Genomic DNA, 57,671 nt, shown 5'->3' with positions numbered 1-57,671 from the left:
ACGGCTCCGGGAAGACGACGCTGCTGCGCCTCATCGCCACCGCGCTCGGCCCCACCGCGGGACGGGTGGAGGTGCTGGGCCGGGACGCCGTCCTGGAGCGCGAAGCGGTGCGCCGCGACGTGGCGCTCCTGTCCCACGCCAGCTTCCTTTATGAGGACCTCACCGCGCAGCAGAACCTGATGGTGCTCGCCCGCCTGCTGGGGGTGGACGCGCCGCAGGACGCCGCGGACGCGCTGCTGAACCGGGTGGGCCTCACCCGCCGCACGGACAGCCCGGTGCGGGGCTTCAGCGCAGGCATGCGCAAGCGCCTGGCCATCGCGCGCCTCCTGATGAAGGCCCCGGCGCTGGCGCTCCTGGACGAACCCTTCGGCGAGCTGGATCCCGCGGGCATCCGGGACATGGAGGGCGTCATCGCGGAGCTCAAGGCGGGCGGCACCACCGTGGTGCTGGCCACGCACCTCATCGAGCAGGGCATGAGCCTGTGCGAGGAGCGGCTGCACCTGCAGGACGGCCGGGCGGTGGCGGCATGAGGTCCACGCGCCCCCCGGGCCTCTTCCAGACGACGCTCGTCCTGCTGCGCAAGGACCTGCTCATTGAATGGCGCACCCGCGCGCGGCTCAACGCGCTGGTGTTCTTCGCCATGGCGACGCTGCTCCTCTTCTCCTTCGCGCTGGGGCCGGACACGAAGCTGCTGGAGCGCAACGCGGGCGGCTACCTGTGGCTGGCCATCCTGTTCGCCAGCGTGCTGTCCCTGGGCGAGTCCTTCCGCGTGGAGTCGGAGAACGCGTGCCTGGACGGCGTGCGCCTGGCGCCCGCGGACGCCCGGGCCATCTTCCTGTCCAAGGCCCTGGGCAACGCCCTGCTGCTCCTGGCCCTGGGCGTGCTGCTGGTGCCGGTGATGGTGGCCCTCTACGGGGTGCGGATCGTCACCGGGCTTGGAGACCTGGCGGGCATCCTGGTGCTGGGCAGCCTGGCGCTCAGCGCCCCAGGGACGGTCTACGCGGCGATTTCAAGCAACGCCCGGGCCCGGGATGTGCTTCTGCCTCTGCTATTGTTCCCGCTCGTCATCCCGGCCCTCCTCTCCGCTGCCAAGGGGACCACCCTCGTGCTCCAGGGAGATCCGATGCAGCAGCTGGGCTCATGGCAGGGGCTGCTGCTGGGGTTCAATCTGATTTACTGGGGCGTAGGCTTCGTGTTGTTTCCCCGGGTCATCGAGGACTGAAGGATGAACAAGTTCGTCAAGTTTGGCCTGCCGGCGTTGGTGCTGGGCTTGTTGGGCGTCGGCTGGTGGCTGGGGCTCGCATGGGCGCCGCCGGACCGGGAGATGGGCGACGTGCAGCGCATCATGTACGTCCACGTGCCGCTCCAGTGGATGGCCATGATGGCCATGTTCATCAACTTCGTGGCCGCGGTGACGTACCTCCTGCGCCAGTCGTGGAAGACGGACGCCATGGCGGAGGCCTCCGCGGAGGTGGGCCTGCTCTTCGGCACGCTGGGGATGATCACCGGCTCCATCTGGGGCCGCCCCACCTGGGGCGTGTACTGGTCATGGGACCCGCGCCTGACGTCGGAGGCCATCCTGCTGGTGTCCTACACGGGCTACCTGGTGCTGCGGCGCTTCGTGGAGGACCCGGAGAAGCGCGCGGTGTGGAGCGCGGTGGTGGCCATCATCGGGGCCATCAACCTGCCCATCGTGTGGTTCTCCGTGCGCTGGTGGCGCAGCCTCCATCAGGTGCAGTCCACCCCCAAGACGGTGGACCCGCAGATGGTGCTGCCCCTGCGCGTGGCGGCGTTCGGCATGCTGGCGCTGCTCATCCTCTTCATGGTGCACCGCTACCGCATCGCGCTCGCGGAGCGGAAGGCGGAGGTGGCGCTGCCGGATGCGCTGCCCACGGACGACCCCGCGCAGCGCGCGGCCCATTCCTCGAAGGTGGCCTGAACATGACCTCGCTGACGTCGCTGCTGGTGCTGGCCCAGGTGGGCAGTGGCCGCCTCCAGGGTGGTTGGGGGTACGTGGGCGCGTGCTACGGCATCTCCGTGGCCGCCTTCGTGCTCTACTCGGTTTCCCTCTGGGCGCGCCGTCCTCGCGCCTCCGCCGATTCGAAGGAGTGAGCCCATGACGCCCGTCAACCGCAACCGCCTCATCGCGCTGGGAGCCCTGCTCTTCGCCGGCGCCGGCCTCGGCTTCATCGCCTTCGGCAACATCGGGGAGAACCTCGTCTACTACTGGAGCCCGTCGGAGCTGCTCTCCAACGGGGACAAGGCCTACTCGGCCACCATCCGCCTGGGCGGCGTGGTGCAGCCGGGCAGCATCCACTGGAACGAGTCCCACACCACGCTGGACTTCCGCGTGGCGGACAGCGCGCACGAGGACGCCAAGAGCGTGCACGTGCGCTCGCTGGAGACGCCCCCGCAGATGTTCCGCGAGAAGATCGGCGTCGTGGTGGAGGGCACCTATGACAAGGCCGGCATCTTCACCTCCAACCGGCTGATGGTGAACCACTCCAACGAGTACCGCGCCCCCAAGGAAGGCGAGTCCCCGCGCAAGTGGCAGGACACGCTGGCCGAGGGCGCCACCACCGCCGCCGCGACGCCGCCGGGGGCGCCGTGAACGGAATGCTGGGCTATGGGCTGGTGCTGGCGGGGCTGGCCTTCGCGGCCTTCGGCGCCATCATCGGGCTGGTGGGGGGCATGCGCCGCACGGACGCGAGCTACCCCTGGGTGCTGCGCGCGGTGTGGGGCTTCGCCGCCTGCATGATTGGCAGCAACCTGGTGATGGTGGAGGCGCTGATCAACCACGACTTCAGCGTCAAGTACGTGTCCCAGGTGGGCAGCCGCGCGACGCCGCTCATCTACACCATCGTGTCGCTGTGGAGCGCGCTGGAAGGGTCCATCCTCTTCTGGGGCCTCATCATGGGCGTGTACGTGGCGGCGTTCGCCTTCGTGCACCGCCGTGAGCACGCGCGCTACATGCAGCTGGCGCTGGGCACCATGCTGGCCGTGGGCGTCTTCTTCGCCTTCCTCATCGCGGGCCCCGCCAACCCCTGGGGCGCGGTGTCGCCGGTGCCGGCGGATGGGCCCGGGCCCAACCCGCTGTTGCAGAACCACTTCCTGATGATCATCCACCCGCCCATGCTGTACGCGGGCTACGTGGGCATGACGGTGCCCTTCGGCGTCGCGGTGGCGGGGCTGCTTCGCGGGGAGATTGGCGAAGCGTGGATGGCCCCGCTGCGCCGCTGGACGCTCATCGCGTGGATGTTCCTCACGCTGGGCATCGTGCTGGGCTCCTGGTGGGCGTACGCGGTGCTGGGCTGGGGCGGCTACTGGGCGTGGGACCCGGTGGAGAACGCCAGCTTCCTGCCGTGGCTCACCGCGACGGCGTTCATGCACTCCACCATGGTGCAGGAGCGCAAGCGGATGCTGAAGCTGTGGACGCTGAGCCTCGCGCTGGCGTCGTTCGTGCTCACCATCCTGGGCACGTTCATGACCCGCTCCGGCATCTTCAACTCGGTGCACTCGTTCACCCAGTCGGACATCGGGCCCACGTTCCTGGTGTTCATCGGCGTCCTGCTGGTGGTGTGCATTGGCCTGCTGGCCACGCGCGGCCACCTGCTGGCGCCGGAGGGCCGGCTCAACTCGCTGCTGTCGCGCGAGGCGAGCATCCTGGTGAACAACCTGGTGTTCGTGGCCATCACCTTCACGGTGCTCCTGGGCACGCTCTACCCGCTGGTGTCGGAGGCCGTTCGCGGCATCCGCGTGAGCGTGGGCGAGCCGTACTTCAACAAGATGGCGGTGCCGGGCGGCATCGCGGTGCTCTTCCTCATGGGCGTGGGCCCGGTGCTGCCCTGGGGCACGCCGGACAAGGCGGCCCTGCGCCGGCAGTTCCTCATCCCCGCGGCGGTGGGCGTGGCCATCACGATCGCCTGCCACGCGGCGGGCCTGCGCGGCGTGTACCCGCTGATGACCTTCGGCATCGCGGGCTTCGTCACCCTCATCACGCTGCGCGAGCTGGCGGTGCCGGTGCGCGTGCGCATGACGGAGCGCAAGGAGGGCTTCGTCACGGCGCTGGCCACGGCGACGGGCAAGGCGCGCCGGCGCTTCGGCGGCTACGTGGTGCACCTGGGCATCGTGCTCATCATCGTCGCGGTCGCGGCCTCCAGCGCGTACGTGAAGCACACGTCCGGCACGCTGAAGAAGGACGGCACGCTGATGCTGGACGGCTACCAGCTCAAGTACGTGGGCCTGTCCTCCGGCGAGGAGCCGCACCGCACCTTCGTCGCCGCGCGCCTGGAGGTGACGGCGCCCAACGGCACGGTGAGCGAGCTGCGCCCGCGGATGAACTACTACGAGCGGAGCACGGACCCCGTGGGCACGCCCGCGGTGCGCGAATCCCCGAAGGAGGACCTGTACGTGTCGCTGATGGCCTTCAGCGAGACGACGGGCACCGCCAGCTTCAACGTCTGGGTGTTCCCGCTGGTGGGATGGATCTGGTACAGCCTGCCGCTGCTGCTGCTGGGCACGCTCATCGCCGTGTGGCCGCAGCGCCGGGCCGCGGTGCTGCACGCGGAGGCGCCGACGGTGGGCGCCGCCCCGCCCCTGCCTGGCGGTGACGCCGAGCGGGGGGCGGCATGAAGCGCTGGCGGCTTCCCCTGGTGTTCGCGGCGGTGGCCGCGGCGCTGCTCTTCGTCCTCTTCAAGGGCTTCGGGCGCGATCCCCACGAAGTGCCCTTCATGCTCAAGGGCGCTCCCGCGCCGGACTTCGTGCTCAAGCCGCTGGACGGCGGCGAGGACGTGAAGCTCGCGGACCTCAAGGGCCACCCCGTCGTCCTCAACTTCTGGGCGTCGTGGTGCGGGCCGTGCAAGTACGAGCACCCGGTGCTCGAGTGGGGCGCGCGGGAGATGGGCTCCCAGGCGGTGTTCATGGGCGTCGTCTTCGAGGACACCGAGGACAACGCGCGCGACTTCCTGCGCCGCATGGGCGTCAGCTTCCCCCAGCTGATGGACACGCGCTCGCGCATGGCGGTGGACTACGGCGTCGCGGGCGTGCCGGAGACGTACTTCATCGACGCGCAGGGCATCATCCGCGGCAAGCACGTGGGCCCCATCGATCCGCAGACGCTGGCGGCGCGCGTGAAGGAGCTGAACCAGCCGGGCCCCGCGCCCACCACCGAGGCCGCGCGGCGGAACTGAGCGGCGCCCCCCCGTTGGGAAGTCCGGCGCCTGGGACACCGGGGCCGCCTCGCGGGAGGCCTGGAATCCGTGGTACGTCCCTGCTGTCGGCGTCGTTCGAAGGGGCTTCCCCCGGCCCCTGCATCAGCGAGGTGGGCCCATGCAGTGCCCCGAGTGCGGTGAGAGCGCGGCGGACGTCCGCCTGAGTTACTGCGAGAACTGCGGCGCGAAGATGCCGGCCCGTCCGGCCGCCGCGCCCCGTCCCAGCAGCGCCCGCGGCAACCGCCCCAGCCGCCCCGCCTCCGAGCCCGCCTATGCGTCGGAGCTGATGGACGAGGAGGAGGAGATCCGTCAGCAGGGCCGGGCCTCCTCCAGCCGAGCCCCGGCGGCGGCGCCCCCTCCCAAGGTCGAGGAGGACGACGGCTACACGGGCCCCCGCTGGCTCAAGGACGTGCCGGGCCACTCGCAGAGCGTGTTGGGCGCGGGGCTGGTGGTGTTCTCGCTGGTGCTGTCCATCCTCCCCTTCTTCCCCAACGTGGGCGTGCTGGGCACGCTGCTGACGCTCGTGGGCGCGGTGGCGCTGGTCGCGCGGGAGCTGCGCCGCGACGGCAACGCGCCGGGCTGGGTGGACAGCGTGCCCCTGGTGCTGATGCGGCCGGAGGTCCCCGCCGTGTTCACGCTGCTGCTCCTGGCCCTGACGGTGCGGCTCTTGTCGGGCTTCAACCTGCTGGTGCCGCTGTGGGCGGCGGGCACGGTGTTGATCGCGCTGGAGCAGACACGGCTGGTCATCGCGGGCCCGGACGGCGTGAGTCGCCACCTCGACGTCCGTTCACTCGTGGGCTTTCCCCGGGTGGTGGCGCTGGCGGGCGTCGCGATGTGCGTGGTCGCGCTCTTCCTGCCCTGGGGCAAGATGACGGCGGACGGGTCGCCTCTGCCGAGCAACGTGCCCGTCCCGGGGAGCGCGCGCGCCGGGCCTCCGGAGCTGCGGGTGATTCCCACCCACCGTCCCTCGGATGATTCGCTCTACAGCCAGGGCGGTGGCATCCAGACGCGCTCGGGCTGGGACCTGCCCATGTCGGAGCTGCCGGAGCTCGCGCTGCTGGCGCTGCTCGTCATCGCGGCGCTGCGGCCGGAGGTGGAGCGCCCGGCCTTCCTGCGCTGGGTGCCCGTGGGCGCGGTGAGCGTGAGCCTGCTCTGGGCGCTGATGGGGGTGAGGCTCGCGGTGGGCCCCCTCGCGTTCCTCCTGGGTCTGGGGGCGGTGGGTTTCTATGCCGTGCGCCACGCCCTGGGCCGCGACGAGCCCGACGGCCTCCTGCCGCCGGAGGACGACCCCTACGACCCCGACCAGGACCTGGAGACGGAGCCCGACTCGGGCTCCCGCCGCTAGGTGCGCGGACATGCGCCCCAGGGCCGCCCGGGCGGCGGGCGGGCGTCCCAGGTTTCGCTGTGCAACACCCGTCAGGGGGCGGTAGGTAGGGACGGCCCCCGCTGGAGCCCTCGATGAACGCCGTCCTCCTTTCGTTGACCCTCGCCCTGGGCCTCGCCACGGGGCAGTTCGCGCCGCAGCAGGCGGGGAGTGATCCGCTCGCGCCGGCCCACGAGGCGCGGGTGCAGCAGCTGGCGAAGAAGCTGCGCTGCGCCGTGTGCCAGGGCCTGTCGGTGGCGGACAGCCCGTCGTCGATGGCGCGCGCGCAGCTCGACAAGGTGCGCGAGCTGGTCTCCGAGGGCAAGACGGACACGGAGATCGTCGACTACTTCGTGGCGCGCTATGGCGAGTGGGTGCTGCTGGAGCCGCGCGCGGAGGGCTTCAACTGGTTCGTCTGGCTGGGGCCCGTCGTGCTCGTGTTGGGTGGCCTCTTCGTCATCCTGAAACAGCGCCAGCCGCTGCCGGAGGCCGCGCCGGCCCCCTCCCCTTCCTCTCCGACGCCGTCGACCGACGACGCGGACCCCTACCTCCAGGCCGTGCGCCGGGAGCTGGAGCGCTAAGCCATGCAGCCCGAGCCCACCAACTGGTTGCCCGGAATCATCGTCCTGTCGGTCGCCTTCGTGCTGGCGGCCGCGTGGCTCCTCTACATGCGCTTCAAGACGGCCAGCGCGCCCGAGGCCACGACGAAGGCGGACGGGACCGCGGACGACCTGGCTCAGCGCGCGCAGTCGCTCATCGAGCAGCTGCGCACGCTGGAGGCGGAGAAGCACCACTTCACCGCGGAGCACTACACGGCGGAGAAGGCCCGCCTGGAGAAGGAAGCCGCCGCCGCGCTGCGCGCGAAGGACGAGCACCTGAAGCGGCAGGCGGCCGGTGAGCGGACGCCCGCGCGCAACGTGCCGGCGCCCACGGGGTGGGCGTCGCGCAACCCGCAGCTGGTCGGCGCCATGTGGGGCGCGGGCGTGGTGGTCTTCTTCGGGGGCCTGGGCTACCTGCTGGTGTCCGAGCAGAAGCCGCGCGAAGAGGGGCAGATGGGCACGGGTGTGACGCCGCCGGGGATGATGGCCCAGCAGCAGCAGGAGGACATGCCCCCGCCGAACGACGAGATGGAGCAGGCTCGCCAGCGGCTGGAGTCGAACCCGGGCGACGTGGAGGCCGCGGCGATGTTGAGCCACGAGCTCATCCGTCAGCAGCAGTTCGCCGAGGCGATGAAGGTGACGCAGAAGGGCCTGGCGGTGGACCCCTTCAACGTGGAGCTGCGGGTGCACCGGGGCGTGCTGCGCGCGGCGTCGCAAGGCGACCTGCAGGGCGCGGAGCAGGAGCTGGTGGAGCTGGTGGACACGTGGCCGGACGCGCAGGAGGCGCTCATCTTCCTGGGCAGCCTGGCGCTGCGTCGCGGGGACAAGGCCGGCGCGCTGGTGCACTTCGAGCGCTTCACGGTGGAAGTGCCCAAGAACATGCAGCCCCCGCAGCTGGCCCCCGCCATCGCCCAGCTGAAGGCCGAGGTCGCGCGGCAGTAGCCAGCCGCGCCCGCGTCCCCCCACCCGCGCGACGGGCACCGCCAGTTCAGGGCCGGCTGACAGGCCCCTGGACCCGCGCGTGGGCGATGCACAGGAAGCTGGAGGCGGAGCAGAGCAGGTCTCCGTTGCTCCGGACCAGGTACCTGCGCTCCAGCTCCGCGGAGCCGACCCTGGAGACCACCTCCAGCCCTCGCTCGCGAAGGAAGCGCTCCGTGGCGTCCTCCTCGATGCCGAACGTCATCGGGTGGCCCATCTCCGCCAGCGAGCGGATCCACTGCTCGGTGCCGGGATAGCGGGGGTCTCCCCGGAGCGCCCCCTGGGCCACGTAGTCGAACGCGATGCTGCTCCCCGGCGGCGTGTTGCGCACGACGAAGCCCAGCGTCTGATCGACGCCCTCCTGCGTGAGGTACATGCTCACGCCCTCCCAGAGGAAGAAGGTCCGCGCGGAGCGCTCGAAGCCGGCGGCGGGGAGCACGTCCTCCAGCCGCTGCGTGTCGAAGTCGATGGGCACGTACCGCACCCAGTCAGGCAGGGAGCCGAAGAGCGACTGGAGCCGCTGCTGCTTCTTCACCTGCGTGGCCGGCAGGTCCACCTCGAAGACGCGCGCCTTCGACAGCCGCTCACGGAACCGGTACGCGCGGCTGTCATAGCCCGCGCCCAGCAGCACCACCTGCTCCACGCCCTCCTCGAGCGCGTTCACGAAGAGCGCGTCGAGATGGAGCGTCCGCGCGGTGGCGCAGCCATAGGCCCCCGGAAACCTGCGACCAAAGTGGCTCATGAGCCAGGAGCGCAGCGGGGCAATCGACAGGGCCGCGCGGGAGATGGGCCCCAGGAACTGGGCCGCCATGAGGTCGGGATTGCGGACGGAGGAGTCCGGCTCATGCACGCCCATGGCACGCCAGATCGCGACCCCCTCCGCCGTCCGGTCGGCACGTCGCTTGTCCCGGTTCATCCGACCCTCACATGAGCTTCGGGCTCCGGTCGCGCCGTCATCTCCAGCGACCGCGTCACGATGCGGTTCTCCTGGGTCCCCAGGTGGATGACGTCGTCCCGACTGGAGATCGAGGCACGCAGGACGTCCCCCGCCTTCAAGTAGGCGGCGGTGTTGCCCTGCTTCAAGAGGAGCTTCGCGAGCGTCTTGTCGGACAGGAAGACGCTGATGAGCTTGCCCACCTGTCGAGTCAGCTTCGACATGTTCCTGCCCGCCGCCACGCCGCTGGGAGTCCCCGTCAGCACGAGGTCTCCCGGGAACAGGTCCATGATCTCCGACAGCTCCGTCAGGGTCTCTTCCGGCGGGTAGATCATCTCCGCGGTGCTCGCGTCCTGGCGCACCTCACCGTTGACGGACAGCATGAGCCGCAAGTCCATCAGCCTCGCGGCGTCCTCCGGGCCGAGGAGATAGACATACGGCCCCACCGGGCAGAAGGTCCGGAAGCTCTTCGCCTTGTGCCACTGCCCCTCCGCGAGCTGGAGGTCCCTGGCGGAGATGTCATTGCCCATCACGATCCCCGCGACGAACTCATGCAGCCGCGCCCGCGCCACGCGCACGGGCCCGGAGATCCTCCGGCCGATGATCAGCCCCAGCTCGATCTCGTAGTCGAGCATCCGGACCCGCGCGGGCTTGATGATGTCCGCCGTGCTCGACGCCAGCGACGACGACGCCTTGCGGAAGAACTGGTTGAAGTCCTTGGCGTCCGGGTCCTGCCCCACCTCCAGCATGTGGCTGCGGTAGTTCTGTCCCTGGCAGACCACGTTGCACGGCGACGTCACCGGGGCGAGCAGCTCGACCTCCGCCAGGGCGAGGCCCTCGCCCTCGCCTGCCGCCGCCATCACCCGCGCCCGCGCCGCGCCCTTCTCCAGGAACTCGGCGAGGGACTCGTACCGGCCCGGGATGGGGACGACCTGCTCCTGGCGGACCCATCCCCACCGGACCTCGCCTCCTGCCTTGAAGCGCGCGACATGAGTTCCCATGGCGAAAGGCTCCTTCACCGCGGCCCGGGGGCCACCGCGAGTTCATCCAGGAAGCAGGTCATCCGGTCCGCGACCTCGCGAACATGCGGGGCCTGCAGCATCGTGTAGTGATTGCCTGGCACCTGATGGAGCTGTGCCTGGAGCAGGCGCTCGCCCCAGCTCTCCACCGGTGCGGGCAACGTGTCCGACGGGTGCGCAGCCAGCTGCTCCGCCTGGAGGAAGAGCACCTTGCCGCGGTAGGGCTCGGGCCGGTAGCGGGACAAGGCCCGCGCGTTGCGCGCGAAGACGCGGAAGCGCTGCTCCAGCTCCGGAAGCTCCACTCCCGGCAGGGCGCCCAGGGCCCTGGCGTGCTCGGCCAGATAGCCCAGGCGTCCTCCCTCATCGAGCGTCTGGAGCTTCGTCGCATCGAGCTTCGCCGCCTCCGCGCCCCCCAGCAGATCCGTGGCGAACCACGCCATCAGCGCGCCGGGCTCCTCCGCCCGCTGGTAGAGGTCCGGAGACCAGGTCTCCAGCAACATGAGCAGCTCGACCTGCTCCGACCGTGCCTCCAGCTGCCGCGCCATGGCCTGCGCGACGATGCCTCCCGTGGACCAGCCCCCCAGGCGATACGGCCCCTTCGGGCGGACCCGGCGCACCTCCTCCAGGTAGCGCGCCGCCATCTCCTCGATGGAGCCCGCGTCCTGATCCGCCAGGGATTGCAGCGCGTAGAAGGGCTGACGGGGCCCGAGCTGCCTCGCCAGCGGCGCGTAGCACAGCACGTCTCCCCCCGTGGGATGCACGAAGAAGAGGGGTGGCTTGTCGCCCGTCTCCTGGATGCGCACGAGCGGATCCCGAGCGCGCGTCCCTCCGTCCTGCTGGCGCAGCAGGGCCGCGAGCTGACGGATGGTGTCCGCCTGGAACAAGAGGGAGACAGGCAGCTGCCGCCCCCACCTGGCGCGGAGCCGGGACATCAGCCGGACCGCCAGCAACGAGTGGCCCCCCAGCTGAAAGAAGCTGCTGGTGACGCCAATGGGGCGCAGGTCGAACAGCTCCTCCCAGAGCGCCGCGAGTTCCAGCTCCAGCGCGTCCCGGGGCGCGACGTAGGAAGCCGAGAGCTCCGGTGCCGGCGCGTCGGGCACCGGGAGGGCGCGGACATCCAACTTCTTGTTCGGCGTCAACGGCAGCGCGTCGAGCCGGACGAAGTGAGCGGGAATCATCGAGGCCGGGAGCCTGTCCCGAAGGAAGCGCGACAGCGCCGAGGGCGCGACGTTCGCCGCCTCCGTGGCCGCCACGACGTAGGCCGTGAGCCCCACCTCCCCCGCGGCGTCGGCCCGCGCCACCACCACCGCCTGCCGGACCTCTGGGTGCTGGCGCAGCTCCGCCTCGATTTCACCGGGCTCGATGCGCACACCCCGGACCTTGACCTGCTGGTCCTGGCGCCCCAGGAACTCGATGCGCCCATCCGGCAGGTGACGGACCAGGTCTCCTGTCCGGTACATGCGCGTGCCGGGTTCAGCGCCAAAGGGGTCCGGGATGAAGCGCTCCGCCGTCAGCTCGGGACGGTGGAGGTAGCCCCGCGCCACCCCTTCGCCGCCGATGAACAGCTCACCGGGCACACCCACCGGAACGGGCCGCAGCCGCGCGTCCAGCACGTACATCCGGGTGTCCGCGATGGGCCTCCCGATGGCGATGACCGGCGCGGCCTCCGACACCCGCTCGAACGAGGACCAGATGGTCGTCTCGGTCGGGCCGTACATGTTGAGCACCTCGCCCCCCACCAGCGGGAGGACCTGACGCCCCAAGGCCGCGGGGAAGGCCTCGCCTCCCACCAGGAGCTTCTTGAGCGGACGCAGCAACTCGGCGCCCCCTGGCTCCAGCAACAGCATCCGCAACATCGACGGCGTGCACTGGAAGTGGGTGACGCCGTGCCGGGCGATGAGCGAGGGGATGTCCTCGGACTCCTCCTGGGGACGCGAGCACTGCTCGCGCAGGGCGTTCAAGGTCCGGAGTCCGGCCAGCGTCGAGTCGACGTCCACTCCGAAGTCGATGAGACACGCGACCTCGTCCACGCCCAGCTCGCGCAGCCGGTCGATCAACGGCAGACAGCTCTCCACGTTTCCGAACAGGCCCATCTGGTTGAAGTACCGGTCGATGGCCTTCGCGAGCAGCAGGTCGACGTCCGCCTCCGTCAGCGACTCCAGCTCGCCTCCGTGCGGCAGCGGCCCGAGGACCGAGCGCAGGAGTCCGATGGAGCTCTTCAGGTACTGGCGAAGGGGCGCGTTCACCTTCTGGCGGATGGCTTCGACGTCCTCCCCCATGAACGTGTGCAGCATGAGGGTGACGTGGCCCGGCCCCGGCCCGTGGCCCGCGGCCGTCCAGGCGTCGCGATAGATTTGAATCTTCTTCGCCAGCTCCGGGAGGTTCTGTCCGAGCAGGTGCGTGAGCACGTGGGCGCCCGACGCCCCCGCCGCGCGGAACGTCTCCGGGTTGCCCGCCGCCGTCACCCAGACCTGGACCTCCGGCTGGATCGGCCGGGGCAGGGACTGGACTGGAACGTCCTGGCCCTGCCCGTTCCGGAAGGACACCGCCTCTCCCCGCCAGAGCTTCTGGACGGTGGAGATCTGCTCGAAGAAGCGGCTGCGTGCCTCCGCGAAGCGCTCCGGCGCGAGCACGAAGTCATTGGGGTGCCACCCCGAGGCGAACGAGAGGTCGACGCGTCCGTCGGAGAGGTTGTCCACGATGGACCACTCCTCCGCGACCCGGATGGGGTTGTGCAGCGGGAGCACGATGCTGCCCGCGCGGATCCGGATGTTCCGCGTGGTCGCCGCGAGGGCCGCGCTGACGACGGAGGGATTCGGATAGAGCCCACCGAAGGCGTGAAAGTGCCGCTCGGGAGTCCAGACCGCCTTGAAGTCGTGCGCGTCCGCGAATCGGGCGCCCTCCAGCAGGAGCCGGTACTTGGCCTTCGCGTGCTCTCGCTCGTCGCTGGCGAAATAGAACAGGCTGAACTCGAGCGGCTTGCCCGACACGCCGGGAGGGCTCGACGTCCGGCGCGCCCCCTGCTCGCCGCGCAGGACCACCTGGAAGCCTCGGGTGAGCGAGTACAGGAGCTCCAGCACGGAGATGTCGAATGACATGCTCGTCGTCGCGAGCCACACGCCGCGCTCGCCCGCGTCCATGGCGCCGTCCATCGCGTCGAAGAAGCGCGCGACGTTGCGGTGACAGACCATGCAGCCCTTGGGGCGGCCCGTGGAGCCCGAGGTGTAGAGCGTGTACGCCACATGCTCGGCGTTCACGCCGCTGCTCGGAGGCTCCACGTCCCCGGACGCGTCCTCGCCGCCGTCGTCCAGGAGCACCACCTTCGCGCCCGTCTCCGGCAAGAGCGCGCGCTGCCGCTCCTCGGCCAGCACCACCCGTGCCTGGGAGTCGGTGAGCATGTAGGCGAGCCGGTCCACGGGATAGGTCGGATCCATCGGCACGTAGGCGCCGCCGGCCTTCAGGATTCCGAGCATGCCCACCACCATGTCCGGACCTCGTGGGACGCAGAGGCCCACCCGCACCTCCGGTCCGACCCCAAGCGCCCGGAGCCGGTGCGCCAGCCGATTCGCGCGCGTGTCCAGGTCGCGGTAGCTCAGCCGCTGGCCGCCGGAGACCAGCGCGATGGACTCCGGGGACGCGAGGACCCGCGCCTCGAATAGCTCATGGATGCACCGCGCGGGAGACGGCTCGGAGCGGGTCGCATTCCAGGTGTCGAGCACCTGCCGTCGCTCCGCTTGCGTCAGCAGGGGCAGCTCGGACAGGCGTCGCTCGGGGTCCTCGACGATTCCCTCCAGCAACGTCTCCAGATGCCCCACCATCTGGCGGACCCGCGCCGCGTCGAACAGGTCCGTGCGGTACTTCAGCACGCCGCCCAGGGACGCATCCGTCTCCGTCAACTCCAGCGAGAGATCGAACTGGCCTTCCTGCTGCGGGATGTCGAACGGCCGCAGCACGAGCCCGCCGGGCAGCGCCGGGTTCGCCTCGTCACCCTGGTAGATGTCCTCCCGGGGCGTGGGCTGGAGCATGAACGCCACCTGGAAGATGGGCGAGCGTCCTGAGTGCCGCTCCGGGTTCAGCTTCTCCACGAGCAGGTGGAAGGGAAAGTCCTGGTGCGCGAGCGCGCCGACGACCGTCTGGCGCAGCTGCCCGAGCAGGGCCCGGAACGAAGGGTCACCGGAGAGCCTCCCCCGCAGGACCATCATGTTCATGAAGTTGCCCACGACCTTCGCGAACTCGGGTTGAGTCCGTCCGAGCGTGGGGGTGCCGACGAGCAGATCCTCCTGCCCCGAATAGCGGTGCAGCAGGGTCATGAGCGCGGTCAGGAGCACCGTATACAGCGTGACGCCCTCCTGCTCGCAGAGCGCCCTCAGCCGCCGGGCCAGCGTCCCTCCCAGCGAGACGGGCACCGAAGCGCCCGCGTAGGTCTGCACCTCCGGACGGGGATGCGCGAAGGGCAGGTCCAGCACCGGCAGCGGTCCCGCCAGCTGCCGGGACCAGTAGTCCCAGAGCCGCTGTCCCGCGGAGCCCGAGAGCATCTCGGCTTGCCACCGGACGTAGTCCACGTAGGTCGCCGGGGGTGGAGGCAGCGTCGCGGGAACGCCCGCCTTCTCCGCGGCGTAGAGGTGCCGCAGCAGCTCCTCCCCCAGCACCAGCAGCGACCATCCGTCGTAGACGATGTGGTGGATGGCGATGAGCAGCACGTGGTCCCGAGGCCCCCGGGAGAACAACCGCACCCGCATCAGCGGGCCCCGCTCCAGGTCGAACGGAGCCTCGGAGGCCCGCGTCACCTGCTCCCGCAGCGACTCGAGGTCGAGGCCGGGGACCTGAAGCTGCTCGAACTGGACCTCGGCCCGCTGACGCACCCTCTGGAGCGGCTGCCCCTGGTGCGCCGTGAAGGTCGTCCGCAGCGCGCCATGCCGGTCCACGAGCCGCTGGCAGGCCCGTCGCAGCGCGGCGACGTCCAGGTCGGTGACGATGCGAATCGACAGCGCCGTGTTGTACGCGGCGCTGTCAGGGGCCACCTGGGAGACGAACCAGAGCGCCTGCTGCCCATGGGAGAGCGGATGGACGGACTCCCCGTCGGCCGCGAGCCGGCGCAGGTGCTCCACCAGCGCGGCCTTGTGCGTGGCCAGCTTCGCCAGGGTCTCCGGCGAGAGCGCGCCCTTGGGGGCCCGGTACTTCAGCCGCTCCCCCTCGACCCAGAGCGTGGCGCCCTGCCGGGACAGTTCGGCGACCAGTTCGTCGGTCATCACAGCTCGCCTTCCTCCCAGTCCTGGGTCGAGGCACCCCGTCCCGGACCGCGGCCGTCGAGCTGTTCAGCGAGGCGCTGCGACAGGTGCGCGATGCTCGCGCCCTGCAACAGCTCATCGAGCTGCATCGTCACGCCTGTCTCCGCGTGGATCTTGTGCTTCAGCTCGAGCGCCAGCAGGGAGTCCAGGCCCAGGGTGCTCAGGGGCTGCTCCGCGTCCAGCCGGACCACTGGCATCTTCAACAGGTTGGCGACCAGCTCTCGCAGGTAGCTGTCGAGCAGGGGGCCCCGCTGGCCGGGCTCCGAGGCGAGCAGCGCCTTCGAGAAGGTGCTCGCCGCGGTCGAGGCCTCCTGGAGCGCCTTGGCCCCGGGAGGCGGCGGCAGCGCATACGGCCCCTTCTCGACGGCGCTGTAGACGGCGTCGTACGAGACCCGCGCGCCCAGGCGCTCCAGGTTGATGCTCCGGAGGGTGTCCACGTCCAGCGACTCGTCCTTCGTCACCGTGAACAGGAGGTAGGCCGCCAGCCGACGCCGCAGCAGCTCACCCAGCATGTGGATGCCATGCAGGTGCTTCTGCGTCACCTCATCCAGGTCCCGGGTCACCCGCGCGAAGTTCTGCTCGAAGTCGGGGTCGTGGAGGAAGTTGGCGATCTCCTGGCTGGACTCGACGGCCTCGACGATGCGCAGGTGGTTGCGGGCAAGCAGCTCCGCCCACTCGGCTTGAGGCACGAAGAGCGTGGTCGACTCCGGGTGCTCGATGGGGCTGACCATGTTGGACAGCGTCTCCGCCATCACCAGGTAGCCGCCGTTGCGCAGGCTCCGGCTGATGTTCGCGAAGAGGTCCGCCTTGTTCCGGATGTGATGGATGACCTGGAACGCGATGACCAGGTCGTACGTGGACGGGAAGGGATCCCGCGAGCTGTCCTGGTAGTGGAGCTTGATGCGCCCATCCAACCCGAGCCCGCGGATGCGCTGCCGCCCCGCTTCAATCTGGTCGGGCGAGATGTTGCAGCCGTGAAGCTCCAGGTGGGGATGCGCCTTGCCCAGGTCGATGAGGTCCGCGGCGTGGCCACACCCGATGTCGAGCACGCGGGTGAACGACGGGAAGTCGAGCCCCCGGTAGAGCGTCCTCGCCATCTCGAGGTTCGACTGAAGAGCGAGGTCGTAGAACTGCTTGTAGACCGCCTCCTTCGCGGGGTCCTTCTCGGGCCGGTACATCGCGATCCACGAGAAGCCAGGCACGGGCTCGCGGAGCGTGGCGAAGCGCAACGACGGGAACTGCACCGCGGTGTTGACCTCCGCCAGCTGGACGATGGTCCGGTAGAAGGTCACGAGCACATCGGTGTTGGGGATGAGGGAGTCGACCCAGTAGCGCTCACGCTGGAAGGGATACGTGGGCAGCGGCGTGCGTCGACGCGCGTGTGCCTTGTCCAATCCCTCCCAGTCCACCTCCACGCCCCTCACGTACAGCCTCGCCATGCTCCCCAGCAGCGTCTCCCAATCGCTGCTCCCGGGCCTCAGGCTCCCCACCCACTCCGCCTCCCCCTTCCCCAGGTACCTCTTCCCCACTCCCGTCAGCGTCGGCTTCGGCCCCACCTCCACGAAGACCCGGTACCCCCTCTCGTACAACCCCTTCACTCCCTCCCAGTACCTCACCGGCTCCCTCAGGTGCCTCGCCCAGTACCCCGCCTCCTTCTCCTCTCCTCCCTTCACCGCCCTCCCGCTCACGTTCGACACCAACTCCAACCGCGCTCGCTCCATCCTCACCTTCCCCGCCGCCCTCTCGAACGCCTCCTTCATCGGCTCCATCAGCTCCGAGTGGAACGCGTGCGTCGTCTTCAACACACGGCACTCCCTCCCCTTCGCCTTCAGCCTCCCCTCCACCTCCTCCACCTCCTTCACCCTCCCCGCCAGCACCACCTCCTCTGGCCCATTCACCGCCGCCACCAACCCTCCTCCTCCCTCCCCCCTCACCTCCTCTTCACTCGCCAGCACCGCCACCATCTTCCCTTCTCCCTCCAACCCCTCCATCAACCTCCCTCTCTCCATCACCAGCTTCAGCCCCTCCTCCACGCTGAAGACTCCCGCCACGCACGCCGCCACGTACTCACCCAGGCTGTGCCCCATCACCGCCGCCGGCTTCACTCCCCACTCCGCCCACACCTGCGCCAGCGCGTACTCCACGCTGAACAGCGCCGCCTGCGACACGCTGCTTCTCTCCAGCTGCTTCCCCTTCCCTCCGTACAGCACCTCCACCAGCGACTCCCCCAGCTCCTCCTTCACCACCCCGTCGCACTTCTTCATCACCTCCCGGAACGTCTCCTGCGTCTCGTACAGCTCCCTCCCCATCCCCTCGTGCTGCACTCCCTGCCCCGTGAAGAGCAGCACCACCTCTTCTCCTCCCGCCTTCCTCGCCTGCCCCGCCGCCCCCCTCTCCACCGCCCCTTCCCTCTCGTACCTCTCCAATTCCTCTCTCAGCTCCTCCGCCGTCCCTCCCACCACCGCCACCCGGTGCGCGAACCGCCCTCGCCCCGTGTTCGCCGTGAAGCACGCGTCCCCCAGCTCTTCTTCCTCCAGCGCCTTCGCGTACCGGCCCGCCAGCTCCCTCAGCGTCTTCTCGCTCCGCGCTGACAGCGCCAGCACGTGCTTCGGCCGCTCCTTCCCCTTCCTCCGCTCCACCTCCGGCGCCCCTTCCAGCACCACGTGCGCGTTCGTCCCGCTGGCGCCGAATGAACTCACGCCCCCCACGCGCTTTCCGTCTCGCGCCGCCCACGGTGCGTGCTGGGTGGGGATCTCCACCGGCAGCTCATTCCAGGGGATGTAGGGGTTGCCCCGCTTGAAGTGCAGATGGGCGGGGAGCTCGCCGTGCTTCAAGGCGAGCACGAGCTTGATCAACCCCGCGATGCCCGCCGCGTATTCGAGGTGGCCGATGTTCGTCTTCACCGAGCCGACCTGGAGGGCCGCGCCACCTTCCCGCTTCCCTCCGAACACGGCGCCCAGCGCGCGCAGTTCGATGGGGTCGCCCAGCGACGTGCCGGTGCCGTGCGCCTCCACGTAGCCCACCTGCGCCGGCTCCAATCCGGCATCCGCCAGCGCCTGGCGGATCACCGCCTGCTGTGCGAGCCCGTTGGGCACCGTCAAGTCACTGCTGTGCCCATCCTGATTCACCGCCGTACCGCGAATGACGGCGAGCACGTTGTCCCCGTCCTCGAGCGCGTCGGAGAGGCGCTTGAGCACGACCATGCCGCAGCCTTCGCCCCGGCCGTAGCCATCCGCCGCGGCGTCGAACGTCTTGCACCGGCCATCCACGGCGAGCATGCGCGCCTTGCAGGTGGTGATGGTGCCCTGCGGCGTCAGGATGAGGTTCACGCCCCCCACGAGCGACAGCGAGCTCTCACCCGAGCGCAGGCTCTGACACGCCAGATGGACCGCGACGAGTGACGAGGAACAGGCCGTGTCCACTCCGAGGCTCGGCCCCTGCAAGTCGAAGAAGTGGGACAGGCGCCCGGTCGCGAACGTCAGCAGACTGCCCGTCAGGTAAGTCGCGTCGATGCTGTCGGCGCCCTTGCCCTGGATGAGCTGGGTGTAGTCCCCGGTGGCGCCGCCAATGAACACCCCCGTCTTGCTGCCCGCGAGGCTCCGCGGCGCGATGCCCGCGTGCTCCAGCGCCTCCCAGGCCACCTCCAGCAGCAGCCGGTGCTGGGGGTCCAGGTTCGCCGCCGCGCGCGGAGGAATCCCGAAGAAGTACGGGTCGAAGAGGTCGACTCCCTCCAGGAACGCGCCATTCCGCGTGTACATCTTCCCGGGCTTGGATGGGTCGGCGTCGTAGTACGCGTCGATGTCCCAGCGGCTGCGCGGCACCTCGCGTACGGCGTCCACGCCGTCTCGCAGCAGTCGCCAGAAGGACTCCGGGTCATTGGCGCCGCCCGGGAACCGGCAACCGATTCCGATGATGGCGATGGGCTCCGCCGTCTTCTTCTCTGGAACGCCCTCGCCCACGGAGCGAAGGAGCATCTTGGCAAGACTCACCCGCTTCTCGGGGGAGAGACCGCGCACCAACTTCTCCATGACGTCACTCATTTGAGCCCTCACCAGGGAAAGACTGTGCAAGTGATTGCAGCGCGGTCTCAGACAACCGCTCCGCTTCGCTCAGCAGTTCGAAGATGCTTTCGTCCTTCAACAGCGGATCCACCTCGGCGACGGCGGCGGCGGCGAGCGCCACCTCCGGCCGGGGAGCAACAAGCGCCGCGAGCGCGGGGACCTCCTTCGCCAGGAAGTCGGTCAGCTCCGCGACGGTCGGGTACTCGAAGGCGAGCGTGGAGGGGAGCTTGTGCCGCAGGCTCCGCTCCAGGTGGTTCTTCAGCTCGACGGACATGAGCGAGTTCATGCCCATCTGGAAGAAGCCCTGCCCTGGCGTCAGGGCCGACGGCTCCGCGCCCAGGACACGCGCGGCTTCGGCTCGCACGAACTCCTGCAACACGCCGCGGCGGCGGCCCGAGGGTGCCTCCTCCAGCCGGCTCAGCAGCTCGGAGCGGGCGGCGCCCTGCTCCGCGGGGGCCTTCGCGGCGGACGCGCCCACGGAGATGGCTTCGAGCAGGGGCCGGTGTCGCCGTGCCTCCAGCAGCGGCTTGAAGCGACTCCAGTCCACCGCCGCCACGGTCCTCTGCGTGACGCCCGCGCCCACCAGATGCCCCAGCAGCGTGAGCGCCGCTTCGGTCGGCATCGCCTCCAGCCCCACCTGCGAGAAGAAGCGCTGCGCCTGCTCCGAGCCCGCCATCCCGCCTTCACTCCAGCGGCCCCAGTTGATGCACGTCGCCGCCAGCCCCTGTGCCTTGCGGTGGTGCGCGAGCGCGTCGAGGAAGTGATTCGCCGCCGCATACGCGGCCATCCCCTGCGAACCCCACACGGAAGACGCGGAGGAGAACAGGACGAAGCAGTGGAGCGGCAGGTGGCGGGTGAGCTCGTGGAGCATCCAGGCGCCCATCGCCTTGGGATGGAAGACGGACGAGAGCACCTCCGGGCCTGTCTCCCTCAGCGCGCGGTGCGCCGACACGCCCGCCGCGTGGAAGAGGCCCACGAGCGGCACCGGCCCCTGGCCGCATGCCTCGATGAGCGCGCGCACCTGCTCCGGTTCGCCGACGTCGCACCGCAGGTAGCGCACCGTCGCCCCTTGCGACTGGAGCTCGCGGAGCGCCTTGACCCGCGACGTGAGCGGGCTGTCCGCCGGGAGCGAAGCCCATTCGCCCGGGGCCGGAAGCTCGGTGCGACCCGACAGGAGCAGGTGCCGGGCCCCACGAGCCACCAACCACCGCGCGACCTGGAGCCCCAGTCCTCCCAGGCCTCCAGTGATGAGGTACGCCCCATCGCTCCGCCAGGTGGCCTCGCCAGCGGTAGGCACCTCGCCGCGCGACAGCCGGGCCACGTGCCGCGTCCGCCCACGCAAGGCGAGCTGATCCTCTCCATCCGACGCGCACAGCTCCTCGCAGAGCGCATCGACCTCCTGCGCGTCCGAGGAAGGCGAGAGGTCCACGAGGCCACCCCACAGCTCGGGGTGCTCCAGCGCGAGCACTCGCCCCAATCCCCAGATGGGCGCCTGCGCGACGGAGACGGGAGCACCGTCGCCGACGGACTGCGCGCCCCGCGTGACCAGCCACAGCCGCGTGTTCGCGCCCGCTCCCCCGCCCAGCCGCTGCACCAGGGTCAGCAGGCTTCCGCAGCCGCTCCCCAGCGTCGCCTCTTCCAGCGCCACGTCGCCGCCGAGGTCCAGGTTCCACAGATGCACCACACCTCGGAAGGGGCCGCCTCCCTCCGAGGCCAGCCGCTCCAACACCCGCTGCCAATCCGCGGGGTCCGTCGGATTGACGTGGGCCACATCCGCTCCGGGTGTCTGGGGATCGAGCCCCGCATACAGCAGCGTGCAGCGCTCTCCCCGGGCTCGAAGCCGCGCGGCCAGCGCCTCCCCCGTGCCCGTGCGGTCGCAGAGGAGCAACCACCGGCCAGCGGCTCCGCCCTTTCGCTCCGCCTCGGGTTTCGGCGCGCGCGGCCTCTGGGGCCACTTCACCTCGTAGACCCACTCCTCGCGCACCGCGGAGTCCTCGGCGGGCGCCGCCCAGGCCCCCGCGTCCTCGAACGCGGCGAACGGGGTCAGCGCCGCGACCTTGGCGCGGTTCACCCGAGCCAGATAGGGCGCCCCCGCGTGCTCGTCCTTCTGGGCGACGAGCAGCGCGTAGCTCATCAAACCCTTGTCGAGCGCCTTGCCGAAGTTGCGCATGGCATCGAAGTTCCGCTTCACCAGCTCACTGAGCTTGAACCGCTGGGCGACGACCTCCAGGTGACGGTCGAACCCGGGGTCGTCGAGGAAGTGCGCGGCCTCGTGGCTGATGTCGACGCCCTCCACCAGACGGAAGCGGTGGCGCGCGAGCAGCTCCGCCCACTCGTCGGCGTTGACGTTGTACGACGCGGTCTCCTCGACGTTGATGGCCGAGACGCCATTGGCGATGAAGTCGGCGAGGAGCAGGAAGCCGCCGTTCTGGAGGCTCCGGGAGAGGTTCGCGAACAGCGCCGTCTTGTCCGCGACGTGGGTGGCGACCTCGAACCCGAACGCCACGTCGTACCGGTCCGGGAAGGCCTCCTTCGCGCTGTCACGCGCGAAGACCCGGACGCGGTCCTGGAGCCCGCGCGCCCGCACCCGCTCCGCGTCGATGGCCGCCTGCTCCGCGGAGATGGTGTAGCCATCCAGGCGCAGGTGCGGGAACCTCCTCGCCAGCGAGATGAGGTCGGAGGCATACCCGCATCCGAAGTCGAGCACCTTGCGCACCGAGGACCAGCGGACGCCTCGGAAGAGCACCGACCGGAGCCCGCGCTGCCCCTGCAACAACAGCTCCGTGTGCTCGGGTCGCTCCGGGAGACCGTAGACGCTCATCAGCCAGGAGAAGCCCGGGACCGGTTGACGCTGGATGCCGAAGGTCAGGTAGACCTCGTCCGGCGCGAGCACCCGCTCCCGCTCCACGGAGTCGTCGTAGAAGCGGGACGGCGTGCCGTCGGCGTGCTCGGACGTCATCGCGTCCGCATGCGCTTCCCGCGCTTCCGGGAGGGGGGCGACAGGACGTGCCACGCTCCGGGGAGCGGCCTGACGCGGCTCCAGCCAGAAGCGTGAGCGCTGCCAGGGATAGCCCGGCAGGAGCGTGCTCTCACCGGCCTCCGGATACACCGCGCGCCAGTCGATGGGATGCCCCGCGGTGTGGAGGGCCCCGAGCGACTGGAGCAGGACCTCCGTCTCCCCCTCCTCCCTCCGCAACGAGGGCAGCACGACTCCCTCCGCGCGCGACGCTCGGACGATGCGCTCGATGGACTGCGTCAGGATGGGATGCGGACTGAGCTCCAGGAAGACGTGGTGCGGGCTCGCGAGCAGCTGCTCGATGACCGGAGAGAACAACACCGGCTCGCGCAGGTTGCGCAGCCAGTAGGTCGCATCCCAGTCCGTCCCATCGGTCAGGCCGCCGGTGACGGTGGAGTACACGGGCAGGTTCGCGGGCCGGGGCTGGAGCGCGCCAAGCACCTCCCGCAGCTCCGGGAGCAGCGACTCCACTTGCGGAGAGTGGGACGCGACATCCACCTTGATGCTCCGGCAGAAGACGTTGCGCGCCTGCAGTCGCGCCATGACCTCCTGCAAGGCCGTGGCGTCTCCGGCCAGCACCGTCGTCGTCGGGCCGTTGCTCGCGGCGATGGACAGCCGGTCCTCGAAGCCCGCGAGCGTGGCCCGCGCCTGGGCGAGGGAGAGCTCCACCAGGGCCATTCCGCCCTGACCGCGAATGCGCCGCAGCAGCGCGCTCCGGCGGCAGATGACCCGCGCGGCATCCTCCAGACTCAGCACGCCCGCCACATGGGCCGCGGCCACCTCGCCCATGCTGTGGCCCACCACCGCGTCGGGATGGATGCCCCAGGCGCGCCACTGGGCGGCGAGCGCCACCGCGATGGCGAACAGCATCGGCTGGATGACGCCGATGTCTTCCATCCAGGACGCGTCGTCCACCGCCTCGAGCAACTTCAGCAGGGGCCCCACGCCATGCGCCCGCATGGCCCGGTCACACGCCTCCAGCGTGGAGCGGAACACGGGGGACACCTGAAGCAGCTCCCGCGCCATGGTGGGCCACTGGGAGCCCTGCCCGGAGAACACGAACACCACCTTCGGCCGGCGCGGCGAGGCCTCCCGAGAGGAGAGCGCCGGAAGCGGCTCTCCCCGGAGGAAGGCCCCCAGGTGCTCCACGAGCTGCTCGCGCGTGCGCCCGACGACCGACAGCCGGTGCTCGTAGTGGCTGCGTCGCGCGCTGGCCGTGTAGCAGACGTCCTCCAGCCGTGGCGGCGCGCCAGGCAGCCAGTCCCGGTAGTCGCGCGCGAGCTGCTGAAGCGCCTTCTCGTCGCGCGCCGACAGCGTCAGCAGATGGGAGGAGCGCGCGGGTGACTCCGCTGGGCGCTGGCGCGTCGGCTCCGGAGCCTCTTCGAGGATGAGGTGCGCGTTGATGCCGCTCAGGCCGAAGGAGCTGACCCCCGCCATGCGCCTGCCGGAGGTCGTGTCCCAGGGACGCAGCCGGGTGGGAATGGTGATGGGCAGCTCGCTCCAGGGAACGGCTGTCGTGGGCCGGGACAGATGGAGATGGGGAGGAAGCTCGCGATGCTGGAGCATCAGCACCACCTTCATCAGTCCCGCGATGCCGGCCGCCGCCTCCAGGTGCCCGACGTTCGTCTTGATGGAGCCCAGGCTCAGGGGCCGTGAGGACTCCCGCCCCGGAGCGAACACCTTCTGAAGCGCGCGCACCTCTATCGGATCGCCGAGCGGGGTCCCCGTTCCGTGGGCCTCGACGTAGCCCACCTGCGCCGGCTCCACGCCCGCGTTGGCGAGCGCCCTTCGGATCACCGCCTCCTGCGCGGGCCCGCTGGGCACGGTCAGTCCGCCACTGGGACCATCGTGATTGACCGCGCCGCCTCGGATGACGGCGAGCACCGGGTCCTTGTCGGCGAGCGCGTCGGAGAGCCGCTTGAGCACCACGACACCGCAGCCCTCACCACGCACGTAGCCGTCGGCCGAGGCATCGAACGTCCTGCACCGCCCGGTCGGAGACTGGGAGCGGAGCCGGGACGAGACGATGTGCCCATCCGGGGCCAGGATGACGCTGACGCCGCCCGCGATGGCCATGTGGCTCTCGCGAGCGCGCAGGCTCTGACACGCCAGCTGCACCGTCACGAGCGACGAGGAACAGGCGGTGTTCACCGCCATGCTCGGGCCCTGGGCTCCCAGGATGTAGGAGATGCGACCGGCCATGAAGCTGGAGTCGTTGCCAAACGCCAGATAGGCGTCCATCAGCGCCGGGTCCGCCTGCTGCGCCTGGAGCTGGGCGTAGTCGTTGAGCATCACCCCGACGAACACCCCGGTGAGGCTGTTCGCGATGCGCTCCTGGACCTGCCCCGCGTTGGCGAGCGCCTCCCAGGTCACCTCCAACATCAACCGCTGCTGGGGATCCATGCTCGCCACTTCACGAGGGGCGATGCCGTAGAACCGGGCATCCAGCTCGTCGAGCCGGACGCCCTTCAGGAATCCTCCCCAGCGCGTGTACATCTTCCCTTCCGCCGCGGGGTCCGGATCGTAGTAGTCGTCGATGGCCCACCGGTCGGGTGGCACCTCGACGATGGCGTCGCGGCCCTCGCGCAGCAGCTCCCAGAGCGCGCCCGGATGGTTCGCGCCGCCCGGAAAGCGACACGCCATGCCGATGATGGCGATGGGCTCGCGCTTCTCGCGTTCGCTCGCCTCCAGCCTGGCTTGCATCTTCTCCAGCGCGACCAGGGCGCGAGCCAGGCGAGCACTGTTCTCGTGCGGGTCCAAGGGGCTGCTCATCTTCGTGCCTCTCTCATGAACGGCGGGGCAGGCAACGGCGGGGACTAGTCCTCACCCATCAGCTTCTCGATGGCCGCGAGCTTCTGATCGAGCAGCGACCCCAACTCCTCCTGGGGACGCTGCTCCAGCTCCGCCAGCGCCGGGCCCGCGTCGTCCGTCGGCGCCTGCTCCGCGACAGGGACGAGGGGGCCCAACTCGAAGACCTCCAGGGCCAGATGGTCGACCAGGGACTCGATGCTGGGATGCTCGAACACCAGCGTCGCCGCCAGGGGGCGCTCGAGTCCCAGACTCGACTGGAGGCGGTTCCTCAGCTCGACGGCCATCAGCGAGTCCAGGCCTGAGTCGAACAGCCGCAGCCCCCCTGACATCGGCTTGGAGGGATCCAGCCCCAGCACCTGGACCACCTGCTGATGGACGTGCTCCAGCAGCGTCTCCTGCTGACGGCCACGAGACAGCCCCTTCAACCGCGCCCGCATCGGCGACGCGGTCGCTCTGGGCATCCCGGCGCGCGCCTCGGCGAGCAGCCCGCTCAGGACCTTCGGCGCGTTCACCTCTCCGAAGCGCTGGAGGTACGCGGGCCACTCGATGGGCAGCACCGCCACCTGCGCGCGCCCTGAATCCATCGCGCGCCCCAGCAACGCCAGCCCCTGCTCCGGTTCAATCCATTCAAACCAGCGCCGCGCCTCCGGCACCCCGAGCGCAGCCGTCATTCCGCCGCCACTCCAGGGGCCCCAGTTGATGCTCACCGCGCGGAGCCCCAGCGCCCTCCGGTGATGCGCGAGCGCATCCATGAACGCGTTCGCGGCGGAGTAGTTGCCCTGCCCCGCGGCCCCCAGCAGTGAAGCGGAGGACGAGAACAGCACGAAGAAGTCCAGCGGCAGTTCCCGCGTCTGCTGGTGGAGGTTCCAGCTCCCTCGTTGCTTCGGTGCGAGCACGCGCTCGAAGCGGGCCCAGTCCTGGTGGAGGATCGTTCCGTCCTCCACCACGCCTGCGACATGCATCACGCCCCGCAGCGGTGGAGCGTTGGTCGCGAGGGTGGACAGCGCGCGTGCGACGTCCTCGGAGCGCGAGACGTCTCCCTGCACGCACTCGACTCGTGCCCCGACCTCCCGAAGCAGCCGCAGCGCCGCCACCGCCTCGGGGCTCGCCTCCTTCCGCCCCATCAACACCAGATGGCGCGCACCGCGCTCCACCATCCACCGGGCCACCTGGAGGCCAATGGCACCCAGACCGCCCGTGATGAGGTAGCTCGCATCCGGCCGGAGCCGTGAGATGGAAGGCGTCGTGTTCGGTGCCACCTCGCAGCGCGCGAGGCGGGCGACGTACCTCCGTCCGTTCCGGTAGGCGACCTGCTCCCCCTCCGGCGTCTGGAGGACTTCCTCCCTCAGAGCGCGAAGCTCCTCGTCGCGCGAGCCGCCATCGAGGTCGATGAGCGCTCCCCAGGACTCGGGGTGCTCCACCGCGAGCGTGCGGCCGAGTCCCCAGAGCGCCGCATTGGCCAACGTCGGAGGAGCCGCGTCATGGCCGGTGCGCTGCGTGCCGCGCGTCACCATCCACAGGCGAGTTGGTGTCGTGCCGCCACTCCGGCCCAGCGCCTGTGCCAGATGGAGCGCCCCCATGCAGGCCAGGTCCTGGGTCGACGGCGCGTCCGGCCCGCCATCGAGCCCCCACAGGTTCAGGACCGCCCGGCAGGGCTCACCGCCCGTCGCCGAGACCTCATGGAGCAGGCGTGAGAAGTCCTCGACGCGAGCCGGGTCGAGCGTGAACGTCCGGCCGTCGCGAGCCTCGAAGGTGCTTCCCGGGCGCACCACCACACAGCGCGCCCCATGAGCCTCCAGAGACTCCGCGAGCGCATCGCCCAGGCCACCGCCATCCGCGAGCAGCACCCAGGTCCCTCGCGGTGCCATGCCCTCATGGAGCCCCTTCAAGGGGCGAAGCTCCCAGGCGAGCTCGTAGGTCCAGTCCCGCCCGGTGCCGAGCATCCGCCGCAATGCGGAGCGGCTGACCTGTTGGAAGCGAAGGCCCTCCAACTCGACGCACACCGCCCCGGTTTCATCGAGGATGCGGACATCCGCGGTCACGGTGCCGTCAGCCGCGCCAGCCGTTGACTGCATCGTGACGTGGCTCCAGCAAGCCGTGCCTGGTTCACGCCAGAAGACGAGTCGCTTCAGCGCGACGGGCAGAGCGAGCACATCGTCGATGGGGCCGACTCCCTCTCCGAGAAAGAGGGCGCCACAGACCTGAAGACACGCATCGAGCAACGCAGGATGCAGCGGCGCTCCCCACGCATCCGAGGACAACACCTCGGGGCGCCGGACCCAACCCAGCGCTTCCCCCTGACCCAGGTGGATGCGCTCGACTCCCTTGAAGGCCGGGCCGTAATGGATCCCTCGTGCCTCGAAGTGTGAGGAGAGCTTCGCCGCTGGGACCTCCGTGGGGCACCGCGCCAGCAACCCCGAGAGTCCGCGCGGCTCAGGTGAGGCGACATCAGGCCGAGCCCTGGAGAGACTTCCCGACGCATGCAACGTCCAGCGCGGCTCCTTCGAGCCTCGGGCGCCTTCACCTTGCGCGCTGAAGAGCTGGAAGGCGTGCGTGTCGTCACCGCTTGGCGAGACGACGCACTGAAGGAGACGCTCACCGTCACCGCGCAGGACGAGCGCGTCGTGAAGGTTCAGGCCGTCCACTGCGTGTGCACCAGCCCCCAGGAGGTCGGCGGCCGCGGCTCGCGCCAGCTCCATGTAGACCGTGGCTGGCAGCACCGTCGCGCCGTGCACCCGGTGCTCGGCCAGGAATGGCATCCCTCCGGTGCCTACCGACGACTCGAAGACTGTCTGCTTGAGCGCGGGGGACACGATGCGTCGTCCCAGCAACCCCAGGCCCCCCGCACTCAACGCCGCGGGGCGCGAGCGCTCGCGAGGGCGCTCGACCCAGTAGCGCTCACGCTGGAAGGGATACGTGGGCAGCGGCGTGCGTCGACGCGCGTGTGCCTTGTCCAATCCCTCCCAGTCCACCTCCACGCCCCTCACGTACAGCCTCGCCATGCTCCCCAGCAGCGTCTCCCAATCGCTGCTCCCGGGCCTCAGGCTCCCCACCCACTCCGCCTCCCCCTTCCCCAGGTACCTCTTCCCCACTCCCGTCAGCGTCGGCTTCGGCCCCACCTCCACGAAGACCCGGTACCCCCTCTCGTACAACCCCTTCACTCCCTCCCAGTACCTCACCGGCTCCCTCAGGTGCCTCGCCCAGTACCCCGCCTCCTTCTCCTCTCCTCCCTTCACCGCCCTCCCGCTCACGTTCGACACCAACTCCAACCGCGCTCGCTCCATCCTCACCTTCCCCGCCGCCCTCTCGAACGCCTCCTTCATCGGCTCCATCAGCTCCGAGTGGAACGCGTGCGTCGTCTTCAACACACGGCACTCCCTCCCCTTCGCCTTCAGCCTCCCCTCCACCTCCTCCACCTCCTTCACCCTCCCCGCCAGCACCACCTCCTCTGGCCCATTCACCGCCGCCACCAACCCTCCTCCTCCCTCCCCCCTCACCTCCTCTTCACTCGCCAGCACCGCCACCATCTTCCCTTCTCCCTCCAACCCCTCCATCAACCTCCCTCTCTCCATCACCAGCTTCAGCCCCTCCTCCACGCTGAAGACTCCCGCCACGCACGCCGCCACGTACTCACCCAGGCTGTGCCCCATCACCGCCGCCGGCTTCACTCCCCACTCCGCCCACACCTGCGCCAGCGCGTACTCCACGCTGAACAGCGCCGCCTGCGACACGCTGCTTCTCTCCAGCTGCTTCCCCTTCCCTCCGTACAGCACCTCCACCAGCGACTCCCCCAGCTCCTCCTTCACCACCCCGTCGCACTTCTTCATCACCTCCCGGAACGTCTCCTGCGTCTCGTACAGCTCCCTCCCCATCCCCTCGTGCTGCACTCCCTGCCCCGTGAAGAGCAGCACCACCTCTTCTCCTCCCGCCTTCCTCGCCTGCCCCGCCGCCCCCCTCTCCACCGCCCCTTCCCTCTCGTACCTCTCCAATTCCTCTCTCAGCTCCTCCGCCGTCCCTCCCACCACCGCCACCCGGTGCGCGAACCGCCCTCGCCCCGTGTTCGCCGTGAAGCACGCGTCCCCCAGCTCTTCTTCCTCCAGCGCCTTCGCGTACCGGCCCGCCAGCTCCCTCAGCGTCTTCTCGCTCCGCGCTGACAGCGCCAGCACGTGCTTCGGCCGCTCCTTCCCCTTCCTCCGCTCCACCTCCGGCGCCTCCTCCAGCACCACGTGCGCGTTCGTCCCGCCGATGCCGAAGGAGCTCACCCCAGCGCGACGCGGCGTCGAAGCGGCACGCCACTCCGCGAGCCGCGTGTTCACGAAGAAGCGGCTGCGCGCGAAGTCGAGCTGCGGGTGCGGGCTCTTGAAGTTCAGGCTGGGCGGCAGGCGCCGGTGCTGGAGTGACAGCACGGTCTTGATCAACCCGGCGATGCCTGCCGCGACTTCCAGATGTCCCACGTTGGTCTTCACCGAGCCGATGGGGCAGACCCCCACCGCGTCAGCGCTGGCACCGAAGGCCTGCTGGAGCGCGGCGAACTCGATCTGATCGCCCAGCGGCGTGCCCGTCCCGTGGGTCTCGACGTAGCCGATGCTGGAGGGGCTGACGCCCGCAGCCGTCATCGCGGAGGAGATGACCGCGGCCTGGCCGTCCTGGCTCGGAGCCGTGTAGCCAATCTTCACCGAGCCGTCGTTGTTGACCGCGGAGCCGCGGATGACCGCTCGGATGCAATCGCCCTCCGCCAGCGCGTCGGAGAGGCGCTTGAGCACCACCACGCCCGCGCCACTCCCGAAGAGGGTGCCCTGGGCGTCCGCGTCGAACGCCCGGCAGTGGCCATCCGGAGAGAGGATGCCGCCCTGCTCGTAGAGATAGCCGGACTTCTGCGGCAACCGCACGGCGACGCCCCCCGCCAGCGCCATGTCGCACTCCCGGTTGCGCAGCGCCTGACTCGCGAGGTGGACAGCCACCAACGACGAGGAGCAAGCCGTCTGGACGCTGATGCTCGGGCCCTTCAGCCCGAGCCGGTAGGAGACGTGGGTCGCGAGGTAGTCCTTGTCGTTTCCAATCAGCGTCTGCAGGTCTCGAACAGCGCCCTCACGTCCCACCGACGAGCCGAGGTGGAACAAGAGGTAGTTGCTGAGGATGGAGCCGGCATAGACCCCCACCAGGGACTTGAGCCGCTTCGGGTCGTAGCCCGCGTCCTCGATGGCCTCCCACACGCACTCCATGAAGATGCGGTGCTGCGGGTCCGTGAGCCGGGCCTGCTTCGGCATGAGCCCGAAGTGCTCGGCATCGAAGTGCTCCACGTCATCGAGCACCGCGCTGGCCGGGACGTAGCGGGGGTCATCCAGGTGCGAGGGCTCCAACACCGAGCCGCGCAGCTCCTCCTCCGTGAAGAAGGAGACCGACTCGACGCCCTCACACAGGTTCCGCCAGAACTCCGCGAGGTTCCTAGCGCCGGGGAACCGGCCGGACATGCCGACAATGGCGATGGCCGACTCCAGCGCGCGGTCTGGCTGTGCGCTCGGCACGGCCATGCCCTTCGCGCGCGGCTCCTCGCGGACGGGCTCGACCCGAGGGGGTGACGGAGGAGCGGCGGGCCGCGCCTCGGCGCTCCTCGTCGACACGTACTCCGCCAACGCGCTGACGGTCGTGTACCGGAACATCTGGGCGATGGGGAGGTCGACGTGCAGTCGCTCTCGCAGCTTCCGGTGGACCTGGACGATCTGCACCGACGTGCCGCCCAGGTCGAAGAAGTTGCGATGGACATCCACCTCGTCCAGTTGGAGCACTTCCTGAAGGATGGTGGCGAGCGAGCGCTCCACCTCCGTGCGCGGCGCACGCGCCGTGGGCAGCTGCGTCTCCGCGCTCTCGGCCGGTGCGCGCAGGGCGTCGCGGTCCACCTTGCCGTTGGACGTCAGCGGCAGTGCGTCCATCAGGACGAACGAGGTGGGAACCATGTAGTCCGGAAGCCGGGCGACCAGATGGCGCCGCAGCTCCTCGGGGAGGGACGCGGCGGCCGCCGTGCGCGCCGCGGGCCGGCTCACCGCCACCGCTGCACCGACCCCTCCCGCCAGGAAGCTGTGCAGGAGGACATGCCCCTCATCCAGCTCGAGCTGCTGGCGCAACGGCTCGAAGTCCAGGCCTCCCACCGGACACAGGCCCAACGCGCCCCCCGCCGCCGTGCTCATCAACAGCTGGGCGATGTAGCCCGCTTCGAGCAGGCAGAAGTCCCGCGCGAGATCGCCATAGAGCGGCTGGATGGCCTTGAGCTGTCCGACCAGGAACACGGAGAGCGCCGCGTCGTCGAAGAGGGACCGGTTGCCGGGCGCGTGCTGGCCTCGGCTCAGGGTCGCGTCTGGCGTGAGCAGCACCAGCTCGTGCTGCTTCGGATGGTAGTAGTAGGTCCCGCCCTGGAGTCCGGTGACTCCCCCGGCCTTGATGTGCAGGTAGACCTGCACCGGATAGAGCCCTCCCGCCGAGGCATAGCGGTACTTGGGAAGGAGCGAGTCCTCGAGCTGGACCTGCATGAGGCAGCTCAACAGCTCGGCGAGCCGCTCGAAGGAGATGGGACCAGCGCGGAAGGACCTGTGGCTCCGCCGGTCGGTGATCTCCTGGAGCAACGCGGCGTCGAGCACCGGCCTCTGGAGCGGAACGGACTTCCGGAGCCCAACGTCCGCTCGCAGCCCGGGGCCCTTCAGCTTGAACTCGAGGCGCGCGATCGGATCGGAGATGACGCCCTGGAGCGGGCCCAGCTCATGCGCCTCATCCAGCGTCTCCTGCGCGGGCTCCTTCGCGAGGACGTTCGTCGGGATCGCGTCCGGGACGACATAGGCCACCAGACGCCGAGGCCCGCCCGGCTTCCCGAGCGCCTTGACCACGGCTCCCCGCACGGCCGGGTGCGTGTCGAGCGCGGCTTCGATCTCTCCCAGCTCGATGCGGTGCCCCTGGATCTTGACCTGGAAGTCCTCCCGGCCCAGGAACTCGATCACCCCGTCCGGAAGGAAGCGGCCCAGGTCTCCAGTGGCGTAGAGACGTTCGCCGGTTCGCGGGTGGACGATGAACCGGGCGGCGGTGCGCTCCGCGTCGCCGTAGTAGCCCAGCGCGACCCCCACGCCGCCAATGTAGAGCTGCCCCGCCACCCACTCCGGACAGGGCTCGAGCGCGTCGTCCAGCACATGGAAGCGCTGGTTCACCATCGGGTGGCCGTAGGGAATGCTCCGCCACGCCCGGTCGACCTCGCCGATCCGGTAGAGGATGGACCAGATGGACGCCTCGGTCGCACCGCCGAGGCTCACGACGTCGATGGCCGCGTGCTGGCTCCGGATCCGTCCGGGCAGCGTGACGGGAATCCAGTCACCGCTCATCAGGACCAGACGCAGGGAGTCCGGGAGGCGATGCCCGCCGCCCTCGACGAACTCGATGAGCATCTCCATCAGCGCGGGGACCGAGTTCCAGATCGTCACCCTGCCCCGCGACAGGACCGACAGCCAGTGGCTGGGGTCGCGCAGGGTGCCGGGCTCCGGCATCACGATGGCGGCCCCCGCTGCGAGCGCCCCGAAGACGTCGTAGACCGAGAGGTCGAAGCTGAGCGACGAGAGCGCGAACACCCTGTCTCCAGGGCCCACGCCGAAGCGCTCGTTCATGTCGACCAGGGTGTTCACCGCGCCCCGGTGGTCGATCATCACGCCCTTGGGCCGCCCCGTCGAACCCGAGGTGTAGATGACGTAGGCGAGGCCGTTGCCCAGGACGGGTAGAGGCCCCGCGTCCGCGACTTCGAGCGCTCCGTCATGGTCCACCGCGAGCCGCCGGGGCCCCTCGGGCCAGACCAACGACGCGTCGAGGTGGGCCTGCGTGAGCACCAGCTCGACGCGCGCGTCCTTCAGCAGCTCGTGGAGCCGTTCGGTGGGCAGGCCCGGGTCCAGCGGCAGATAGGCCGCGCCAGCGCGCAGGATGGCGAGCGCGGCCAGCACCTGCTCCGGCCCCTTCTCCGCGACGATGGCCACGAGCCGCTCCGGCATCGCCCCCTGGGCGATGAGCCACGACGCGAGCCGGGCCGAGCGCCGCTCCAGCGCTTCGTACGTGAGCACGCGCTCACCGGCGATGACCGCTGGCGCTTCGGGGCGCCGCGCCGCCTGACGAAGGAACAGCGTCTCCATCCGCTCCGGCGCGACCGGCCGCTCCGTGGCGTTGTAGGCCTCCCGGCGCGCGAGCTGCTCGGCGGGGAGGGGCTGTCGCGCGGGGGCGTCCCATGCGGACGGGTCCTCGACCAGCCGGCGCAGCAGCCGGCCATAGGCCTCGAAGAGCGCATCCACCAACCCCTGGGGGAACAGCGCGTCGACGGAGTCCCAGCTGAAATACAGCGCACCATTGAGCTCGAAGACCTGGTGGTCGAGCCACACCTGGGGCGTCTGGCTGACGACCTCGACGATTCGCACGCCTTCGCCCATGTGCAGCGAGCGCCCGGTCTCCGACAGCAGGCTCGTGAACACGAAGGGCATGCCCATCCCCGTGTCCAGACGGCCGAGCCGGGTCGCCTCTCGCAGGACCTGCACGCTCGAGACGACGGAGTGCTCCAGGTCGTCGAAGAGCTGGCCCTGGAGTCGCCGGGCCCGCATGGCGAAGGACTCCGGCCGGGAGCCGTCCACCTCCAGCAGGATGCCCGAGGTGAAGTCGCCGATGATCTTCTCCACGTCGTCGAGCAACGGCAGGCGGTTGAAGAGGGTCAGGTTGAGCGTCAGCCGCTGACCGCGGCCGTGAGCGCGAAGCACCTCGCCATACGCCGCGGCCAGCGCCATGGAGGCCGTCACCCCCGCCGCCGCGGCGCGCTCGCGGAACGTCCTCCACGCGGCGGGGTCCAGCCCGCCCTTGCGGCGCTTGAAGCGACGAGGCCCCCTGCCCTCCACGTCGGCGGCGAGCGGCAACTCCGGCGGGCCGGGCAGCGTCTTCAGCCGCTCACGCCAGTATTCGAGCGCGCGCTGATAGGCCTCGGCCCCCTGCTCACGGCGCTTCGCGGCGGCGGCGAAGTACTCCCGGAAGGTGTGCTTCAGCGGCGGCAGCGGAGCGTCCGGGTCCTGGTACAGCACGACGCACTGCTCGATGAGGAGCTGGACGCTGAGGGCATCCGCCACGAGCAGGTCGAGGCTGACGTGCACGTGGACCGGTCCCCCCGGGAGCTGGGAGGCGCGGACCTCGAAGAGCGGGAAGCGGTCGGCCGGGAGCACCTGATGTGACAGCTCGGCGCGAAGCTCCCCCAGGTGGGCGTCGACCTGCTCGGCCGAGGCCGCGCGAAGGTCGTAGGCCGTGACGCGGAACGGAGGCACGGAGGCCAGGACCACCTGCTCGCCCGTCGGGAGCACCACCATGCGCAGCATGTCGTGATGCTCGATGAGCCGCTGGAGCGCGCGCTCGAGCCGAGCGGGGTCCAGCGCATCGAACGCGAGCTCCAGGTAGCTGTGCGCCGCGACGCCGCCCGCGTCGAAGGCATCCTGTCGCCCCACCCAGTAGGCGTTCTGGATGTCGGTGAGTGGAAACGGCGAGAAGCGCGCACCCTCGGGTGGCTGGACCACCGCGGCCCGGACCTCCGCCACGCGGTGGGCGGCGCTCAGGTGCTCCACGAGCTGGCTCTTGCGCTCCCGCAGCGCCGTGCGCACCTCTTCCGTGACGTGGCCCGGGGGCGCGCGAAACCGCAGCGCATCCCCTTCCACCCACAGCTCGATGCCCTTCTGCTGGAGCTCGACGATGAACTCGGCGGCCTTCACAGGGCCCCCTCTTCCCAGGCGATGGAGCCGCCCAGCAGGCCGTGGAGGTACACGTGCGGCTCCTCCAACCGGAACGCATCCCGGACGTCGTCGAAGCGCAGCTCGCCCACCTGGCAGAGCCCCAGTTGCTGCTCGGCGGCGCGCATCTCCAGCAACTGCGAGATGAGCCCCGCCTCGAGCAGCGCGAAGTCCCGCCACTTCTCGCCGTAGAGCGGCGCGATGGCTCGCCGGTCACAGACCAGGAAGAGCGAGAACGCCGAGCTCGCGAACAGGGGCCGGTTGGTGGGCACGTGCAGGCTCGCGTCGAGCGCGCCCTTCGCCGTGAGCCGCACCAGCGCGTGGCGAACCGGCTCGTGGTAGTACGCGCCCGCTTCGAGCCCCTGGACCCTCCCGGGAGCGACGTGGAGGTAGAGCTGGACGCCGTAGCTGTTTCCGGCCGAGCCGTACTGGTATTTGAAGCGCCCCCCGATATCGAACGAGCGCAGACATGACAGCAGGCGTCCCAGCGCCTGGGCCTCCACGGGCGCGGAGGAGAACGTCCGGTGGCTGGCGCGCTCCAGATGCCGGCGCCGTGCTTCGGCCTCGGCGGGTTCGGCCAGCGCGACCACCGCCGTCCCCGGGTCGAACGCGCGGACACCGTGCCGGGCGCGCTTCCAGGCCTCGCGTTGTTCGAGGTCCAGCAGCAGCCCCTCCTCGGCCTTCGGTCCCACGGCCTCGCCCGTGGCCTCCTCCGCCGGCTGGCGCCGGGTGTAGTAGGCGACGATCTCCGCGGTGTTCCGCAACGTCAGGAACTCCGACATCCGGGGCCTGTTTCCAAACGCCTTCTCCAGCAGCGTCGCGAGCTTGATCAACTCCACCGATGTAGCGCCCAATTGGAGCAGCGAGGCCTCGGGCTCGACGCTGGGACGCTTCAGGACCTCTGCGACGAGCTGGGTGACCTGGGTGAAGATCTTCCCGCCGCGCGCATCCATGGGGCCCGCGCCGCGGGAGGGCTCCTCCACGGGCGTGGGCAAGGCCTTGCGGTCCACCTTCCCGTTCGCCGACTGCGGCAGAGCCTGAAGGCGCACGAAGACGCCCGGCACCATGTAGTGCGGCAACGTCCGGCCCAGGAACTCCCGCAGCGCGTCGTCCGAGGGCGACGGCTGTCCCTCCACGGGGACGACGTAGCCCACCAGCCTTCGCAGGGTGCGCTCTCCAGGAGCGGCGACCACGGCCTCGCGGATGGCCGGATGCCGCGCGAGCGCGGCTTCAATCTCGCCCAGCTCGATGCGGTGCCCGGCGACCTTGACCTGGAAGTCCTTCCGGCCCAGGAACTCGATGTCCCCTCCCGGCAGGAAGCGGCCCAGGTCGCCCGTGCGGTACAGGCGCTCGCCCGTGCCCGGGTGCGTGAAGAAGCGCGCACGCGTCATCTCCTCGTCGCCGAAGTAGCCCCGGGCCAGTCCAACGCCTCCGATGAAGAGGTCGCCCGGCACGTGCTCCGGACGCGGAGCCAGCGCCTCATCGAGCACATGGAAGCGCTGGTTCAGCATCGGGCGGCCGTAGGGAATGCTGCGCGCCCCGGGGTCGACCTTGGCGATGGGGTGTAGGATCGACCAGACCGCGCCCTCGGTCGCCCCACCGAGGCTGATGACTCGGACCTCGCTGGACAGCTTCCGGATGCGGTCCGGAAGCGTGACGGGGATCCAGTCACCGCTCAGCAACACCAGGCGAAGGGACTCCGGGAGGCGCTCCCCGCGCGACTCCACCACGTCCACGAGCATCTCCATCAGCGTCGGGACGGAGTTCCAGACCGTCACGCGCGCTTCGCGGATCCACCGCAACCAGCTCGTGGGCTCCCACGTCGCCTCGGGCTCCGGCAGGACGAGCGTGGCGCCCGCCGCCAGACTCCCGAAGATGTCGTAGACCGAGAGGTCGAAGCCCAGCGACGAGAGGCCGAAGACCCGGTCCTCCGGGCCGACCTTGAAGCGCGCGTTGATGTCCTGGAGGGTGTTCGCCGCGGCGCGGTGCTCGACCATCACCCCCTTGGGACGGCCCGTCGAACCGGAGGTGTAGATGCAGTACGCGAGGTCCGAGGCCGAGCGCGACGGCACCGACGGAGGCGCGCCGTGCGCGCTGTCCTGGATGCTCACCACCCGGACCGCCTCCGGCCACGCGAACCGCTCCACCTGCCCCGGCTCCGTCACCACGACCTGGACCTTCCCCTCCTGGAGCAGGACCCGGCGGCGCTCCTCCGGGAGCGTGGGGTCGATGGGGAGGTAGGCCGCCCCGGCCAGTGGGATGGCCATCGCCGCGACCACCTGCCGCCAGCCCTTCTCCAGGACGACGGCGATCAACCCGTCGGGCCGCGCCCCCAGCTCGACCAGATGGGTGGCCAGCGCACCCGCGTGACCGCGAAGCTCCTCGTAGCTCAGCGTCCGCCCCGCGCTCACCACCGCGGGCCGGGAGGGCTCCCGCCGCGCCTGGGCCAGGAAGAGCGCGTCGAGGCGCGCCTCGGGGATGGGAGACGCGGTGGCGTTGAACACCTCCCGGCGCACGGCCTGTGCCTTCGGGAGGCGCACCGGGGAGCGCTCCCCCCAGGATGCGTCGTCATCGGCGAGCCGGCCCAGCAGCTCCTCGTAGGCCGCGAAGGCGTCCTCGAGCATGCCCTCCGGGAACAGCCCCTCCGGGCTGTCCCAGGAGTAGCAGAGCGCGCCGTCGTCCTCCCGGACCTGATGGTCCAGCCACACCTGCGGCGTCTGGGTGATGGCGTGGACCGTCTCGCCCAGCCACCCGAAGGGAGAGCCCCCAGCCGCCTTGCTGGGCCGGTGCCCCAGGAGGCTCGTGAAGACGATGGGCATGAGCGCCCCAGGCCCCTCCCGCCGCCTTGCGCGCTCACGCATCACCCGCACGCCACTGAAGTGCAGGTGCTCGAGATCCCTCGCGAGCTGATCCCGAAGCTGGACCGCGCGATGGGTGAACGACGCGCCACGGCCGTCGACCTCGAGCAGCGCGTTCGTCGTGAAGTCGCCGACGACCTTGTCGATGGCGGGATGGATGGGCAGGCGTCTGAAGAGGGTGAGGTTCAGACAGAAGCGGGCGCTCTCACTCCAAGCCGCGAGGACCTCCGCGAACGCGGCACAGACCACGCCAGAGCGGGTCAGCCCCGCCTCCGCGGACCGCTGCTTCAAGCGCTCCCACCGCCTCGCATCGAGGCTCCCGCGCAGCCGCCGGAACGCGGGACGCACCAGCTGCTCGGGAGGCGTGGCCAGCGGAAGCACCGGTGCTTCCGGCAGGTCATCGAGGCGCGCGCGCCAATAGGCCTCGGCGCTCCGGTAGGCATTCGTATCGCGGGCGGCGATCTCCGCGAGCACATGCTCCCGGAAGGACACCGGCACCGGCTCGAGCGTCCGCTCCGGATCCACGTAGAGCTCGCGCCACTCCTCCAGGAGCGCGAGCACGGCGGCGGCATCCATCGTGATGGCATCGATGTCGAAGTGGATGCGCGTGCGGTTCCCATCGAGCAGCGTCGCGCGGAGCTCGAAGCTGGGCCACTGCCCCGGAGGCACGGAGCGGTTGGAGAGCTCCTGGCGGATCGCGGCGAGCTTCGCCTCGACCACGTCGTGCGCCTGCCCGCGCAAGTCCAGCACGGGCATGGAGAAGGCGGGCACCTGCTCCAGCACCCGCTGCTCTCCCGACGGGAGCACCACCGCGCGCAGCATCGCGTGCTGTTCGATGAGGCGCTGCCACGCGCGCGACAGCCGCGCCACGTCCAGCTCGCGGCCGTCGAGCTCGTGGTACAGGTGACAGGAGATCCCCCCGACGCCGAAGTCGGTGCCGCGCCCGACCAGGTAGGCCTCTTGAATCTCGGTCAGCGGAAAGGGCGCGTGCTCCTGCTCGGAGCGGAGGTCCGCGCTCCGCCGCAGGAGCAGGGCGACCATCTCCGCCTTCCGGGCGGCGATGTGCTTCTGAAGCTCGGGAGTGATGACGTTGCGCGCGGCGCGGACGCGGAGGTGCTCGTCCTCGACCTTGAGCTCCACACCCAGACGCGTCAGCTCGGCAATGAGTTCGGTGGCATTCAAAATCGGAACTCCTCCATCGGTTCATCGAGGGCCGCTTCCGGCGGAGGCGGTACGGCATCGAGGCTTTCCAGGACGAGCTTCACGAGGTCGTCGAAGCTCAGGCCGCTCAGGAGCTTGACCGCCGGAACCGAGAGCCCCAGCGCCAGCTCCAACCTCGCCTTGAGCTTCATGCCCATCAGGGAGTCGAAGCCGAAGCGGACCAGTGGCAGTCGGCCGTCGGCCAGATCTCCAGGGAGGGCCAGCATGGAGACCACCTCGCGCCGCAGCGCGCCCTCGACCCGCCCCCGTCGCTCCTCGGGGAGCAGCCGGACCAGCTCCTGGAGCTGAGGGAGTCCCTCGGGCGCCGGGCGCGCGGCCTGGGGCTGTGAGCGGATGAAGTCGGTCAGCAGCGAGGCATGGTCCGCCGCGGGATATGCCCGTCCCCACTTCACCCAGTCGATGCGGGCGATGCCCACATGCGTCTCGGCGGTGCCGCGCAAGAGCCTCCCGAGGATGGCCACGCCGTCATCCGGCGCGAGGCTCTCCAACCCCAGGGCCTCGAGCCGCGCGCCACGGTCGGCCCGCGCCGCCGCGAGTCCGACCTCCGCCCAGGGGCCCCACGCGAGCGAGTGCGCCGGCAGTCCGCGCGACCGTCGCTCGGCGGCCAGCGCATCCAGGAAGGCATTCGCGGCGCTGTAGTTCGCCTGCCCCACCCCGCCGAGCAGCGCGGCGATGGAAGAGAACATCACGAAGAAGTCGAGCGGATCCTCCCGCGTCTGCTGGTCCAGGTGGAGGGCACCCGCGACCTTCGGCCGCAAGACACGCTCGATGCGCTCGCGCTCCTGCCGGACCAGCAACGCATCATCGAGCAGCCCCGCGGCATGGATGACGCCACGGAGCGGAGGCATGTTCGCGCGGAGCTCCGCGAGCGCACGCGCGCAGGACTCCCGCTCGCCGACGTCCGCCTGGAGCACGCGCACCGAGACGCCCTCCGAAGCGAGGGCCTGGAGCACGGCGCGGGCCTCATCCGAAGGCGGGGTGCGGCCCAGGAGCGCCAGGTTTCGCGCGCCCTCCTTCGCGAGCCACCGCGCGCACCGCAGCCCCAGCCCACCGAGGCCCCCCGTGATGAGGTACGTGGCGTCCGCGGAGACCGGCACGGGCCCGGGCTCCGGAACCACGTCCAGCGGCTGGAGCCGCTGCGCGAGCCGCACTCCGTCTCGCCAGGCGATCCGGTCCTCCCCATCCAGGACCCGCAGCTCCGAGCGCAGCGAGTGAACCGTGTCCGCGGCCGGCGCCGGGTCCAGGTCCACGAGGGTGCAGCGCAGCTCAGGGTGCTCATGGCGCAGCGTGGCCCCGAGCCCCCAGAGCGGCGCCTGGGCCAGCGCGAGCGCCTGCTGCCGCGCGTCGGTCGACTGCGCCCCCTGAGTGACGAGCCAGAACCTGGGGGGCAGGCCTCGCTCCATCCGGGTCAGGGCCTGGAGGACCCGCACCGCGCCGACCAGGACCTCGGTGGTGGCCTGCGCCTCGCTCCCCGGCTCCAGTGCGCCCACGTCCAGGGCCGCGAGGTACACCACGCCGCGGTAGGTGCGCGCGCCCAGCGCCTCTTCCAGCCGACGCTGCAGCGACGCATCCGACTCCGCGGGCTCGGGCGCGGCCATCACCTGGCAGCGGGAGCCCTCGGCGCCAAGCCGGTCCGCCAATGCGGCGCCAACGCCACCGCGATCCGTCACCAGCAGCCATGCCCCGGAGTCCCGCGCCGGAGTCGCGGCGGGGGGAGGAGTGGGTCGCCAGCGGACCTGGAACAGCCCCTGTCCGAGCGCGCGCACGCTGTCACGCGCGAAGGCCTCGCGCGGGGCGCGCTTGACGATGAGCCCTTCAATCAACGCGACCGTCGCGCCGTCCTCTCCGAAGAGGCGGAAGTCGGCGCTCAGCGTCTCACCGTCACGGCCGCCCTCGGGCCGCAGCACCGCGTGCGCCCAGAGCGTGCCGCGAGGCGGTGACAGGAAGACCACGCCTTCGATCCCCACCGGGATGTAGGGCACGCCGTCGTCGCGTCCGAGGCCCGGGATGCCGCGCAGGACATGGAAGACGGAGTCGATCAACCCGGGGTGCAGCGGCGTCCCCGGGTGCAGGTCCTCGGGTTCAGGCGCGCGCATGCGCCCCAGCGCCTCACCCTCTCCCTGCCAGAGCTGTTCGACCCAGCGGAAGCGTCGCCCGAGCGAGATGCCCTCGGCGTCCATCGTCTCGTAGATCCGGGGCATCTCGAGCAGCCGCGAACATCGCGCTCGCAGTTGCTCCAGTGATGGCGACGCGGACGTGTCGGCCCGCGGCGCATGGGACAGCACCTTGCCCTCGGCATGGAGCACCCAGCCACCGTCCCCGCCCACCTCCGGCTCCTGACTCTGGATGCGCAGCGACGCGCGCCCCCCCTGCTCCGCGCCCACCACCACCGAGACCGGACGCGGCAGCCCCTCCTCCAGGACGAGCGCCCGAGGGAAGACGATGTCGGCCAGGCGAATCGGAGAGGAGCCATGAAGCGACTGGAGCGCCGAGAGCACCATCGACACATGCCCGGCGCCCGCCACCACCACCGCGCCGTGAAGCAGGTGCTCGCGCAGGAACGGCATCCGATCCACCGACAGCTCCACCTCGAAGAGGGTCTCCGCCAACGGAGAGCGCACCCGGCGCCCGTGCAGGGGAAGCTCCGCTTGGGGAGAGGGAGGCCGCGAGGCCGGGGCGGGATGGGCGACCCAGTAGCGCTCCTTGGCCCACGGATAGGGCGGCAGCGGCACCAGCTCGCCGCCCTCTGGGAAGAGCTGTCCCCACGCGGGGGAGACGCCCGCGACGAAGAGGCCTCCCAGCAGCGCGCGCAGGGTGTGGCGCTCGGACTCTCCCCGCCGCAGGGCCGACACCACCGTCACGCTCTTGCCCGCCTGCTGGAAGCACTGCTGGACCGGGCGCGACAGGACGGCGTTGGGTCCGATCTCGACGAAGAGCGAGTGGCCGTCGTTCGCGAGCTCGGCGATCGCGGGCGCGAAGCGCACCGGCTGCCGGAGATTCCGGGCCCAGTAGTCGCGGTCGAAGTCACCGCCTGCCGCGCGGCGCCCGGAGACCGAGGAGAAGATGGGGATCGTCTCGGGCCGTGGGCGCAGCCCGCCCAGCGACTGTCGCAGCGCCTCCAGGTGGGGCTCCACGGCATGGCTGTGCGAGGCATAGTCCAGGCCGAGTCGGCGGCAGGAGACACCCCGCGCGGTCAGCGCGCCAAGCACCTCCTCCATGGCGCCCGCGTCACCGGACAGCAGCACCGAGGTCGGGCTGTTGAGCGCCGCGACCGACAGTCGCGGCCCATGACTCGCGATGGCTTCGTTGGCCTCCTCCTCGGAGAGCTCGACCGCGCTCATCGCCCCGCCACCCGCGATGGCGGCGAGGATGCGGCTGCGCTCGAGCGTGATGCGCATCGCGTCCTCGACCGAGAGGACCCCGGCGGTGTGAGCCGCCGCCACCTCGCCGATGCTGGAACCCAGGACCGCGTCGGGCTCGATGCCCCAGGAGCGCAGCAACGCCACGAGCGCCGCCTGGAGCGCGAAGTGCGCGGGCTGGGAGATGTGGGCCAGCTCGAAGCGGGGCTGCTCTCGCTGAAGCTCCTCGATGACGGACCAGCCCGCGAGCTTCATCAGCACCGCATCCACGGACCGCAGGGCCTCGCGGAAGACGGGCTCCTCTTCGAGCAGCGCACGGCCCGCGCCGGACCATTGCCCTCCCTGTCCGGTGAAGAGGAAGACGACCCTGGGGGCCACGCCAGGGAGCGCATAGCCGGAACAGGCATCCGGGTGCGTCAGGCCGCGAAGGAAGGCGTCCATCGCCTCCGCCGCGCTGCTTCGGGAACGAGCCACCACGGCGAGCCGATGCTCGTGGTGACTCCGACGACAGCTCGCGGAGTAACAGAGGTCTAGCCACGCCGCGCCACCCCCTCCGGCCAGCGTCGCCGACAGGCGCCCGGCGGCCTCGCGCAGGGACTCCGCCGAACGGGCCGACAGGACCAGCAGCTCGGGTCGCTCCACGTGAGCCGGGGCCTCCGCTCGACGCTCGACGGGAGGGGCCTCTTCGACGACGACGTGGGCATTGGTCCCGCTGAAGCCAAAGGAGCTGACCCCGGCGATCCGACGCCCCCCCTCCGGGACGCGCCACGCGCGGTGCTCGGAGATCACCTCGACGGGCAGCTCGGCCCAGGGGATGTGGGGGCTCGGCGCCTTGAAGTGGAGACTGCGTGGCAGCTCGCGGTGTCGCAGCGCGAGGATGGCCTTGATGAGGCTGGCGATTCCGGCCGCGCCCTCCAGGTGCCCCAGGTTGGTCTTGACCGAGCCGATCCCCAGCGGCGAGGTGACGGGACGCCCACGCCCGAGGACCGCCGCGAGGGCCTGCACCTCGATGGGGTCTCCGAGCGAGGTCCCCGTGCCATGCGCCTCGACATAGCCGACGTCGAGCGGGGCGACGCCCCCCTGGCGCAGCGCGCTTTCGATGACGCGCTCCTGGGCCGGTCGGCTCGGCGCGGTGAGGCCGTTCGAGCGGCCGTCCTGGTTGACGGCCGTCCCCCGGATGACCGCGAGGACCGGGTCCCCGTCCGCGAGCGCCTGGGACAGCCGCTTGAGGACCACCACCCCCGCGCCTTCACCTCGCACATACCCGTTGGCGGCGCTGTCGAAGGCCTTGCAGGCCCCGTCCGGAGACAGCGCCTTCAGCTTCGAGAAGTAGACCGTCATGCGCGGCGAGAGCAGCAGGTTCGAGCCGCCCACGAGCGCGACGTCACACTCGCCTTCCCTCAGGCTCTGGCAGGCCAGGTGGGTGGCGACCAGGGACGAGGAGCAGGCGGTGTCGACGGCGAAGGTGGGGCCCTCCAGGCCCAGCGCGTACGCGATGCGCCCCGCCGCCACGCTCAGCACGCCCCCCGAACCCGAGTAGGCGTTGATGCCGCGCGCATCGGAGGCATTGAGCTCCAGCAGCGCGTAGTCACTCAGGCAGATGCCCAGGAACACCCCCGTGGGGCTCCCCTTCAGGCGCTCCACCGCCATCCCCGCGTTCTCCAGCGCCTCCCAGCTCAGCTCCAGCAACATCCGCTGCTGCGGATCCATCGACCGGGCTTCCGCCCCGGAGATCCCGAAGAACGAGGCGTCGAACGCGTCGACTTCGTCGAGGAAGCCACCGTGCCGCGAGTACGTCTTGCCCGGGACCTCCGGATCCGCGTCGTACCAGTCGTCGAGCGCCCACCTCGACGCGGGCACCTCGCGCACCGCGTTCACGCCATCGGCGAGCAGGCGCCAGTAGTCCTCCGGGCTCCGGATGCCACCGGGCAGCCGGCACGACATCCCCACCACGGCGATGGGCTCCGCGCCGTCCGTGGCCTCCCGGCGTGCCTTCACGGGTCGAGGTGCCGACTCGGAGGACACCGCGCCTTCGGCGGTGAGCTCGCGCCCGAGGAAGTCGAAGAGCTGACCCAGGCTCGGGTGATCGAACAGCAGCGTGACGGGCAGTGGCCGGCCGAGCACGGCGGCCAGACCGTTGCGCAGCTGCAAGGCCATCAGCGAGTCGAGCCCCAACTCCTGGAGAGGTCGACGGGGATCGATGGGCGACGCGGGCGACAGGCCGAGGACGTCGGCCGCCTGCGTCTGAAGCAGCGAGAGCAAGCGCGCCCGGGCCTCACGGGGCGACGCGCCCGCGAACACCCATCCGGGTGATGCGGGGCGAGGAGGCTCGGCACGACGAGGCGCCAGCACCTCGAAGAAGGGCGGGAGCGCCCCTTGCACGGCGCCCGCTCCGGCGCCCACGACCACCCCCTGCGTGAGGTCGGCGCGGAGGATGCCTTCCAATGCCGCGAGGGCAGCGTCTGGGGCGAGCATCCCCAGCCCGAAGCCAGACCACGCCTTGCCCGCGTCGGCGGGCAGTCGCGCGGCCATGCCCACCTCGGCCCAGGGGCCCCAGTTGATGCTCGTGGCCGTCAGGCCCCGGGCACGCCGTTGATGAGCCAGGGCGTCGAGGAAGGCATTGGCGGCGGCGTAGCTGGTCTGCCCGGTGGTCCCGAAGACAGCGCTCACTGAAGAGAACAGGGCGAAGAAGTCGAGGCGGTCGTCGAGGGTCTCGAGGTGGAGGTTCAGCGCCCCCTGGACCTTGGGAGCGAGCACACCGGCCATCCGCGCCGCGTCCTGGAGCACCAGGAGCCCATCGTCGAGGACTCCCGCCGCATGCACCACGCCCCGAAGGGGCGGCATCGACGCGCGGCCTTCGCCCAGCACCCGCGCGACGTCCGCACGCGACGCCACATCACCCCGTCCCACGACGACCGTCGCGCCCGCGGCTCGCAGCGCGTCCAGTCGCTCCTCCGCGAGCAGCCCCGGCGCGCCGCGTCCCATCAGTATCAGGTGACGCGCGCCCCGGTCGACCATCCACCGGGCGACCTCGAGCCCCAGGCCCCCGAGCCCTCCCGTGATGAGGTACGTGGCATCCGCCCCCAGCGGGAGCGGACGGGCCGCGCGCGGAAGCCTCGTCCGCGCGAGCCGGGCCACGAGGCGCCGACCCGCACGGAAGGCGATGCGGTCCTCGTCTCCCGACAGCGCGAGCTCCTGGGCGAGCAGCGCCGCGTCCTCGACAGGCCCGGACGGATCCAGGTCGATGCGCACACAGCGCAGCTCGGGATGTTCGAGGGCCACCACGTGCCCCAGCCCCCAGAGCGGCGACTGCTCGGTGACGAGGGGGCCGTCATCCGCGCCGGTCGACTGCGCGCCCCGCGTCACCAGGACGAGACGCGGTGGAACTCCGCCCTCCCGGGTCACCAGCCGCCGCACCAGCTCGACGCCACGCTCCAAGCCTTCGAGCGGCATCGCCGTGTCGAGGCCTCGAAGGTCGACGACTCCGACGAGGGTCCGCGCCGGGCCACCGAGCGCCTCCAGGCGCTCGAACAAGCCCTGCGTGTCATCCTGGCCGGTGGAGATCACCTCCACCCGTCCACCGCGAAGTTCGAGCTGTCGGGCGAGCCCCGCGGCGACGCCACCTCGGTCCGCGAGGAGGAGCCAGGGGACGGACGCCGGCGGAGAAGACAGCGGGGCCACGGGCCGGGGCTGCCACTCGACCTGGAAGAGCAGCGCCGCCGCCGCCGTATCGCGTCGCAGGACGGCTTCCCGTGGCGCCCGGCGAATCGTCAGCCCGCGGACCTCCGCCACGACCGTGCCCGACTCGTCCAGCAAGCGCAGGTCCACCGTCGAGGCTTCGTCGACCGCGCCCGTGCCAGCGCGAAGCACGAGATGGCAGAGGCGCGGGAGTCGCGACTCGTGGAGCGTGAACCGGTCGATGCCAATGGGGACGAAGGCCAGACCTTCGATGGACGAGAACCCGGAGACCGCGCCCAGCACCTGGAAGCACGAGTCGATGAGCCCCGGATGCAGCCGATAGTCCTCGGCGCCATCCTCCGCCTCCGGAAGCCGCAGCCGCCCCAGCGCCTCGCGCTCGCCCTGGAAGACCGCCTCCAACCAGCGGAACTGTCGCCCCAGCACCAGCCCCTGCCGGTCGATGCCCTCGTAGAAACGCTCGATGGAGGGAAGCTGCTCGAAGCGGGCTTCGAGCCCGGCAAGCGACTCGGGCGCGGGTGACGCCTCCCCGCCCCTCTCGAGTCGCCCCGTGGCGTGCAGCGTCCAAGGTGAGGACTCCGCGTCGCCCCGGGCGGGCCGGGTCGACAGCTGGAAGTCGCCACCGGCCGCGAGGGACACCTGGAAGATGCGCTCCTCGGAGTCCTCCATCACGATGGGACTCAGGAACAGCACGTCCTGGACGCAACAGCGCTCCGTGCCCCAGAGCGACCTCGCGGCCTCGAGCAGCATGCTGACCATGCTCGCGCCCGCGATGACCACCGTCCCGTAGAGCCGGTGGTCGCTCAGCAGCCGCACGCGGTCCGCGCGAAGCGAGGACTCGAAGCGGGTCTCCCCTGGAGGCGCCTCGACTGAGCGACCCAGCAACGGATGCGCCTGGACGGGCGCGGCACCGGGCGCGACATCGAACCAGTAGCGCTCGCGCTGCCAGGCATAGGACGGCAGCGCCACCCGCCGGCCCCCCTGAGGGAAGACGCCCGTCCAAGAGGGCTCGTGCCCCAAGGTGTGGAGCGCCCCCAGCGCGGCGAGCAACGTGACGCGGGGGGGCCGGTCGCGGCGCGCGGAGAACAGCGCCGATGTCCCCTCCACCCCCGAGGCCTCGAGCGTCCGGGTCAACGGCTGCGACAGCACGGGGTGCGGCGAGACTTCGACGAAGACCCGGCAGCCGTCGGCGAGCATCGCCTGGAGGGCCGGCGCGAACAGGACCCGCTGGCGGATGTTCGCGCGCCAGTGGGCCGCATCGAGCTCCGAGGCGGAGACGCGCCCGCCGCGCACGGTCGAATACAGCGGCGTCACCAGCGCCTTCGGCGCGAGCTCCCGCGTGCAGGCGTCGAGCTCATCCAGATGCGCGTCCATCTGCGCGCTGTGGAAGGCATGGTCGACGTTCAAGAGGCGAACACGAAGCCCCTGACGCTGGAGGCCGTCCCGCAGTGACTCCAGCGACGGGCGCTCCCCCGAGACGACGATGTCCTCTGGACCGTTGATCGCGGCGACAGACAGCGCGTCACCGTGAGGCGCGAGGAGCGGCAACAGCCGTTCGAGCGAGGCCTCCACGGTGGCCATCCCTCCGCGCCCGGCCGTGCGCCCCATCAAGCGGCTGCGGCTCACGACGAGGGCCATCGCCTCATCGAGCGACAGCGCTCCCGCGAGGTGCGCGGCGCTGACCTCTCCGATGCTGTGCCCCACCACCGCGTCCGGACGGATCCCCCACGCCGCCCACAGCGCGGCGAGAGACACATGGAAGGCGAACAGCAGCGGCTGCTCCACCTCGGTGCGCGGCGGAGGGGCCCCCTCCCGCGCGACCTCCATCGCGTCGATGAGGGATTCGCCCGTCCGCGCGCGGAACGCCAGGTCGCAGCGCTCGAACATCTCCCGGAAGCAAGGCTCCTCCTTGAACAGCCGGGTGCTCTCGCCGAGGGGGAAGCCCCCCTGCCCTGACAGCACGAAGCCCACGCGCGGCGCCTCGCCCTGCCGGACCACGCCCTGGGACTGGAAGGCCCGCGGGGGTGCGCCGCGCCCGAACGCCTCCAGTCCTTCGTCCAGGGCGAGCCGCGTCTGGGCCACCAACGCCAGCCGGTGCGCGTGGTGGTCGCGACGCAGGCCCGCCGTGGCGCAGAGCTCCACGAGCGAAAGCGTGGGCCTGTCGCGAAGGTGCTCGGCGACGCGAAGGGCCTGCTCCCGAAGCGCCGGCTCCGTCCTCGCCGAGAGGACGAACAGCTCCGAGGGCACGTCGCCGGAAGGAGGCACGGAGGCCTCCGGGGACACGCGCTCCCAACGAATCGCGTGGCCCGCCGCCGCGAGCGTGTCGAGCGCACGATGGAGCCCGTCCAGGTCCGGCTCGCCGCGCTGCATGCTGCCCAGGACCGAAGCCCGCGCCGCGCGGGCCTCGACGTTCTCCTCCACCGAGCGCGCGTGGATGGGATGAGGATTGACGTCGAGGAAGACCTCGTGCCCGGAGTCGAGCAGGGTCTTCACGGCGTCGGCGAACCGCACGGGCTCCCGGAAGTTGTCGGCCCAGTAGCCCGGCCCCAGCGACAGCCCTTCAACGAAGGCGCCCGACACCGTCGACACCATCGGAATGCGTCCCGGCAGCGGCCTGAGCGCCGGACAGCCCTCCAAGAAGAGGGACTTGAGGGGTTCGACCTGGGGGATATGGGCGTAGAAATCAATCTCGGCCGTGCGCGCGAAATGCCCCTCCGCCACCAGCCGCGAGGTGAAGTCCTGGAGCGCGGAGGGCTCCCCCCCGATGCCCGTGGACCGGGGGCTATTCACCGACGCGATCGCGATCCGCCCCGCGTAGGAGGCGATGCGCGCCTCCACTTCGGCGGCGGGAAGCCCCACCACGCCCATCCCCGCACCACCCGACACGCTCCGCTGGACCTGGATGTAGTGGTGTGCGAGCGCGAAGACCTCCTCCAACGTGAGGATCCCCGCCACCTGCGCCGCCGCCCATTCCCCCACGCTGTACCCGACGACCGCGCTCGGCTCGACGCCCCAGTCGCGCCACAACGCCGCGAGGGAGAGCTGGAACGCGAGGACGACCGGGAGCTGCACCTCACCCCGGTCGAAGCGCGAGCGAGGGCGAGGCGCGAGCAACGCATCGACGAGCGACCCGCCCCCGAGCCCCCGGAACACGGCGTCACAGGCCTCGAAGCGGGCACGGAAGACGGGCTGCGTGGCCAGCAGCTCCCGCCCCATGCCCCACCAGGCCGAGCCGGCGCCCGCGAAGAGGAACGCGACCTTCGGCGGCACGGGGGACACGGACGGCGGGCGGGGCACCACGAACGGAGGCCCAGCGGCCCGACGAGGCCCCGGAAGATACTCCTCGACGATGAGGTGACAGTTCGTCCCCCCAAAGCCGAAGGAGCTGATGCCCGCCAGCGAAGGCTCCTCGGCCCTGGGCCACGGAGTGAGCTCCGTCTGCATGCGCAAGCGCAGCGCATCGAACGGGATGTGCGGGTTCGGCTGCTCGAAGTGCAGGCTCGGCGGGAGCTTCCGCTTCCGGATGGAGAGCGCCACCTTGATGACGCCGGCGACGCCCGCGGCGGCTTCGAGGTGCCCGATGTTGCTCTTCACCGAGCCCACGCGCAGGGACTCCTCGGAGGACCGCGCCGGCCCCCCCAGGACCGCGCCCAGGGCTCGCGCCTCTATCGGATCGCCCAGCGGCGTTCCCGTCCCGTGCAGCTCGACGTACTGCACCCGCGCGGGGTCCACGCCCGAGGCGCCATAGGCCTCACGCAGCAGCCGCTCCTGGGCCTTGGGGCTGGGGGCCGTCAGCCCATTGCTGGCGCCGTCGTTGTTCACCGCGCCGCCACGAATGAGGCAGTAGATGGAGTCCCCGTCCGCCAGGGCGCGCGACAGGGGCTTGAGGATGACGACGCCGGCCCCCTCCCCTCTCCCATAGCCATTGGCTCGCGCATCGAAGGTCTTGCACCGCCCGTCCGGCGCGAGCGCGCCGAAGGCCGAGACCGCCATCAGCGTGCGGGGAGAGAGATTGAGTTGCGCGCCGCCCGCGAGCGCCAGGGTCGACTCGCCCGCGCGCAGGCTGCGACAGGCTTCGTGGATGGCGACCAGCGACGAGGAACAGGCGGTATCGATGGCCAGACTGGGGCCCTCGAACCCAAACACATAAGAAACCCTATTGGCGACGATGCTCCCAGCGTGGCCGGTGCATGTATGAAGAGAGGGCAATGCCCCATGGAGCGTCTGGAGATCGGCATAGTCCCGCCAGACCAGCCCGGTGAAGACGCCCGTCTTCGAGCCACGAAGCGTCCGCGGCGCGATGCCCGCATCCTCGAGCGCCTCCCATGACAACTCCAACATCAAGCGCTGCTGGGGATCGAGCTGCCCCGCCTCACGGGGCGAGATTCCAAAGAAGCCCGGGTCGAAACGGTCCACGGTGTCGAGGAACGCCCCCGGAGGAGGGTGAAGCCGCTCCCGCGACTCTGGAGTTGGCGCCCGGGAGGCGGCCTCCTCCCAGCGACCCGGGGGGACCTCCGTCACACAGTCGATGCCCTCCTGGAGGACCCGCCAGAACGCCTCGGCATCGGGCGCGGAGGGGAAGCGGCACGCCAGTCCAACGATGGCGATCGGCTCGGAAGCCTCCGGGGCGGATGTGTCCCGGACGCGATTCGACTCCGCCCCCTCCTCTGGATGCAGGAGATGGGCGGCGAGCCCCGCGGGGGTCGGATGCTCCCAGATGAGCGTGGGCGAGAGCGACCTGCCCAGCTTGTCAGAGAGTCTGGAGATCAACTTGAGCGCGACGAGCGAATCGACGCCCATCTGGAAGAACGGCGTCGCGAGCCCCACCTTGCCCGCCTCGAGCCCTAGCAACGAGGACAGCTCGACCGCGAGCCACGCACGCAGCGCGTCGACGTCGCGAACCCTCTCTTCCATTCCCTGCCTCACTGGCATCCGGGCTGTCTTCGTTTGCGCCACAAAGACACCCAAGAAACCGCAAAAGACATGCACGCCCGGGGGTCAGGCGCACCTCAACGCATACATGCGAACCAGCGACTGGCTCTGGAGTCCACTCGCCCAAACGACAGACACGACAAAGCGAAGCTCCGCCGCACCGACGCCACCTCTCTACGCCCGGAACCCAGGCAATACCAGACGAATTTCCATCCCCCCCGGAACCTATGGACTACGAGACAGTGCAGTGGAAATTTGCAGCATTCATGACGCCGGGCTCGAACCTCCATACCCAGACACGCGCCAATCGCGAAGAAAGACCCACCCCAGGGCAATTCGATTTTAAGAATGTGATTATTTAAGGAGACCCGCGCCCTGGGGCGGGCTGCCGTTCGCCTGTCAGGCGTTGCCGGACGCGCGGAGGATTCGCTCGGGCCAGGTTGGGATGACCCCCCGGGCATGGACACGCCGGGCGCTCCGCCTGCGTTCCTCGCTGCGCTCGTAGCTTCGGCGCGCCAGCCACTCCATCGCGCCAATCTTCAACGCGAGCGCTGCCGTCGCGAACAGCGGATCTCCGAGCGCCGTCCAACCCCAGGGGCCCTGGGCCCCCGCGATGATCCGCTCATCCCCCCGGCCGCGGGTGGGGCGCAGTTCGACGGTGTCGACGATGACGCCCTCCTCCTCCTCGCCCAGGGCGCGGAGCCGGTTCCCCAGGGCGGACACGATGGCGGACCGACCCAGGAAGCGATCCGTCCTCACCAGGAGGCCCATCGGCGAAGGCAGGGGGCTGGTCCAGGGACCGCATTGGTTGGCGAGCACCACCGGGATGCCGAAGTGGCTGGCGTAGCGCACCGGCAGCACCTCCACCTGCCGGCGCGAAGCCTCGATGAGCTCCGCGGGGAAGGTCCAGGGATTCGCGCGCGGCACGCCATAGCAGTGCGGCATGAGGTGAAGCTGTGACTGGTGGCGCTCGATATACGAGGCCATGTCCCCGAAGTGATTGTCCGCGCAGATCCCCACACTGAGGCGGCCCAGGTCGCAGTCGATCACACAGGGATCGTCAACGCTGCCCCGGAACCAATAGGCCTCATATGAGGGCGCGCGCCGCTTGCGCACCCTGTGGATCCGCCCCGAGGGAGAGGCGAGGACGAAGGCGTTGTAGAAGTCGTCCCCGTCCGCTTCCAGGATGGAGGCCCCCAGATGGACGTGCCACCGGGCGGCTTCCTCTTTCAGAAAGCAGACGGTCGGTCCGTCCAGGGACTCCGCCGCGTCCCAGATGGCGGGGCTCTGCAGGTAGCCGGAGGAATAGAACTCCGGAAGGAGCAGCAGCTGGGCTCCCTGCTCCACGGCGCGCCGGATGAAGGGACTGGCGTGCTCGAGGTTGCGTTCGACCTGACCGTTTTCAGCGCGGAGCTGGAGCGCCGCGACCCGAAGCGGACTCATGCGGATCCACGGCCGACAGCATGTTCTTTCGACCGGAATCCCATGGCATGTCCCTCCGGCTGGCTGAACCCGCCTGGAGGCAATAACCGTTGGGCCTCGGTGCCGCACCCCTTCGGCCAGAGCGGGTGTCCCGACAATCGCGTGAGGAACACTCCCCCCGGCCGAAGGTTCCCCCCCGCCCGGCAACTCCCGTCAATGCACCGCGGCCTTCCGGCGGCGGAAGCGGCGGACCTTCTCCACCAGCGTGTCCGTCAGCACACCCTTCACCGCGTTGCGGGTCTGGCGCGCCCAGTCCTCGGAGCGGGTGAACCACGTGCCCGCGAGCCCGGAGCCGTGCACGCGCAGCGACACCGTCTGGCGCTGCCGCGTCACCCAGTCCGCCTTGTAGCTCTCCGTGCCCCGCAGGAAGTCGTACTCCGTCAGGCCCAGGTCGATGGCGTCCTTGAACGTCTCCCCCACCAGCACCAGGCCCACGCTGCGATTGCGCCAGGCAGGGTCGTAGCCGGACTGGAAGTACACGAAGGTCCGCCCATGCAGGATGCCGTACACGGACGCCACCGCCTGACCGCCCACCTTCATCGTGTACATCCGCAGCCGGCCCCGCTCCGCCAGCCATTGCGTCGCGTCCCGGTGGAACGCCTCCACCCCCGCGCCCTTGATGCCCTGCGACCCTCCATCCGAGGACCAGCGCAGCGCGTGCAACCGGAAGAAGTCCGTCATCGGCCCGGCCAGCGCGCCCGGCGCGTCCGTGCGCTCGATGCGATAGCCGTCCTGCTTCTCCAACCACTTGCGCCGCCGCAGGTAGTTGTCCCGCCGGCCCGTGCGCTTGAGGAACGCGTCGAACGGCTCGCCCGGCACCAGCGGCTCGTACGGGCACACGTAGCGCTCCGTCACGCGCACGTCGCCGAACACCTCGCGCGCCGCGCCCAGCGTCGTCGAACCCTCGCGCAGGTCCGTCAAATCCAACACATCCCACTCGTCCCGCAGGCCCTGGAGCACCTGGAAGAACGTCCGGGCCACCTCCGCCTCGCGGCCCTGGCGCGCCACCACGTCCAGGTAGTCGCTGCCCACGTGCGTCTCCCCCAGGAAGCCCAGGCGCCGCACGCGCACGCCGTTCACCCAGCGGTGCTCCAGCCCCAGCGGCAACAGGCCGGTGAGCGTGCCCAGCCGGTCTCTCGCCGTCAGCACCAGCGGCCGCACGCCGGGGGAGATGCGCCGGCACCAGGGATACAGCCACTCCCAGGCGTTGAACGGCCCGGCGGTGCTCGCGTCCAGGAGCGCGTTCCACTCCGCCCGCATCCCCGCCATCCGAGAAGCACTGCCCACCGCCGCCACATCCAGCCGCGGCGTCACCCTTGGCCCCGTCGTCAATTCTTCTTCGCGGATCACCGCGTCACCCTGATGCCTTTCCCGAAGCAATACCGCGCCCCCCGGATGGCATCACCACCCGGGAGCCAGCCCCCACCCGCTCACCCCGTGCGCTTGCTCGGACGCCGCTCCGACTTCAGCGCGGCGCGCACCACGTCCGCCACCTCCGCCATCACCTCCGGCGACAGGTCCTGGTGGCAGGGAATCTCCAGGATCGTCCGCCGCAGCTGCGCGACCTCCGGGAACTCCGACGGGTCGCACGCGGGATGGAAGCGCTTCCAGAAGTCGATGGCGTCGATGCCGCGCTCGCGCAGCCTCGCCAGCAGCGCCTCCTTGTCCTGGACCACCATCGGGTAGAACAGGGGGCTCACGCCCGCGGGCAGCTGGTTGAAGAGCGGCGGAGACACGTCACGCAGCCGGCCCAGCAGGAGGAAGTAGTTGCGGCGGCGCGCCTCGACGATGGCCTCCAGGTCCTGCGCCAGCGCGATGCGCTTCGTCAGCGGGCTCATGCCCAGGTCCACGTGCCGCCGGTCGAAGTGCTGCGTGCCCGTGGCCACCCGTTCGATGCTCGCGGCCTTCACCGTGCCGTGCCCCACCGAACGCACCAGGCCGCGCAGGCCCCGGCCCACGGCCCCGCCGCGCAGCTCCAGGTTCTGGAGGAGCGCGGACACGGTGTGGCTGAACGTGGACGCCAGGGGCGGCGCCGGCGGCTCCGGCAGGCTGTACTGCCGGGGGCCATTGACGACCAGCGCGCCCCCATTGGGTACCGGGAGCGTCTTGTAGAGGCAGAAGATGCCCACGTCGCCCGTCGTGCCCAGCGGCGTCGCGCCGTCGGACGACAGCAGCGACAGCGCGCAGTCCTCGATCAGCGGCAGGCCGTGCTCGTCCGCCAGCTTGCGCATCGCGGCCGCCGGCCCCGGGAAGCCCGCGTAGTGGATGAGGTAGAGCGCCTTCGTCTTCGGCCCGATGCGCTTCGCCACGTCCGCCAGGTCCACGTCCCAGCGGGCGCCCACGCGGTAGAAGCGCGGCGTCGCGCCCGCGTCCACCACCGCCTCCACCTCCACGCCGTGGTGATAGGAGGGCATCAGCACCTCGCCCCCCTCCAGGCGCAGCATCTTCATCGTCAGCCAGACGGCGTTGCGCGCGAAGTAGAAGTAGCGTGCGTTGGGCGAGGAGAACGGCGGCAGCGAACCCGGGCGGGCATGGGCCAGCAACATCCCCGGCCACAGCGTGGGCAGGGACGGAACGAACAGCTTGTCGGACATCTTCACCGCTTCCATCGCGCCACCACCTCTTTCGCCGCGGGTACCCACCGGAACTTCGCCGCGCACAGGGCGCGCCCGAAGGCGGTGTCATTGAACACGTAGAGCCAGGTGTGCTTGCGGACGCGATCCGTCCAGTCGCGCTTCCACACCATGTCCGGCCCCAGGAAGTCGAACTCGGTGAGCCCCCGGTCCAGGCAGTCCCCCAGCACCTCCTCCATCAGGAGCTGCCCCGGACTGCATTCCTTGAGGTTCTCGTCGTAGCCGGGCTTGAGCAGGAAGTAGCGCCCGCCGTACTCCAGGCCGTACTGGAACGCGACCGCGCGCCCGTCCACGCGCAGGAAGTACAGCGCCAGCCGCCCGCGGTAGGCCGAGTCCCGCGCCAGCTCCGTGTAGAAGCCCCGCGTCTTCCCGTCCTGCGACATGGCCGTGCCGCGCTGGCCCTTCCAGCCGCTCTGCTCCAGCAGCAGCCCCTCCTCCAGCGTGCCCTCCAGGTCCAGGCCCCCATCGACGCGCTCGAAGGTGACCTTCCCCTTCTCCTCCAGCTTGCGCCGGCGCCTGCGGCAGTTGGCCTTGAACTTGGACGGCAGCGACGCGAAGAACGCGTCCTTCTTCGCGGGCAGCGGCACATAGGGCGACTGCAATGACTCCCACTCGCCCACCGGCAGCCCGCCCCGCCTCGCCGCGTCCAAGAGGCGAAAGCCCGCCCCGCCGTCCGGCACGTCCGTCAGCCGGAGCACGTCCCAGCCGCCCGTCTCGCGCAGGTGCGCGAGGAACGCGGCCGCCGCGGCCTCCGGCTCGCGCGCCACCACGTCGAAGCGGCAGGAGTGCGCGTTGGCCGCGGAGGTGAGCTGGCGCACGGGCACGCCGTACATGGACGTGCGCTCCTCCACCAGCGGCAGCCCGGCGGTGAGCGCCCCGTCCTCGCCGCGCAGGAGCAGCACGCGCATGCGCGCCCCCGCGGCGAAGTTGTCCAGCCACAGCCGCAGGAACTCGTGCCGGTAGAACAGCTCGTTGGAGGTGCCCTCCACGAGCAGGTTCCACTCGGCTTCCAAGGACATGAAGGCCGCCCGGTCGTTGATTTCCACGACGCGCGGCGGATCGGCACGGAGGTCTCTGGCTTCCATCATCGCGGGCCCCAAGGTGGTGACGGGTGGAGCGCGCTACAAGCCGCTGCGCGCCATCTTCAGGAGGCAGGCGGCGACCTTGCGGCTGTCGTGTCGGATCTTCGACCCCTCCTTGAGGAGGTCCGCCTGCACGGGGATCACCCCGGACGACAACAGCTCCCGCGCCTCCGCCGTCACCACGATGGACCCCTTGCGCGCATAGCGCTGGATGGAGTCATCCGCGGGCATCCGGCCGTTGACGAGGACCGCGTCCAGCACCGGCCCCACGTGGTCGATGACCGCCTGCACGTGGTCCAGGCAGTTCATGCCGTCCGTCTCACCCGGCTGGGTCATCAGGTTGGCCACCATGACCTTCAGCGCGCGCGTCTCCTTCAGCGCCTGGGCCACGCCGTCCACCAGCAGGTTGGGCAGCACGCTCGAGTACAGCGACCCCGGGCCAATGGCGATGAGGTCCGCCGAATAGATGGCCTCCAGCAGGCCGTCCACCGGGGGCGGCGAGCGCGGGCTCAGCGACACGCGGCGCACGCGGCCCTGGGCGCGGCAGATGTTGCGCTCGCCCACCACCTCCGTGTCGTCATGCATCTGCGCGACCAGTTGCACCGACGAGAGCGTGCTGGGCAACACCTGGCCCTGCGCCCCCAGGAGCTCCCCGGAAAGCCGCACCGCCTCCAGGAAGTCGCCCTTCAGCTCCGCGAGCGCGGCGATGAGCAGGTTGCCCACCGCGTGGCCAGCGAGGCCCCGCGCGCCGCCGAAGCGGTACTGGAACACGTCCTTCAGCGCGCTCTTGCCGCCCGCGAGCGCCACCAGACAGTTGCGGATGTCCCCCGGGGGCAGCGCGCCGTGCAGCCGTCGCAGGCGGCCGGAGCTTCCACCGTCGTCGCTCATCGCCACGACCGCGGTGATGTCCACGCCGGGCTGGCCCGCGCGGGGCGTGGCGCGGCGGGCAAGGCCGCGCAACACCATGGGGAGGCCCGTGCCTCCGCCCATGGCGACGATGCGCGTCGGGCGGTCCATCGGGGCCTGCAGCAGCTCGTTGCGCTCCGCGTTCAGCCGCTTGTTGCGCGCCTCATCCTGACTCCACGACTCCGGGAACGGCGCATCCACGTCCATGCCCACCATGTTCCGACCCCCTCGCCCATCCCAATCCATTGCCCACCCTCGCCATCCCGGCCGCCCCCGACAACCAGCGACCGCGGATGGCTTCAGCGCGTGACGTTCGATGCGACTACCGGGCACCCCGCCCCAACAACACGTGCCGGACGGTGTGGAAGATAATGGCGACGTCCAGGAACAACGACCCGTTCTTCACGTAGTACAGGTCGAACTCCAGCTTGTTGCGCGCGTCCTCCACCG

At 70.6% G+C, this 57,671-nt stretch carries 24 protein-coding genes (2 of these 24 cut by a window edge); 10 read left to right on the top strand and 14 right to left on the bottom strand.

The features are described from left to right. The 10 genes from ccmA to GTY96_RS31790 all read left to right on the top strand — a co-directional run. On the top strand, positions 1–530 hold the 3' portion of the coding sequence (ccmA, locus tag GTY96_RS31830) for a heme ABC exporter ATP-binding protein CcmA (RefSeq protein WP_143905829.1). 136 nt of this gene lie to the left of the window's left edge; the window shows 530 of its 666 coding nt (coding positions 137–666); its start codon lies beyond the left edge, outside the window; it ends in the stop codon at positions 528–530. After that, positions 527–1,222 (top strand): heme exporter protein CcmB, encoded by a 696-nt coding sequence (locus tag GTY96_RS31825; RefSeq protein WP_143905827.1) that lies wholly within the window; start codon positions 527–529, stop codon positions 1,220–1,222. Before ccmA ends, GTY96_RS31825 begins: the two co-directional genes overlap by 4 nt. Positions 1,223–1,225: 3 nt before the next feature. Further along, positions 1,226–1,939, top strand: coding sequence for a cytochrome c biogenesis protein CcsA (ccsA, locus tag GTY96_RS31820; protein WP_161666678.1), 714 nt, complete (start codon positions 1,226–1,228; stop codon positions 1,937–1,939). Positions 1,940–1,941: 2 nt separating this feature from the next. Further along, entirely contained in the window at positions 1,942–2,112 is a 171-nt protein-coding gene (locus GTY96_RS37335) for a hypothetical protein (protein ID WP_186002079.1), read from the top strand. 4 nt (positions 2,113–2,116) lie between these two features. After that, the gene (locus tag GTY96_RS31815) at positions 2,117–2,611 is read left to right on the top strand and encodes a cytochrome c maturation protein CcmE (protein ID WP_143905823.1); all 495 of its coding nucleotides are present in this window, start codon (positions 2,117–2,119) and stop codon (positions 2,609–2,611) included. Further along, positions 2,608–4,632, top strand: a complete 2,025-nt coding sequence (locus tag GTY96_RS31810; protein ID WP_161666677.1) for a heme lyase CcmF/NrfE family subunit — start codon at positions 2,608–2,610, stop codon at positions 4,630–4,632. The genes GTY96_RS31815 and GTY96_RS31810 overlap by 4 nt, the downstream gene beginning before the upstream one ends. Further along, positions 4,629–5,189, top strand: a complete 561-nt coding sequence (locus GTY96_RS31805) for a TlpA family protein disulfide reductase (protein ID WP_143905818.1) — start codon at positions 4,629–4,631, stop codon at positions 5,187–5,189. Before GTY96_RS31810 ends, GTY96_RS31805 begins: the two co-directional genes overlap by 4 nt. 139 nt (positions 5,190–5,328) lie before the next feature. Then, complete coding sequence (locus GTY96_RS31800; RefSeq protein WP_161666676.1) at positions 5,329–6,555, top strand: zinc ribbon domain-containing protein; 1,227 nt, start codon at positions 5,329–5,331, stop codon at positions 6,553–6,555. A gap of 113 nt (positions 6,556–6,668) precedes the next feature. Continuing rightward, positions 6,669–7,154 carry a cytochrome c-type biogenesis protein gene (locus tag GTY96_RS31795; protein WP_143905816.1) on the top strand — a complete coding sequence of 162 codons (486 nt, stop codon included), beginning with the start codon at positions 6,669–6,671 and terminating at the stop codon, positions 7,152–7,154. Positions 7,155–7,157: 3 nt separating this feature from the next. Continuing rightward, entirely contained in the window at positions 7,158–8,114 is a 957-nt protein-coding gene (locus GTY96_RS31790; protein WP_161666675.1) for a tetratricopeptide repeat protein, read from the top strand. Between the two features lie 46 nt (positions 8,115–8,160). Here the strand turns inward: GTY96_RS31790 and GTY96_RS31785 are convergent, their stop codons facing one another. The 14 genes from GTY96_RS31785 to exoE form a co-directional block, all read right to left on the bottom strand. After that, positions 8,161–9,066 (bottom strand): SAM-dependent methyltransferase, encoded by a 906-nt coding sequence (locus tag GTY96_RS31785; protein WP_161666674.1) that lies wholly within the window; start codon positions 9,064–9,066, stop codon positions 8,161–8,163. After that, positions 9,063–10,085, bottom strand: coding sequence for a fumarylacetoacetate hydrolase family protein (locus GTY96_RS31780; RefSeq protein ID WP_143905808.1), 1,023 nt, complete (start codon positions 10,083–10,085; stop codon positions 9,063–9,065). Before GTY96_RS31780 ends, GTY96_RS31785 begins: the two co-directional genes overlap by 4 nt. A gap of 14 nt (positions 10,086–10,099) precedes the next feature. Beyond that, a complete protein-coding gene (locus tag GTY96_RS31775; protein ID WP_201756584.1) occupies positions 10,100–15,352 on the bottom strand; it encodes a MupA/Atu3671 family FMN-dependent luciferase-like monooxygenase in 5,253 nt (1,750 codons plus the stop codon). Next, complete coding sequence (locus GTY96_RS31770; RefSeq protein WP_161666672.1) at positions 15,352–19,431, bottom strand: type I polyketide synthase; 4,080 nt, start codon at positions 19,429–19,431, stop codon at positions 15,352–15,354. The genes GTY96_RS31775 and GTY96_RS31770 overlap by 1 nt, the downstream gene beginning before the upstream one ends. Beyond that, positions 19,424–25,240 carry a type I polyketide synthase gene (locus GTY96_RS31765; RefSeq protein WP_161666671.1) on the bottom strand — a complete coding sequence of 1,939 codons (5,817 nt, stop codon included), beginning with the start codon at positions 25,238–25,240 and terminating at the stop codon, positions 19,424–19,426. Before GTY96_RS31765 ends, GTY96_RS31770 begins: the two co-directional genes overlap by 8 nt. 44 nt (positions 25,241–25,284) lie before the next feature. Then, the gene (locus GTY96_RS31760; RefSeq protein WP_161666670.1) at positions 25,285–35,034 is read right to left on the bottom strand and encodes a non-ribosomal peptide synthetase/type I polyketide synthase; all 9,750 of its coding nucleotides are present in this window, start codon (positions 35,032–35,034) and stop codon (positions 25,285–25,287) included. Beyond that, entirely contained in the window at positions 35,031–39,092 is a 4,062-nt protein-coding gene (locus tag GTY96_RS31755; RefSeq protein ID WP_161666669.1) for a non-ribosomal peptide synthetase, read from the bottom strand. The genes GTY96_RS31760 and GTY96_RS31755 overlap by 4 nt, the downstream gene beginning before the upstream one ends. Next, positions 39,089–51,100, bottom strand: coding sequence for a type I polyketide synthase (locus GTY96_RS31750; protein WP_161666668.1), 12,012 nt, complete (start codon positions 51,098–51,100; stop codon positions 39,089–39,091). Before GTY96_RS31750 ends, GTY96_RS31755 begins: the two co-directional genes overlap by 4 nt. A 417-nt stretch (positions 51,101–51,517) precedes the next feature. Continuing rightward, a complete protein-coding gene (locus GTY96_RS31745; protein ID WP_161666667.1) occupies positions 51,518–52,561 on the bottom strand; it encodes a carbon-nitrogen hydrolase family protein in 1,044 nt (347 codons plus the stop codon). A 192-nt stretch (positions 52,562–52,753) separates the two neighbouring features. Further along, complete coding sequence (locus GTY96_RS31740; protein WP_143905792.1) at positions 52,754–53,950, bottom strand: GNAT family N-acetyltransferase; 1,197 nt, start codon at positions 53,948–53,950, stop codon at positions 52,754–52,756. Positions 53,951–54,030: 80 nt separating this feature from the next. After that, entirely contained in the window at positions 54,031–55,209 is a 1,179-nt protein-coding gene (locus GTY96_RS31735) for a DegT/DnrJ/EryC1/StrS family aminotransferase (protein WP_201756582.1), read from the bottom strand. Beyond that, complete coding sequence (locus GTY96_RS31730) at positions 55,197–56,318, bottom strand: GNAT family N-acetyltransferase (protein WP_143906053.1); 1,122 nt, start codon at positions 56,316–56,318, stop codon at positions 55,197–55,199. The genes GTY96_RS31735 and GTY96_RS31730 overlap by 13 nt, the downstream gene beginning before the upstream one ends. Positions 56,319–56,354: 36 nt before the next feature. Next, positions 56,355–57,437, bottom strand: a complete 1,083-nt coding sequence (locus GTY96_RS31725; protein ID WP_143905790.1) for a gluconeogenesis factor YvcK family protein — start codon at positions 57,435–57,437, stop codon at positions 56,355–56,357. Positions 57,438–57,543: 106 nt separating this feature from the next. Beyond that, positions 57,544–57,671 carry the 3' end of a polyisoprenyl-phosphate hexose-1-phosphate transferase ExoE gene (gene exoE / locus GTY96_RS31720; RefSeq protein ID WP_143905788.1) on the bottom strand. Its footprint extends 1,240 nt past the window's final position, so the window shows 128 of its 1,368 coding nt (coding positions 1,241–1,368); the start codon falls outside the window, past its right edge; its stop codon occupies positions 57,544–57,546.

Source organism: Corallococcus silvisoli, assembly GCF_009909145.1.
GTDB classification, from domain to species: Bacteria; Myxococcota; Myxococcia; order Myxococcales; family Myxococcaceae; genus Corallococcus; species Corallococcus silvisoli.
Note: the sequence above shows the minus strand (reverse complement) of the source record. Positions and strands in the feature narration are given on the sequence as shown.

Excerpts from the sequence above, each read along its gene's own strand:
- GTY96_RS31825 (WP_143905827.1), top strand. The coding sequence starts at position 527 with ATGAGGTCCACGCGCCCCCCGGGCCTCTTCCAGACGACGCTCGTCCTG.
- ccsA (WP_161666678.1), top strand. The coding sequence starts at position 1,226 with ATGAACAAGTTCGTCAAGTTTGGCCTGCCGGCGTTGGTGCTGGGCTTG.
- GTY96_RS37335 (WP_186002079.1), top strand. The coding sequence starts at position 1,942 with ATGACCTCGCTGACGTCGCTGCTGGTGCTGGCCCAGGTGGGCAGTGGC.
- GTY96_RS31815 (WP_143905823.1), top strand. The coding sequence starts at position 2,117 with ATGACGCCCGTCAACCGCAACCGCCTCATCGCGCTGGGAGCCCTGCTC.
- GTY96_RS31805 (WP_143905818.1), top strand. The coding sequence starts at position 4,629 with ATGAAGCGCTGGCGGCTTCCCCTGGTGTTCGCGGCGGTGGCCGCGGCG.
- GTY96_RS31800 (WP_161666676.1), top strand. The coding sequence starts at position 5,329 with ATGCAGTGCCCCGAGTGCGGTGAGAGCGCGGCGGACGTCCGCCTGAGT.
- GTY96_RS31795 (WP_143905816.1), top strand. The coding sequence starts at position 6,669 with ATGAACGCCGTCCTCCTTTCGTTGACCCTCGCCCTGGGCCTCGCCACG.
- GTY96_RS31790 (WP_161666675.1), top strand. The coding sequence starts at position 7,158 with ATGCAGCCCGAGCCCACCAACTGGTTGCCCGGAATCATCGTCCTGTCG.
- GTY96_RS31785 (WP_161666674.1), bottom strand. The coding sequence starts at position 9,066 with ATGAACCGGGACAAGCGACGTGCCGACCGGACGGCGGAGGGGGTCGCG.
- GTY96_RS31780 (WP_143905808.1), bottom strand. The coding sequence starts at position 10,085 with ATGGGAACTCATGTCGCGCGCTTCAAGGCAGGAGGCGAGGTCCGGTGG.
- GTY96_RS31775 (WP_201756584.1), bottom strand. The coding sequence starts at position 15,352 with ATGACCGACGAACTGGTCGCCGAACTGTCCCGGCAGGGCGCCACGCTC.
- GTY96_RS31770 (WP_161666672.1), bottom strand. The coding sequence starts at position 19,431 with ATGAGTGACGTCATGGAGAAGTTGGTGCGCGGTCTCTCCCCCGAGAAG.
- GTY96_RS31765 (WP_161666671.1), bottom strand. The coding sequence starts at position 25,240 with ATGAGCAGCCCCTTGGACCCGCACGAGAACAGTGCTCGCCTGGCTCGC.
- GTY96_RS31750 (WP_161666668.1), bottom strand. The coding sequence starts at position 51,100 with ATGGAAGAGAGGGTTCGCGACGTCGACGCGCTGCGTGCGTGGCTCGCG.
- GTY96_RS31745 (WP_161666667.1), bottom strand. The coding sequence starts at position 52,561 with ATGAGTCCGCTTCGGGTCGCGGCGCTCCAGCTCCGCGCTGAAAACGGT.
- GTY96_RS31735 (WP_201756582.1), bottom strand. The coding sequence starts at position 55,209 with ATGGAAGCGGTGAAGATGTCCGACAAGCTGTTCGTTCCGTCCCTGCCC.
- GTY96_RS31730 (WP_143906053.1), bottom strand. The coding sequence starts at position 56,318 with ATGGAAGCCAGAGACCTCCGTGCCGATCCGCCGCGCGTCGTGGAAATC.
- GTY96_RS31725 (WP_143905790.1), bottom strand. The coding sequence starts at position 57,437 with ATGGTGGGCATGGACGTGGATGCGCCGTTCCCGGAGTCGTGGAGTCAG.